At 48.0% G+C, this 57,671-nt stretch carries 62 protein-coding genes and 1 riboswitch (2 of these 63 only partly in view); of the genes, 50 read left to right on the forward strand and 12 right to left on the reverse strand.

The window, feature by feature from the left end; translation table 11 throughout:
* The 19 genes from ABK447_RS04135 to sufB all read left to right on the forward strand — a co-directional run.
* Positions 1–1,730: the 3' portion of a 3-hydroxyacyl-CoA dehydrogenase/enoyl-CoA hydratase family protein gene (locus tag ABK447_RS04135; protein WP_038464257.1), read on the forward strand. 640 nt of this gene lie to the left of the window's left edge; only the last 1,730 of its 2,370 coding nucleotides appear in the window; its start codon lies off the left edge, out of view; its stop codon occupies positions 1,728–1,730.
* Positions 1,731–1,740: 10 nt separating this feature from the next.
* Positions 1,741–2,916, forward strand: coding sequence for an acetyl-CoA C-acetyltransferase (locus ABK447_RS04140; RefSeq protein ID WP_003151841.1), 1,176 nt, complete (start codon positions 1,741–1,743; stop codon positions 2,914–2,916).
* An 18-nt stretch (positions 2,917–2,934) separates the two neighbouring features.
* Positions 2,935–4,719 carry an acyl-CoA dehydrogenase family protein gene (locus ABK447_RS04145; RefSeq protein ID WP_015418167.1) on the forward strand — a complete coding sequence of 595 codons (1,785 nt, stop codon included), beginning with the start codon at positions 2,935–2,937 and terminating at the stop codon, positions 4,717–4,719.
* Positions 4,720–4,832: 113 nt separating this feature from the next.
* Complete coding sequence (locus ABK447_RS04150) at positions 4,833–5,189, forward strand: arsenate reductase family protein (protein ID WP_003151843.1); 357 nt, start codon at positions 4,833–4,835, stop codon at positions 5,187–5,189.
* A 59-nt stretch (positions 5,190–5,248) separates the two neighbouring features.
* The gene (gcvH, locus tag ABK447_RS04155) at positions 5,249–5,632 is read left to right on the forward strand and encodes a glycine cleavage system protein GcvH (RefSeq protein ID WP_003151844.1); all 384 of its coding nucleotides are present in this window, start codon (positions 5,249–5,251) and stop codon (positions 5,630–5,632) included.
* Positions 5,633–5,686: 54 nt separating this feature from the next.
* A complete protein-coding gene (locus ABK447_RS04160; RefSeq protein ID WP_003151845.1) occupies positions 5,687–5,923 on the forward strand; it encodes a YusG family protein in 237 nt (78 codons plus the stop codon).
* 69 nt (positions 5,924–5,992) lie between these two features.
* On the forward strand, positions 5,993–6,358 hold the full coding sequence (locus tag ABK447_RS04165; RefSeq protein ID WP_032869737.1) for a toprim domain-containing protein: 366 nt from the start codon (positions 5,993–5,995) through the stop codon (positions 6,356–6,358).
* Between the two features lie 2 nt (positions 6,359–6,360).
* Positions 6,361–6,681: a thioredoxin family protein gene (locus tag ABK447_RS04170; RefSeq protein WP_003151847.1), complete on the forward strand. Its 321-nt coding sequence runs from the start codon at positions 6,361–6,363 to the stop codon at positions 6,679–6,681.
* A gap of 96 nt (positions 6,682–6,777) precedes the next feature.
* Entirely contained in the window at positions 6,778–7,128 is a 351-nt protein-coding gene (locus tag ABK447_RS04175; RefSeq protein WP_007410085.1) for an SCP2 sterol-binding domain-containing protein, read from the forward strand.
* A gap of 110 nt (positions 7,129–7,238) precedes the next feature.
* Positions 7,239–7,345, forward strand: a riboswitch (SAM riboswitch).
* Between the two features lie 105 nt (positions 7,346–7,450).
* Positions 7,451–8,476 (forward strand): methionine ABC transporter ATP-binding protein MetN, encoded by a 1,026-nt coding sequence (metN, locus tag ABK447_RS04180; RefSeq protein WP_003151850.1) that lies wholly within the window; start codon positions 7,451–7,453, stop codon positions 8,474–8,476.
* Positions 8,469–9,137: a methionine ABC transporter permease gene (locus ABK447_RS04185; protein ID WP_012118383.1), complete on the forward strand. Its 669-nt coding sequence runs from the start codon at positions 8,469–8,471 to the stop codon at positions 9,135–9,137. Before metN ends, ABK447_RS04185 begins: the two co-directional genes overlap by 8 nt.
* 13 nt (positions 9,138–9,150) lie before the next feature.
* Positions 9,151–9,966, forward strand: a complete 816-nt coding sequence (gene metQ, locus ABK447_RS04190) for a methionine ABC transporter substrate-binding lipoprotein MetQ (RefSeq protein WP_012118382.1) — start codon at positions 9,151–9,153, stop codon at positions 9,964–9,966.
* A 93-nt stretch (positions 9,967–10,059) separates the two neighbouring features.
* Complete coding sequence (locus ABK447_RS04195) at positions 10,060–10,437, forward strand: carboxymuconolactone decarboxylase family protein (RefSeq protein ID WP_029973602.1); 378 nt, start codon at positions 10,060–10,062, stop codon at positions 10,435–10,437.
* A 192-nt stretch (positions 10,438–10,629) separates the two neighbouring features.
* Entirely contained in the window at positions 10,630–10,782 is a 153-nt protein-coding gene (locus ABK447_RS04200) for a hypothetical protein (RefSeq protein ID WP_003151857.1), read from the forward strand.
* Positions 10,783–10,958: 176 nt separating this feature from the next.
* Complete coding sequence (sufC, locus tag ABK447_RS04205; protein ID WP_094031263.1) at positions 10,959–11,744, forward strand: Fe-S cluster assembly ATPase SufC; 786 nt, start codon at positions 10,959–10,961, stop codon at positions 11,742–11,744.
* 17 nt (positions 11,745–11,761) lie between these two features.
* Positions 11,762–13,075 carry a Fe-S cluster assembly protein SufD gene (gene sufD, locus ABK447_RS04210; RefSeq protein WP_015240539.1) on the forward strand — a complete coding sequence of 438 codons (1,314 nt, stop codon included), beginning with the start codon at positions 11,762–11,764 and terminating at the stop codon, positions 13,073–13,075.
* Complete coding sequence (sufS, locus tag ABK447_RS04215) at positions 13,075–14,295, forward strand: cysteine desulfurase SufS (protein WP_007410089.1); 1,221 nt, start codon at positions 13,075–13,077, stop codon at positions 14,293–14,295. The genes sufD and sufS overlap by 1 nt, the downstream gene beginning before the upstream one ends.
* Positions 14,285–14,728, forward strand: coding sequence for a Fe-S cluster assembly sulfur transfer protein SufU (sufU, locus tag ABK447_RS04220; RefSeq protein ID WP_003151877.1), 444 nt, complete (start codon positions 14,285–14,287; stop codon positions 14,726–14,728). Before sufS ends, sufU begins: the two co-directional genes overlap by 11 nt.
* A 19-nt stretch (positions 14,729–14,747) precedes the next feature.
* Positions 14,748–16,145, forward strand: coding sequence for a Fe-S cluster assembly protein SufB (gene sufB, locus ABK447_RS04225; RefSeq protein ID WP_007410090.1), 1,398 nt, complete (start codon positions 14,748–14,750; stop codon positions 16,143–16,145).
* Positions 16,146–16,180: 35 nt separating this feature from the next.
* Here the strand turns inward: sufB and csn are convergent, their stop codons facing one another.
* On the reverse strand, positions 16,181–17,017 hold the full coding sequence (gene csn / locus ABK447_RS04230) for a chitosanase (protein WP_015240537.1): 837 nt from the start codon (positions 17,015–17,017) through the stop codon (positions 16,181–16,183).
* Positions 17,018–17,153: 136 nt separating this feature from the next.
* Entirely contained in the window at positions 17,154–17,615 is a 462-nt protein-coding gene (locus tag ABK447_RS04235; RefSeq protein WP_085342311.1) for a DUF2691 family protein, read from the reverse strand.
* 77 nt (positions 17,616–17,692) lie between these two features.
* On the opposite strand from ABK447_RS04235, the gene ABK447_RS04240 reads away from it, so the two are divergent.
* The 3 genes from ABK447_RS04240 to ABK447_RS04250 all read left to right on the forward strand — a co-directional run bounded on the left by ABK447_RS04240 (position 17,693) and on the right by ABK447_RS04250 (position 19,987).
* Positions 17,693–18,394: a class I SAM-dependent methyltransferase gene (locus tag ABK447_RS04240; RefSeq protein WP_085342310.1), complete on the forward strand. Its 702-nt coding sequence runs from the start codon at positions 17,693–17,695 to the stop codon at positions 18,392–18,394.
* Positions 18,395–18,431: 37 nt separating this feature from the next.
* On the forward strand, positions 18,432–19,547 hold the full coding sequence (locus tag ABK447_RS04245) for an FAD-binding oxidoreductase (RefSeq protein WP_094031262.1): 1,116 nt from the start codon (positions 18,432–18,434) through the stop codon (positions 19,545–19,547).
* A 65-nt stretch (positions 19,548–19,612) separates the two neighbouring features.
* Positions 19,613–19,987: a nucleotide excision repair endonuclease gene (locus ABK447_RS04250; RefSeq protein ID WP_007410094.1), complete on the forward strand. Its 375-nt coding sequence runs from the start codon at positions 19,613–19,615 to the stop codon at positions 19,985–19,987.
* 38 nt (positions 19,988–20,025) lie between these two features.
* Here ABK447_RS04250 and ABK447_RS04255 read toward each other — a convergent pair whose 3' ends face one another.
* Positions 20,026–20,298, reverse strand: coding sequence for a DUF1648 domain-containing protein (locus ABK447_RS04255; RefSeq protein WP_007410095.1), 273 nt, complete (start codon positions 20,296–20,298; stop codon positions 20,026–20,028).
* Between the two features lie 73 nt (positions 20,299–20,371).
* On the opposite strand from ABK447_RS04255, the gene ABK447_RS04260 reads away from it, so the two are divergent.
* Entirely contained in the window at positions 20,372–20,725 is a 354-nt protein-coding gene (locus ABK447_RS04260) for a hypothetical protein (protein WP_224462835.1), read from the forward strand.
* 33 nt (positions 20,726–20,758) lie between these two features.
* Here ABK447_RS04260 and ABK447_RS04265 read toward each other — a convergent pair whose 3' ends face one another.
* Complete coding sequence (locus ABK447_RS04265) at positions 20,759–21,685, reverse strand: MerR family transcriptional regulator (RefSeq protein WP_094031261.1); 927 nt, start codon at positions 21,683–21,685, stop codon at positions 20,759–20,761.
* A 196-nt stretch (positions 21,686–21,881) separates the two neighbouring features.
* On the opposite strand from ABK447_RS04265, the gene ABK447_RS04270 reads away from it, so the two are divergent.
* The 5 genes from ABK447_RS04270 (at position 21,882) to ABK447_RS04290 (ending at position 26,878) form a co-directional block, all read left to right on the forward strand.
* Entirely contained in the window at positions 21,882–22,868 is a 987-nt protein-coding gene (locus ABK447_RS04270) for an SIS domain-containing protein (RefSeq protein WP_039253962.1), read from the forward strand.
* A gap of 73 nt (positions 22,869–22,941) precedes the next feature.
* Positions 22,942–24,207 carry an ABC transporter substrate-binding protein gene (locus ABK447_RS04275; protein ID WP_032865287.1) on the forward strand — a complete coding sequence of 422 codons (1,266 nt, stop codon included), beginning with the start codon at positions 22,942–22,944 and terminating at the stop codon, positions 24,205–24,207.
* 24 nt (positions 24,208–24,231) lie between these two features.
* Positions 24,232–25,122 carry a carbohydrate ABC transporter permease gene (locus tag ABK447_RS04280; RefSeq protein ID WP_012118373.1) on the forward strand — a complete coding sequence of 297 codons (891 nt, stop codon included), beginning with the start codon at positions 24,232–24,234 and terminating at the stop codon, positions 25,120–25,122.
* Between the two features lie 3 nt (positions 25,123–25,125).
* Positions 25,126–26,010: a carbohydrate ABC transporter permease gene (locus ABK447_RS04285; RefSeq protein WP_003151895.1), complete on the forward strand. Its 885-nt coding sequence runs from the start codon at positions 25,126–25,128 to the stop codon at positions 26,008–26,010.
* A gap of 13 nt (positions 26,011–26,023) precedes the next feature.
* A complete protein-coding gene (locus ABK447_RS04290) occupies positions 26,024–26,878 on the forward strand; it encodes a PfkB family carbohydrate kinase (RefSeq protein WP_032867112.1) in 855 nt (284 codons plus the stop codon).
* Positions 26,879–26,902: 24 nt separating this feature from the next.
* On the opposite strand, the gene ABK447_RS04295 is transcribed toward ABK447_RS04290, so the two are convergent.
* Positions 26,903–27,631 (reverse strand): GntR family transcriptional regulator, encoded by a 729-nt coding sequence (locus ABK447_RS04295; RefSeq protein WP_039063591.1) that lies wholly within the window; start codon positions 27,629–27,631, stop codon positions 26,903–26,905.
* A 156-nt stretch (positions 27,632–27,787) separates the two neighbouring features.
* Between ABK447_RS04295 and ABK447_RS04300 the strand changes: the two genes are divergently transcribed.
* On the forward strand, positions 27,788–28,894 hold the full coding sequence (locus ABK447_RS04300) for an ABC transporter ATP-binding protein (RefSeq protein ID WP_039063589.1): 1,107 nt from the start codon (positions 27,788–27,790) through the stop codon (positions 28,892–28,894).
* Between the two features lie 49 nt (positions 28,895–28,943).
* Here ABK447_RS04300 and ABK447_RS04305 read toward each other — a convergent pair whose 3' ends face one another.
* Positions 28,944–29,813 carry an endonuclease I family protein gene (locus ABK447_RS04305; RefSeq protein ID WP_094031260.1) on the reverse strand — a complete coding sequence of 290 codons (870 nt, stop codon included), beginning with the start codon at positions 29,811–29,813 and terminating at the stop codon, positions 28,944–28,946.
* A gap of 199 nt (positions 29,814–30,012) precedes the next feature.
* Here ABK447_RS04305 and allC point away from each other — a divergent pair, with 199 nt between their 5' ends.
* The 3 genes from allC to ABK447_RS04320 all read left to right on the forward strand — a co-directional run bounded on the left by allC (position 30,013) and on the right by ABK447_RS04320 (position 33,844).
* The gene (allC, locus tag ABK447_RS04310; protein ID WP_094031259.1) at positions 30,013–31,254 is read left to right on the forward strand and encodes an allantoate deiminase; all 1,242 of its coding nucleotides are present in this window, start codon (positions 30,013–30,015) and stop codon (positions 31,252–31,254) included.
* Between the two features lie 60 nt (positions 31,255–31,314).
* A complete protein-coding gene (locus ABK447_RS04315; protein ID WP_206701103.1) occupies positions 31,315–32,526 on the forward strand; it encodes an alanine--glyoxylate aminotransferase family protein in 1,212 nt (403 codons plus the stop codon).
* A gap of 121 nt (positions 32,527–32,647) precedes the next feature.
* Entirely contained in the window at positions 32,648–33,844 is a 1,197-nt protein-coding gene (locus ABK447_RS04320) for a tetracycline resistance MFS efflux pump (RefSeq protein ID WP_007410110.1), read from the forward strand.
* Between the two features lie 365 nt (positions 33,845–34,209).
* On the opposite strand, the gene ABK447_RS04325 is transcribed toward ABK447_RS04320, so the two are convergent.
* On the reverse strand, positions 34,210–35,214 hold the full coding sequence (locus ABK447_RS04325) for a hypothetical protein (RefSeq protein WP_124935038.1): 1,005 nt from the start codon (positions 35,212–35,214) through the stop codon (positions 34,210–34,212).
* A 49-nt stretch (positions 35,215–35,263) separates the two neighbouring features.
* A complete protein-coding gene (locus tag ABK447_RS04330; protein ID WP_064107697.1) occupies positions 35,264–36,859 on the reverse strand; it encodes a PucR family transcriptional regulator in 1,596 nt (531 codons plus the stop codon).
* A 180-nt stretch (positions 36,860–37,039) separates the two neighbouring features.
* On the opposite strand from ABK447_RS04330, the gene ABK447_RS04335 reads away from it, so the two are divergent.
* The 6 genes from ABK447_RS04335 (at position 37,040) to yunB (ending at position 42,847) form a co-directional block, all read left to right on the forward strand.
* Positions 37,040–38,404, forward strand: coding sequence for an allantoinase (locus ABK447_RS04335; protein WP_094031256.1), 1,365 nt, complete (start codon positions 37,040–37,042; stop codon positions 38,402–38,404).
* Between the two features lie 73 nt (positions 38,405–38,477).
* Positions 38,478–38,831, forward strand: a complete 354-nt coding sequence (locus tag ABK447_RS04340; RefSeq protein WP_007408736.1) for a hypothetical protein — start codon at positions 38,478–38,480, stop codon at positions 38,829–38,831.
* A 26-nt stretch (positions 38,832–38,857) separates the two neighbouring features.
* Positions 38,858–39,709: a DUF72 domain-containing protein gene (locus ABK447_RS04345; protein WP_025285218.1), complete on the forward strand. Its 852-nt coding sequence runs from the start codon at positions 38,858–38,860 to the stop codon at positions 39,707–39,709.
* A gap of 19 nt (positions 39,710–39,728) precedes the next feature.
* Complete coding sequence (locus ABK447_RS04350; protein WP_094031255.1) at positions 39,729–40,550, forward strand: sulfite exporter TauE/SafE family protein; 822 nt, start codon at positions 39,729–39,731, stop codon at positions 40,548–40,550.
* Between the two features lie 17 nt (positions 40,551–40,567).
* On the forward strand, positions 40,568–41,962 hold the full coding sequence (locus ABK447_RS04355; protein WP_052827807.1) for a bifunctional UDP-sugar hydrolase/5'-nucleotidase: 1,395 nt from the start codon (positions 40,568–40,570) through the stop codon (positions 41,960–41,962).
* A gap of 126 nt (positions 41,963–42,088) precedes the next feature.
* On the forward strand, positions 42,089–42,847 hold the full coding sequence (gene yunB, locus ABK447_RS04360; RefSeq protein WP_032869768.1) for a sporulation protein YunB: 759 nt from the start codon (positions 42,089–42,091) through the stop codon (positions 42,845–42,847).
* A 37-nt stretch (positions 42,848–42,884) separates the two neighbouring features.
* Here yunB and lytH read toward each other — a convergent pair whose 3' ends face one another.
* Positions 42,885–43,862, reverse strand: a complete 978-nt coding sequence (gene lytH / locus ABK447_RS04365; protein WP_094031254.1) for an L-Ala--D-Glu endopeptidase — start codon at positions 43,860–43,862, stop codon at positions 42,885–42,887.
* 202 nt (positions 43,863–44,064) lie between these two features.
* On the opposite strand from lytH, the gene lipA reads away from it, so the two are divergent.
* The 4 genes from lipA (at position 44,065) to ABK447_RS04385 (ending at position 46,717) form a co-directional block, all read left to right on the forward strand.
* Positions 44,065–44,961, forward strand: a complete 897-nt coding sequence (gene lipA / locus ABK447_RS04370) for a lipoyl synthase (RefSeq protein ID WP_003151923.1) — start codon at positions 44,065–44,067, stop codon at positions 44,959–44,961.
* Between the two features lie 216 nt (positions 44,962–45,177).
* Complete coding sequence (locus ABK447_RS04375; protein WP_094031253.1) at positions 45,178–45,453, forward strand: YutD family protein; 276 nt, start codon at positions 45,178–45,180, stop codon at positions 45,451–45,453.
* A gap of 25 nt (positions 45,454–45,478) precedes the next feature.
* Positions 45,479–45,913 carry a DUF86 domain-containing protein gene (locus ABK447_RS04380; RefSeq protein ID WP_094031252.1) on the forward strand — a complete coding sequence of 145 codons (435 nt, stop codon included), beginning with the start codon at positions 45,479–45,481 and terminating at the stop codon, positions 45,911–45,913.
* 33 nt (positions 45,914–45,946) lie between these two features.
* Positions 45,947–46,717 carry a TIGR01457 family HAD-type hydrolase gene (locus tag ABK447_RS04385; protein ID WP_007408728.1) on the forward strand — a complete coding sequence of 257 codons (771 nt, stop codon included), beginning with the start codon at positions 45,947–45,949 and terminating at the stop codon, positions 46,715–46,717.
* Between the two features lie 27 nt (positions 46,718–46,744).
* Here the strand turns inward: ABK447_RS04385 and ABK447_RS04390 are convergent, their stop codons facing one another.
* Complete coding sequence (locus tag ABK447_RS04390; RefSeq protein WP_003151934.1) at positions 46,745–47,245, reverse strand: phosphatidylglycerophosphatase A; 501 nt, start codon at positions 47,243–47,245, stop codon at positions 46,745–46,747.
* Positions 47,246–47,399: 154 nt separating this feature from the next.
* Here ABK447_RS04390 and yutH point away from each other — a divergent pair, with 154 nt between their 5' ends.
* From yutH to ABK447_RS04415, 5 genes are all read left to right on the forward strand, one after another.
* Positions 47,400–48,416, forward strand: a complete 1,017-nt coding sequence (gene yutH, locus ABK447_RS04395; RefSeq protein ID WP_094031251.1) for a spore coat putative kinase YutH — start codon at positions 47,400–47,402, stop codon at positions 48,414–48,416.
* Positions 48,417–48,617: 201 nt separating this feature from the next.
* Positions 48,618–49,919, forward strand: coding sequence for a homoserine dehydrogenase (locus ABK447_RS04400; protein WP_003151938.1), 1,302 nt, complete (start codon positions 48,618–48,620; stop codon positions 49,917–49,919).
* On the forward strand, positions 49,919–50,977 hold the full coding sequence (thrC, locus tag ABK447_RS04405) for a threonine synthase (protein ID WP_007408726.1): 1,059 nt from the start codon (positions 49,919–49,921) through the stop codon (positions 50,975–50,977). The genes ABK447_RS04400 and thrC overlap by 1 nt, the downstream gene beginning before the upstream one ends.
* Positions 50,974–51,903 (forward strand): homoserine kinase, encoded by a 930-nt coding sequence (gene thrB, locus ABK447_RS04410; protein ID WP_025285215.1) that lies wholly within the window; start codon positions 50,974–50,976, stop codon positions 51,901–51,903. Before thrC ends, thrB begins: the two co-directional genes overlap by 4 nt.
* A 102-nt stretch (positions 51,904–52,005) precedes the next feature.
* On the forward strand, positions 52,006–53,982 hold the full coding sequence (locus ABK447_RS04415; protein WP_038459717.1) for a S9 family peptidase: 1,977 nt from the start codon (positions 52,006–52,008) through the stop codon (positions 53,980–53,982).
* Between the two features lie 40 nt (positions 53,983–54,022).
* On the opposite strand, the gene ABK447_RS04420 is transcribed toward ABK447_RS04415, so the two are convergent.
* Entirely contained in the window at positions 54,023–54,358 is a 336-nt protein-coding gene (locus tag ABK447_RS04420) for a NifU family protein (protein WP_169510385.1), read from the reverse strand.
* A 79-nt stretch (positions 54,359–54,437) separates the two neighbouring features.
* On the opposite strand from ABK447_RS04420, the gene ABK447_RS04425 reads away from it, so the two are divergent.
* Positions 54,438–54,764, forward strand: a complete 327-nt coding sequence (locus ABK447_RS04425; protein WP_015418136.1) for a YuzD family protein — start codon at positions 54,438–54,440, stop codon at positions 54,762–54,764.
* 37 nt (positions 54,765–54,801) lie between these two features.
* Here the strand turns inward: ABK447_RS04425 and ABK447_RS04430 are convergent, their stop codons facing one another.
* Complete coding sequence (locus ABK447_RS04430; RefSeq protein ID WP_032867139.1) at positions 54,802–55,869, reverse strand: NAD(P)/FAD-dependent oxidoreductase; 1,068 nt, start codon at positions 55,867–55,869, stop codon at positions 54,802–54,804.
* Between the two features lie 266 nt (positions 55,870–56,135).
* Between ABK447_RS04430 and ABK447_RS04435 the strand changes: the two genes are divergently transcribed.
* Together ABK447_RS04435 and ABK447_RS04440 are read left to right on the forward strand one after the other, a co-directional pair.
* Positions 56,136–56,372 carry a YuzB family protein gene (locus ABK447_RS04435; RefSeq protein ID WP_007408721.1) on the forward strand — a complete coding sequence of 79 codons (237 nt, stop codon included), beginning with the start codon at positions 56,136–56,138 and terminating at the stop codon, positions 56,370–56,372.
* Positions 56,373–56,505: 133 nt separating this feature from the next.
* Positions 56,506–57,671, forward strand: the 5' portion of a protein-coding gene (locus ABK447_RS04440; RefSeq protein WP_012118346.1) for a NupC/NupG family nucleoside CNT transporter. 52 nt of this gene lie beyond the right edge of the window; the window shows 1,166 of its 1,218 coding nt (coding positions 1–1,166); the start codon lies at positions 56,506–56,508; its stop codon lies off the right edge, out of view.

Genomic DNA, 57,671 nt, shown 5'->3' on the forward strand with positions numbered 1-57,671 from the left:
GTACGTACGGCCTGCTGGTCACGGTAAGAGAAATGCTTTCTTCCGGCTGCCGCATCGGCGAGGTGGACACGGTGACCGGGCCTTTGATCGGCAGACCGAAAAGCGCGACCTTCAGAACCCTTGACGTTGTGGGGCTAGATACTTTCGCCCATGTGGCAAAAAATGTGTATGATAAAGCCGATGGCGCTGAAAAAGACATGTTTAAGCTTCCTGAATTTATGAATGACATGCTGAAAAACAATTGGCTGGGCAGCAAATCAGGCCAAGGTTTTTACAAAAAAGAAGGTAAAACAATATATGAACTCGATCCGCTGACCATGACATACGGTGAGCGCTCGAAAATGAAGACACCCGCTTTAGAAGCCGCCAAACAGGCAAAGGGTGCCAAAGGCAAAATGAAAGCGCTTATATACTCTGATGACCGCGCCGGGCGCCTGCTTTGGAATATTACATCGCAAACACTCTTATACTCAGCCCGGCTTTTAGGTGAGATCGCTGATGATATCAAAGCAATTGATGACGCCATGAAATGGGGCTTCGGATGGGAGCTCGGACCGTTTGAGATGTGGGATGCCATCGGCGTCAGAAAATCAGCGGAGCGGCTCGAGGAAGAAGGCGCAGCACTCCCCGGCTGGGTGAAAGAAATGCTTAATCAGGGCCATGAAACATTTTATATGAAGGAAAACGGAACACCATTTTACTATTCAGACGGCCAATACAGGGCTGTGAAAGAAAATCCGAAACGGATCAGCCTGCAAACGTTAAAAGAAACAAAAGGCGTTATCACTAAAAACAGCGGAGCAAGTCTGATTGATCTCGGCGATGATGTCGCGCTGCTGGAATTTCATACGAAAAGCAACGCGATCGGCTTAGACATTATTCAGATGATTGACAATGCGCTTGAGGAAACGGAGCGGAATTATAAAGGTCTTGTCATCGGTAACCAAGGCAGACATTTCTGCGCGGGGGCAAACCTTGCGATGATTTTGATGGAAGCTCAGGATGATAACTTCATGGAAGTCGATTTTGTCATCCGCCGTTTTCAGCAGACGATGCTGAACATCAAATACAGCGCTAAACCCGTTGTCGCGGCGCCATTTGGGATGACACTCGGCGGCGGCACGGAAGTCTGTCTCCCGGCGGCACGCGTTCAGGCGGCGAGCGAATCGTATATGGGTCTTGTTGAAACCGGCGTCGGCCTTATTCCGGGCGGCGGAGGAAACAAAGAGCTGTACATGAATTATTTGGACGGCGGAAGTGAACTGATGGACGCAGCGATTAAAACCTTCGAAACAATCGCGCTTGCCAAAGTGTCCGGTTCGGCACACGAAGCCCGTGATATGAAGATTTTGTCCGCGGCAGACCGTATCAGCATGAATCAGGATCACCTGCTGCACGATGCGAAACAGCTGGCTGCTTCCTTATATGACAGCGGATACCGCCCGCCTGCCCGCAAAAAAGTGAAAGTCACCGGGGAAACCGGGTGTGCGGCATTACTGCTCGGAGCAGACCAAATGAGACGGTCGGGTTATTTATCCGATCACGATATGAAGATTGCGAAGAAGCTGGCCCATGTCATTGCCGGCGGAAGAGTCCCGTTCGGCACGGAGGTTTCAGAAGAATATTTACTCGAGATTGAAAGAGAAGCCTTTTTAAGCCTCGCTGGCGAGGCGAAATCTCAAGCGAGAATGCAGCATATGCTCGTCAAAGGCAAACCTTTACGGAACTAGGAGGGTGTTTATGAGAGAAGCAGTCATTGTGGCCGGTGCGAGAACTCCGGTCGGTAAAGCGAAAAAAGGATCGCTTGCAGCCGTTCGTCCTGATGATTTAGGAGCGCTTTGTGTAAAAGAAACGCTGAAACGGGCAGGCGGCTATGAAGGAAATATCGATGACTTAATTATCGGATGTGCAACACCTGAAGCCGAACAAGGATTAAATATGGCGCGGAATATCGGTGCGCTGGCGGGGCTTCCTCATACGGTGCCGGCCATTACGGTGAACCGCTATTGCTCTTCCGGGCTCCAATCCATCGCTTACGGTGCTGAAAAAATCATGATCGGCGCGGGTGACACCGTCATTGCGGGCGGTGCGGAATCCATGTCGCAAGTTCCGATGATGGGGCATGTGACACGGCCGAATATCGCTTTGGCGGAGCATGCGCCTGAGTATTACATGAGCATGGGGCACACAGCGGAGCAGGTAGCCGAAACGTACGGCGTATCCAGAGAAGACCAGGATGCATTTGCCGTCCGCAGCCATCAGAATGCCGCAAAAGCCCTTAAAGAAGGGAAATTCAATGACGAAATCGTGCCGGTTGAAGTATCGCTGACAGAAGTCGGTGATGACCATAAGCCGCGGAAAAAACAATTTACCTTTTCTCAAGATGAAGGCGTTCGTCCCGGCACATCGGCTGATGTCTTGGCGAAGCTCCGTCCGGCTTTTTCTAAAACGGGAACCGTGACGGCCGGGAACTCTTCACAAACAAGTGACGGCGCGGCGGCTGTCATGCTGATGGATCGCGAAAAAGCTTCGTCGCTCGGATTGGCGCCGCTTGTCAAATTCCGTTCCTTTGCCGTAGGGGGCGTTCCGCCTGAGGTAATGGGGATCGGTCCGATTGAAGCCATTCCGCGGGCGCTCAAGCTTGCCGGACTCGAATTACAGGATATCGGGCTTTTTGAATTGAATGAGGCCTTTGCTTCACAGGCCATTCAAGTCATCAGATCGCTTGGGATAGATGAAGAAAAAGTGAACGTCAACGGAGGCGCCATCGCGCTCGGACATCCGCTCGGATGCACGGGAACGAAGCTGACCCTGTCACTCATTCATGAAATGAAACGGAGAAACGAGCAATTCGGCGTGGTGACGATGTGCATCGGAGGCGGCATGGGAGCTGCCGGCGTATTTGAACTCATTTAAAAAAAGGGGGAAACGAACATGAAACAGGAAACGGTCAACGTCAAAAAAGGCGGCAGCTTTCTGATTGAAGAGACGGGATATGATCAAATATTCACTCCGGAGGACTTTACAGACGAACACAAAATGATCGGCAAAACGACAGAAGACTATGTCGTAAACGATGTGCTTCCTTATATCGATGAAATTGAAAATCATCAGTTCGAGCATTCGGTCAGACTGCTGAAAAAAGCCGGAGATCTCGGCCTCCTCGGAGCAGACGTGCCTGAAGAGTACGGCGGAATCGGCCTGGATAAAATCAGTTCAGCCTTCATTACGGAAAAGTTTTCACGTGCCGGCAGCTTTTCGCTGTCTTACGGCGCTCACGTCGGGATCGGCTCATTGCCGATCGTGTTCTTCGGAACGGAAGAACAGAAAAAAACCTATTTGCCGGACTTGGCTTCAGGACAAAGAATCGCGGCATACGCCTTAACTGAGCCCGGTTCAGGTTCAGATGCCCTCGGCGCGAAAACCACGGCTGTTTTGAATGAAGCGGGCACACACTATATTCTTAACGGAGAAAAGCAATGGATTACAAACTCCGCCTTTGCAGATGTCTTTGTCGTCTACGCTAAAGTGGACGGAGATAAGTTTTCTGCATTTATCGTAGAAAAGAACTATCCGGGCGTGTCAACGGGACCGGAAGAGAAAAAAATGGGGATTAAGGGTTCATCGACAAGAACGCTGATTTTAGATCAGGCGGAAGTCCCGAAAGAAAACCTTCTCGGCGAAATCGGAAAAGGACATGTCATCGCTTTTAATATCCTGAATATCGGGCGCTACAAGCTTGCCGTCGGCACAATCGGCGCTTCAAAACGGGTGATTGAGCTGTCTGCCGCTTATGCAAACCAGCGCCGTCAATTTAAAACGCCGATCTCAAGCTTCACGCTCACTCAGGAAAAGCTTGCGACGATGTCAGCTCGGCTTTACGCGATGGAGAGCTCTGTATACAGAACAGTGGGCTTATTCGAAGATAATATGAGCAGACTGACGGAAGCGGAGCAAAAAGACGGACGCGAAGTCGCGAAGTCAATCGCCGAGTACGCGATTGAATGCTCGCTCAACAAAATGTGCGGTTCTGAAACGCTTGATTATATTGCCGACGAAGGCGTTCAAATTCACGGCGGTTACGGATTTATGCAGGAATATGAAGTGGAACGCGCCTATCGCGACTCAAGAATCAACAGAATTTTTGAAGGCACAAATGAAATCAACCGCCTGATCGTAACGAGCACGTTCCTGAAAAAAGCCGTAAAAGGTCAGCTGCCGCTCTTTGAAAAAGCAAAAGCGCTCCAAGAAGAACTCATGATGCTGATGCCTGAAGAGCCGGGCTCAGAACCTCTTGAACAGGAAAAATACATTGTCAGACAGGCGAAAAAGATCGCCCTCTTGACAGCGGGTCTCGCGGCGCAGAAATACGGCAAAGAGATCGAAGGCGAGCAGGAAATCATGGTGAACATTGCCGATATTGTCAGCGCGCTGTACGCTTTGGAGTCAGCCGTCCTCAGAACGGAAAAAGCAATTGCGGCGGACGGTGCCGAAAAAGCCGCGCAGAAGCTGTTATATACGGAAATCTTTGCTCAGGAAGCCCTTCAGAACATTGAAGCGCACGCCAAAGAATCACTGATCGCCATGGAGGAAGGAGATTCCCTCCGCATGATGCTTTCCGTGTTGCGCAAACTGACGCGCCTGACGCCGAAAAACCTCATTCAGAAAAAACGTGAAGCGGCAGCCGCCGTCTTCCGTGAAGAAAAATATACGGTCTGATCACATGCTGAAAGCGCTCCTTCATCAGGGGCGCTTTTTCATGAAGCAACGTTATAGGTTTTTACAAGTGATTGTGTTAAAATAACGACGATCATTTACAAGGGGTGAAGAAGATGTCGTTAAATTTTTACTGGTACCCTAAATGCGGAACGTGCCGTAATGCGAAAAAATGGCTGGAAGACCGCGGTAAGGAAATAAACGAAATACATATCGCGGAGGAAACTCCGTCGAAAGAAGAAATTAAAGACCTTTATGAAAAGAGCGGTCTTGAGCTCAAAAAGTTTTTCAACACGAGCGGAATGAAATACCGCGAGCTGAACTTAAAGGAAAAACTGTACCACATGTCAGAGGATGAACAGCTTGAACTCCTGGCATCAGACGGTATGCTCCTGAAACGCCCGATTACGACAGACGGCGAAAAAGTCACTGTCGGCTTTAAAGAAGACCAATTCGAAAAATATTGGATGTAATGCCAGGTTCAAAGAATTATGGTATCTTCTTATTATAAGAAAAAAATGGAGGGATTTAGATGAGCACACCGAAAGATATGCGTTATTCCAAAGAGCACGAATGGGTCAAAGTTGAGGACGGAAAAGCCCGCATCGGGATTACACATTTCGCGCAAGCCGAACTTGGCGACATCGTCTTTGTCGAGCTTCCGGAAGTCGGCGCCGAAATTAAAGCGGACGAGCCATTCGGCAGCGTGGAATCCGTCAAAACCGTATCCGAACTGTACGCACCGATTAACGGAACGGTGACGGAAGTGAACGAAGACCTTGATGACAGTCCTGAATTCGTAAACGAGTCTCCGTATGAAAAAGCGTGGATGATCGTCGTGGAACCGGCTGATGCTGAAGAAATCGAAAACCTCATGACTTCCGAGCAATATGACGAAATGACACAGGAAGACTGATCGGATAGCAAAGGGGCCATTTGGACATTCTATCTGTAACGGGAGGTGTCTAAAATGGCTTTTGATAAACAAAAGGTCGATGTGACGGAGAACGTTACGGGCCGCTTTCAAAACGGCCGGTTTTCCTTGTTTCATGAAAATGAAGCCATCGGCGAGATGACAGGCATGGACCAGTACGAGCTCAAACAGGGCTTTTCATTTGAAAATCAAAAATTTTATAAAACAGCCGATGTCATAAACGGCAGCGATCCGAAATATGTCGATTGCGATTATGAGAATGGCTGGTGTTAACAGTTGGCGGTGAATTTCACTGCCTTCTTTTTCAATCTGACGCTAAAACAATCGGCAGGTGACGCGCTTATGTACAACGGAGATGAAAAGGTCATTATCGTAGAAGGAAAATCTGATAAAATCAAAGTCAGGGAAGTGCTCATCGAACCCGCGGAAATCATCTGTACAAACGGGACGATCGGCCAAACCGAACTGGAAGATTTGGCGGACCGCCTGTTTGACAGAGACGTCTATATTTTAACGGACGCAGATGACTCCGGAGAAAAATTAAGAAAACAGCTGAAACGGGAGCTTCCCGAAGCGCGCCATATTTATATAGACAGAACATACAGGCAAGTCGAGTCGTGCCCGGGCCATCATCTCGCATCTGTGCTGATCAGAGCCGGCTTTGATGCTGACACTGTATTTTTGAAAAAGAACGACCTGAGGTGGTAATCATGAAAGAACTCCAAGAAAATGAACTCGAATCGATTCAGGATGACGTTTATCTCCTGTATTTGTACACCCCGTTTTGCGGCACATGCCAGCTGGCGTCCAAAATGCTTACTGTCGTCGAAGAAATGCTGCCCGGCGCCGCCTTCTATAAAAACAACGTGAATTATTCCCCCGCATTCGCCAAAGCCTATCAGATTGAAAGCGTTCCGTGCTTTTTGCTGTTTAAAGGCGGAGAGCTTGTTGAGAAAGGATACGCCTTCCGCTCCGTTTCCTATTTATATGAGCTGATTAAACAAAAAACATCGCAAACGTTCCCGATGTGACAATATTTACAGGAAAATGTCGTGCGGTTTATAAAGGGTTCTGTCCGTTAAAAAGAGAAAGTGTATGTATGGCCATTAAAACGGGAGGTTATACGAGTGGAGAAAATAGAAGTTTCAGAGAATGACGGACAGCATCTGTTTTTGAAACCGCTATTAAACGCCTCAACGCTGCTGATTACATTCCAAGGAGAAACAGAAGCCTTAACGGTCTCAATTAACGGACAGGGAGAAATGAGAAAAACGTCGGTTTCAAAGGAAAAATCTAATTTGACCTTTTACGGAAACCAGACGGAAATCATTCATCTCCTGCATGGTGATGTCTCTTTGCAAAAGCTTATCCAAAGCGGAAAACTCAAAGTGAAAGGATCATTCAGAGCTCTGCTGAAGCTGGAGGCCATCCTCTGGCTGACAAACGGATTTTTTCAGGCGATCAGTAAACGGCCGTAACTGCCAATCTACTATGTGACAATAGCTTCCAATATTTATTTTATTGACTTTTTATCATTCGCCGTGCTATTCTACAGTAAGAATTTCCGGACGAAAATACGATATGTTTTCTCTTATCAAGAGAGGTGGAGGGAAGTGCCCTATGAAGCCCGGCAACCATCAACAATGTTGAAATGGTGCCAATTCACTCGAAGCGGTCTGCTTTGAAAGATGAGAGAAAGGCCTTTTTCAATAAGCCTTTCTGCTCATTTTTGCAGAAAGGCTTTTCTTTTGCGGAGAAACCCGGAAGATTTCTTAGAATAGTGTAAGGCGGGTGATTGCTTTGATCCATCTTCAAAATGTTTCAAAAATTTACAAAGCGAAGCATGGGGATGTCAATGCTGTCCAAGATGTCACTCTTGATATCAAAAAGGGCGAAATATTTGGAATTATAGGATATAGCGGAGCTGGTAAAAGTTCCTTAATCCGTCTCCTGAACGGCCTTGAAAAGCCGACGTCGGGAACCGTGGAAGTCGCGGGGACGGAATTAAATAAAGTAAGCAGCCGCGGGCTGAGAAAAGCGCGCCAGGAAATCAGCATGATCTTCCAGCATTTTAACCTTCTGTGGTCGCGCACCGTTCGGGAGAACATTATGTTCCCGCTGGAAATCGCAGGCGTGAAAAAAAGCGAACGGGTCCGCCGCGCTGATGAATTGATTAAACTGGTCGGATTAGAGGGGAAAGAAAAATCTTATCCGTCGCAGCTGAGCGGCGGTCAAAAGCAGCGTGTCGGCATCGCCCGGGCGCTCGCCAATAATCCGAAAGTCCTTCTGTGCGATGAAGCGACATCAGCGCTTGATCCGCAGACGACCGATTCAATTTTGGATCTTTTATCCGATATAAATGACAGACTCGGTCTGACGATCGTGCTCATTACCCATGAAATGCATGTCATCCGAAAAATCTGCAACAGAGTCGCCGTCATGGAAAACGGGAAAGTCGTTGAAGAAGGCGAAGTACTCCAAGTTTTCAGAAACCCGCGCGAACCGATGACCAAGCGTTTCGTTCAGCAGGTGACAGAACCGGAGGAGACGAAAGAAACCATCCAGCATTTTCTGCAGGAAACAGCGACAGGAAAAACGATTCAGCTTTCATTTGTCGGGCAGGCCGCTGAGCAGCCCCTCATTACGGAAATGATCCGAAACTTTGATGTGGACGTCAATATTCTGCAGGGGAAAATTTCACAGACGAAGGACGGAGCCTACGGTTCTTTATTCATTCATATTGACGGTCAGGAAAAAGAAGTAGAAAACGTGATCCGGTTCATCAAAGACAAACAGGTAGAAGCAGAGGTGATCACAAATGTTTGAAAAATGGTTCCCGAACGTTGATATAACCGAGCTGTGGACGGCCACATACGAGACCCTTTATATGACGGTCATCGCATTAGTTTTTTCATTTGTCATTGGAGCGATTCTCGGTCTTCTGCTCTTTTTAACGGGCAAGGGAAGCTTATGGGAAAATAAAATCATTAACACCGTGATTGCGGCGGTCGTTAATATTTTCAGGTCTATTCCGTTTCTTATTTTAATTATTCTGCTTCTCGGCTTTACTAAGATTTTGGTCGGATCGATTTTAGGACCGAACGCCGCATTGCCGGCGCTGATTATCGGCTCCGCGCCGTTTTACGCCCGTCTTGCGGAAATTGCGCTCCGGGAAGTCGATAAAGGAGTCATCGAAGCTGCCAGATCAATGGGAGCAAAGACATCGACGATTATCTTCAAAGTGCTGATTCCTGAATCAATGCCTGCTTTAATTTCAGGCATCACCGTTACGGCCATCGCCCTGATCGGATCTACCGCCATTGCCGGCGCCATCGGTTCAGGCGGACTCGGAAACCTTGCATATGTAGAAGGCTACCAGTCCAATAATACGGATGTAACGTTTGTAGCGACAGTATTTATACTCATCATCGTCTTTATCATTCAGATTATCGGTGATGTGATTACAAATATAATAGACAAAAGATAAGGGAGGATTTACATTGAAAAAGATTGTATTAAGTGCGCTGCTGCTTGTGTTCGCGGGAGTTTTGGCTGCCTGCGGATCAAACGGCTCAAATAAAAAGGAAATCGTCGTCGCCGCGACAAAAACACCGCATGCTGAAATCTTAAAAGAAGCGGAACCGCTCTTGAAGGAAAAAGGCTATACATTAAAAGTAAAAGTGCTGAACGATTACAAAATGTACAACAAAGCGTTAGCTGATAATGAAGTGGATGCGAACTACTTCCAGCATGTTCCTTACCTTGAACAGGAAATGAAAGAAAATAAAGATTACAAACTCGTGAATGCCGGAGCCGTTCACCTTGAGCCATTCGGAATTTACACGAAAAAATACAAATCACTGAAAGACCTGCCTAAAGGCGCGACCATCATCATGACTAACAATGTCGCTGAACAAGGCCGTATGCTGGCGATGCTTGAAAAAGCCGGACTGATCACACTTGATCCGAAGGTAAAAACGATTGAAGCCACTACGAAGAACATTACGAAAAATCCGAAAAACCTGACATTCAAAAAAATCGCCCCTGAATTAACGGCGAAAGCATATAATGAAGAAGAAGGCGATGCAGTCTTCATTAACGTCAACTATGCGATTCAAAACAAACTGAATCCGTTAAAAGATGCGATTCAAGTGGAATCAACGAAAAACAACCCATATGCAAACATCATCGCCGTACGCAAAGGTGACGAAAAATCAGAGAAAATCAAAGCGCTTATGGAAGTGCTTCACTCTAAGAAAATCAAAGACTTTATTGAGAAAAAATACGACGGAGCCGTGCTTCCCGTATCTGAATAAAGCAAAAACCCCGGATGAATCATCCGGGGTTTTTTTCGGGTATTAATCGGAGAACTGTCCATAATAAAAAGGAAGGTTAACTTATTGGAGGGAATGGCAGTGGCTCAATACCAGGATAACGGAAAAAGCGTGCATGACGCATTGAAACAATATAAAGAAGGTTTAGGTATATTCGAGCAAAAAATGCCGATGATGGGGCGGAAGTTTAATGAATTTACTGAACAGTGTTTCTCAGCGGATTCATTAACTGAAAAAGAGAAACAATTAATCGCTCTGGGCATCAGCATCAGCGCTCAAGATGAATTTTGCATGATTTATCATACGAAGGGCTGCCTTGACCAAGGGGCGACAGAAGAAAACATTCTTGAGGTCATCGGCGTCGCGGCGGCATTCGGGGGCGGTGCGGCTCTCAGTCAGGGAGTGACCCTCGTGCAGCAGTGTATTCAGGAATTCGGACATACGACGCATTAGAAAGAGCAATCGTGTGAATACCGTTTTTCAGATAAAGCGAGCGCCGGATTCCGGCACATTCGAAAGGATTCAGGGGCACACTCTCTTTGGCCGGAGCAGCGGATCATTGTTACAATAGAAACAAATAGATGAAGGGATTGATTCATTATCTGCACCAGCCACGAGAGACTGGACCTTGACTATACGCCTGAAATGGAAAAAGCGATGCAGAAGTCACACGGCATCGGCTACGAGGAATACGGACGGCGTCTTTCAAAAAGGATGGAAGTCGAACGGCAGAGGGAGCTTGAATATCAAAAAAGCAAGTTCCTCGCAGCGCAGCTTAATGAGAAAATCGGTCAGTAAAAAAGGGTGGATTTCCGCCCTTTTTCTGTTTCAAACAGCTTTAATTACGCCTTGATCTTTGATAAACTTTAGGAATGTTCCGGGTAATATAAAAAGTTGTATTTACTTTTCATTTGTTATAAAATTAGAATGAGAATAAATTGAGAATAATGATTATATATTTTGGAGGTATAGATATGGTTGCTTCAACATTAACGATCAAGGATCTTCACGTTGAAATCGAAGGAAAAGAGATCTTAAAAGGTGTAAACCTTGAAATAAAAGGCGGCGAATTCCACGCTGTCATGGGGCCGAACGGTACCGGTAAATCCACGCTCTCAGCAGCGATTATGGGACACCCGAAATACGAAGTTACAAAAGGCAGCATCACGCTTGACGGCAAGGATGTACTGGAAATGGAAGTGGACGAGCGCGCTCAGGCGGGTCTTTTCCTGGCGATGCAGTACCCAAGCGAAATCAGCGGTGTGACAAATGCCGATTTCCTTCGCTCTGCGATTAACGCCCGCCGTGAAGAAGGCGATGAAATTTCTCTTATGAAATTCATCCGCAAAATGGACGAAAACATGGAGTTCCTTGAAATGGACCCTGAAATGGCGCAGCGTTACCTGAACGAAGGTTTCTCAGGCGGGGAGAAAAAACGCAACGAAATCCTTCAGCTTATGATGATCGAGCCGAAAATCGCCATTCTTGACGAGATCGATTCAGGTCTTGATATCGATGCACTTAAAGTCGTTTCTAAAGGAATCAACAGAATGCGCAGCGAAAACTTCGGCTGCTTAATGATCACTCACTACCAGCGCCTTCTGAACTACATTACGCCTGATGTCGTTCACGTTATGATGCAGGGACGCGTAGTGAAATCCGGCGGCGCGGAGCTTGCACAGCGCCTTGAAGCGGAAGGTTATGACTGGATTAAACAAGAACTAGGCATTGAAGACGAAACTGTAGGCCAAGAAGCGTAAGCGTTAGGGGGATAATCATGACATTGGAAACGAAACTATCCGTAGATCAGGAATATGTCAAAGGCTTTTCCGAAAAGCATCAAGAACCTGCCTGGCTGAAAAACCTGCGCTTACAGGCTCTTGAAAAAGCTGACGATCTGCCGCTGCCTAAGCCTGATAAAACAAAAATCACAAATTGGAACTTTACAAAGTTCAACAAGCATACAGTAGAAAATGCGCCGCTTGCTTCTTTAGAAGATTTAGCTGATGAAGCAAAAGCGCTGATCGATATCGAAAACGAAGACAAAACGTTATACGTGCAGCGTGACCAAACGCCCGCTTTCCTTTCTCTTTCTAAAGAATTGAAAGACAAAGGCGTCATCTTTACGGACATCTTAACGGCTGCTCGTGAGCACAGCGACCTCGTTGAGAAGTATTTCATGAAAGACGGCGTTAAGGTCGACGAACATAAACTGACTGCGCTTCATGCAGCATTAATGAACGGCGGGGCATTCCTTTATGTTCCTAAAAACGTTCAGGTGGAGACGCCTGTTCAGGCCGTTTACGTTCATGAAAGCAATGACACGGCATTGTTCAACCACGTGCTGATCGTCGCTGAAGACCACAGCTCCGTCACTTACGTTGAGAACTACATCAGCACGGTGAATCCGAAAGAAGCTGTATTCAACATTATCAGTGAAGTGGTCACAGGTGATAATGCCAGCGTGACGTACGGCGCCGTTGACAACCTGTCAGCAGGCGTCACAACATACGTCAACCGCCGCGGAGCCGCGCGCGGACGCGACAGCAGAATCGAGTGGGCGCTCGGACTGATGAACGACGGCGACACGATTTCTGAAAACACGACAAACCTCTACGGAGACGGCACATACGGCGATACGAAAACCGTAGTTGTCGGAAGAGGAGAACAGACGGAAAACTTTACGACGCAGATCATCCACTTCGGTAAGGCTTCTGAAGGCTATATCCTGAAGCACGGAGTCATGAAAGATGCCGCATCTTCCATCTTTAACGGAATCGGCAAAATCGAGCACGGCGCGTCGAAAGCAAACGCTGAACAGGAATCCCGCGTTCTGATGCTGAGTGAAAAAGCACGCGGAGATGCAAACCCGATTCTTTTAATTGATGAAGACGATGTAACTGCAGGACATGCGGCATCTGTCGGCCGTGTGGACCCGATCCAGCTTTACTACTTAATGAGCCGCGGAATTCCGAAAGAAGAAGCGGAGCGCTTAGTCATTTACGGATTCCTTGCTCCGGTGGTAAAAGAGCTTCCGATTGAAGGAGTTAAGAAACAGCTCGTCTCCGTCATCGAAAGGAAAGTAAAATAATGAATATCACCGATATTCGTGAACAGTTCCCGATCCTTCATCAGCAAGTGAACGGACATGACCTCGTGTACCTTGACAGCGCGGCGACTTCCCAGAAGCCGCGTGCTGTCATTGAAGCAGTGGATCAGTATTACAGCAAATACAATTCCAATGTCCACAGAGGCGTTCATACTCTTGGCACGAGAGCGACAGACGGCTATGAAGGTGCGCGTGAAAAAGTCCGTAAGTTTATCAATGCGAAATCAATGGCTGAGGTCATTTTCACAAAAGGCACGACAACTTCACTGAATATGGTGGCGCTGAGCTATGCCCGCGCCAGCTTAAAACCCGGTGATGAAGTGGTCATCACCCAAATGGAGCATCATGCGAATATCATTCCGTGGCAGCAGGCAGTAAAAGCAACCGGCGCGACTTTAAAATATATCCCGATGCAGGAAGACGGCACGCTTTCGTTAGACGACGTCCGGCAGACTGTCACAAGCCATACGAAGATCGTGGCAGTCGCTCATGTGTCAAACGTGCTCGGCACGATCAACCCGATTAAAGAGATCGCCAAAATCGCTCATGACAATGGCGCGGTCATCGTGGTGGACGGGGCGCAAAGCACACCGCACATGAAAATCGACGTTCAGGACTTGGATTGCGACTTCTTCGCGCTTTCTTCCCATAAAATGTGCGGCCCGACGGGAATCGGCGTGCTGTACGGCAAGAAAGAACTGCTTGAGAATATGGAGCCGGCCGAATTTGGCGGCGAAATGATCGACTTTGTAGGGCTTTATGAATCAACTTGGAAAGAGCTTCCGTGGAAATTTGAAGCAGGCACGCCGATTATCGCAGGCGCGATCGGATTGGGAGCTGCGATTGATTTTCTTGAAGAGATCGGACTCGACGAGATTTCCCGGCATGAGCATAAGCTTGCAGCCTATGCGCTTGACCGTTTCGAGCAGCTAGACGGCGTGACGGTATACGGTCCGAAAGAGCGGGCGGGACTTGTGACATTTAATCTTGATGAGGTTCACCCTCATGATGTCGCGACTGTCCTCGATGCTGAGGGCATTGCGGTCAGAGCCGGACATCATTGCGCCCAGCCGCTCATGAAATGGCTGGATGTATCTGCTACTGCGAGAGCGAGTTTTTATCTGTATAATACAGAGGAAGAGATCGATAAGCTCGCGGAAGCCCTCCAAAAGACAAAGGAGTACTTTACAAATGTCTTTTAATGCAAATTTAGATACATTATACAGACAAGTGATCATGGATCATTACAAAAATCCGCGCAACAAAGGGGTTTTGGATGACAGCATCGTCGTCGATATGAACAACCCGACTTGCGGCGACCGGATCAGACTGACAATGAAGCTTGACGGCGATACTGTTCAGGAAGCGAAGTTTGAAGGGGAAGGCTGTTCTATCTCCATGGCTTCAGCTTCCATGATGACGCAGGCGATTAAAGGAAAAGATATTGATACCGCCCTTTCCATGTCTAAGATTTTCTCAGACATGATGCAAGGGAAAGAGTATGACGACTCGATAGATCTCGGGGATATTGAAGCTCTTCAAGGCGTTTCGAAATTCCCGGCCCGGATTAAATGTGCCACCCTTTCATGGAAAGCACTTGAAAAAGGAGTCGCTGGCGAAAAAGGCGGCAATTAAAAGATTGGAGTGAAAATGGATGGCTAAAAAAATGCCTGAAATTGGTGAATACAAGTACGGTTTTCACGATAAGGACGTTTCCATTTTCCGTTCAGAGCGCGGATTGACAAAAGAAATCGTAGAAGAAATTTCACGCATGAAAGAAGAGCCTCAATGGATGCTTGATTTCCGCCTGAAATCTCTTGAGCATTTCTACAACATGCCGATGCCGCAGTGGGGCGGGGATTTAAACTCTTTAAACTTTGACGAAATTACGTATTACGTAAAGCCGTCTGAGCGTTCAGAGCGTTCTTGGGATGAAGTGCCTGAGGAAATTAAACAGACATTCGACAAACTCGGTATTCCTGAAGCTGAGCAAAAATACCTTGCCGGTGTTTCTGCACAGTACGAATCCGAAGTTGTTTACCACAATATGAAAGAAGATCTTGAAGAGCAAGGCATCGTCTTCAAAGACACAGACAGCGCGCTGAAAGAAAATGAAGACATTTTCCGCGAGCACTGGGCGAAAGTCATTCCGCCGACTGATAACAAGTTTGCGGCGCTGAACTCAGCTGTTTGGTCCGGCGGATCTTTCATCTACGTGCCTAAAGGCGTGAAGGTTGAAACACCGCTTCAAGCTTACTTCCGCATCAACTCTGAAAACATGGGTCAGTTCGAACGTACGCTGATCATCGTTGACGAAGAAGCAAGCGTTCATTACGTAGAGGGCTGTACGGCTCCTGTGTACACAACAAACTCGCTTCACAGCGCGGTTGTTGAAATCATCGTCAAAAAAGGCGGCTACTGCCGTTATACAACAATTCAAAACTGGGCGAACAACGTTTACAACTTAGTAACGAAACGTACGGTTTGTGAAGAAAACGCGACGATGGAATGGGTTGACGGAAACATCGGTTCTAAATTGACGATGAAATATCCGGCTGTCATTCTGAAAGGTGAAGGCGCGCGCGGCATGACGCTTTCTATCGCTCTTGCGGGTAAAGGACAGCATCAGGACGCAGGCGCGAAAATGATTCACCTTGCACCGAATACGTCATCCACAATCGTATCAAAATCGATTTCGAAACAGGGCGGAAAAGTAACATACCGCGGTATCGTCCACTTCGGACGGAAAGCGGACGGCGCCCGTTCAAACATCGAGTGTGATACGCTCATTATGGATAACAAATCAACTTCTGATACAATCCCTTACAATGAAATCCTGAACGACAACATTTCATTGGAGCACGAAGCGAAAGTATCAAAAGTTTCTGAAGAACAGCTTTTCTACTTGATGAGCCGCGGTATTTCTGAAGAAGAAGCAACAGAAATGATCGTTATGGGCTTCATCGAGCCGTTCACAAAAGAACTCCCGATGGAATACGCAGTTGAAATGAACCGTTTGATTAAATTCGAAATGGAAGGCTCCATCGGTTAATAGTAAAACCCCGCCATATGGCGGGGTTTTTTTGTTTATTGAATAGTGAAATTACCGTATTCGCTTGACCGGACATGAATCGGCCCGTTTAAATTGTAGTTCTTCTCTTTGACAATATCGCGGAAAACGTCGACACGGGCAACCGATTCTCTCCATTCATCCTGGGTGTCCTCATCTGACGGATTCATCAGATCGTCATAGCGCACATCCAAGAATTTATTGAGCCATTTCTTCTCGTCAGTTCCGTCTTTCGGTGACCCGCCCATTTTTTTGTTCGTGCGTTTAATCAGGGCATAAAAGGAGTCCGGATCATCGCCGTCGCCATGCTGAATCACCGTATCGTACATCACTGCTTTTGCCAAGGCCGTTTTCAGTCCGGCATTTTCTGAACGTTCCATCGCCGGCTGATAATACAAGCTGTCATTTACCTTATCCTGGGCAGCGCGGAAGGCTTTATCATTGCCAAGTGAGCGCCAGGCAGAAGCGAATCCTTTCAAATTGCTGATGTCATCGCTTTCGTCCTTCGCAAGACGCCGCAATTCAGGCAAATACTTTTTCAATTTGTTATTCGGCACCGCTTTCGTGTATACTTCGACTACTTCCAGCGCATCTCCGGTAGCCGTCGTAAAGCCGGCCCGCCCGCAAGTGTAACCTCTTCCGTCATCCAACGCTTCAACATATCCGTATTGGATTTCCGTCTTTCCGTTTTCAAAGATGCTGGTCAGCTGTTCCGCCCGGCGCTTCTGATCCTTATTCAGCCCGGCCGCTAAAACCGTACCGCTCATCATCAGGGTAAAAAACATGGTGAAAATAAGTGACGAAACCGCCGTCTTCTTCCAAAAATCTGCTTTTTTCTTCAAGCTGATTTTCATTGCCATACCCCTTTCATATGTAAGTTACGCACTCAGTATACATGAGAGGGTTGTTTTTTTGTTGAAAACACACGAATTTGTCAATATTTTGAATCCTAAGCCCTATCAGGCGCTTCATAAAAAGAACGCACCTTCATCAGACAGACAATCCCGTTCTCGCATCATTCTCATCTGTAACATAGTCAACGCGGAGAAATCCGCATTGTACAGCCTGCTGATAAAGGGCTTCGAGCATATCCGGATCTTTGCAATATAACGTTACATACGAGCAATCTGCAATGAGAAGCACAAGCTCACAGGAACTCTCCAAATACTCCTCGTACGTATTGATTTCCGTTACCATCCCGCCCGGGAAAGCTTTCAATTCAGCAAAAATCATATAATAAGGGTTTCCTTCCAGACGCTGACGGAGTTCTTGACCCTGAATGATGCGCTGATTTTGCGGAAACAGGTCTGTATCGGTGTCATCTTTGAATTCAGTATACGCCTCTCCATCACCGATAAACCACGTATAGGAAGAGATGGGGAACGGTTGTAATATATCTGCCGCAAACCGTCCGAATTGATTTGGGATGTCAAATGTAATGCCGCGTTTCATATGGTCGTATCTCCTTTCGGCTTTTGCTAGAATAATATGGTATACCATTTGGATAAATATTGAAAGGGGTGGGTGTTATGACAACACGATACGGCATTGATGCGCCTTATGGAGCGTTTGGATTTATCTTTCTTGCGCTCCTTTATGCTGCAGCCACGTTATGCGGTATGATTCCTCCTTACTGGGGCTGGCTGACGGGCACCTTGTTTTTATTGCTCGGTCTTTGGATGCTCTTGTATTCAACGGCCATTAAACTTTTACACCGCCATCGCATTCTTGCGCTATCCGGTTTAAAGCCGGACATGAAGGTGCTTGATGTCGGTACGGGGCGGGGGCTATTAGCCATCGCCGCGGCTCAAAAAGGCGCTGACGTCTCAGCGATTGACAAATGGTCAAGCTGGGACCTGGTCGGAAACGGAAGAGACGCATTTGAAAAGAACAGACAGGCTGAAAGAGCGCCGGAAATTGATCTGTATGACGGACTGGCGCAAGACATGCCGTTTCCTGATGAGACGTTTGACCTTGTCATTTCACATTTTACCGTACACAACATTTCAGGCAGAAAAAAGAGGGAACGGGCGATTGCGGAAATGGTGAGGGTGCTGAAGCCTGGCGGCACATTGGCCGTGTCAGATATAAAAAATACATCACAATACAGAGCAATTCTTGAGGAAAACGGCTTTCAGACAAGAACGTATTCCTTTTATTATACGTTTCCGTTTTCGAAACTCATCATTGCCGTCAGGACTCCGGTAGGAACCGGGCGCTCCATTTGTTAAAATAAATAAGACAAAACAGATAGAAAAGGTGTTATACATGAAGTCTTATTTGATTATCGGGGCCGGCATTCTCGGTGCGTCCGCGGCTTATCATCTCGCAAAGGCCGGGGCGGATGTAACGGTCATTGACCGGAAGCACCCGGGGCAGGCGACTGACGCCGCGGCGGGGATCGTCTGCCCGTGGCTGTCACAGCGCCGCAATCAGGCATGGTATGCGATCGCAAAAGGCGGAGCCCGCTATTATAACCAATTGATACAGCAGCTTGAAGCGGACGGAGAAACAGAAACCGGTTATCAAAAGGTCGGTGCCGTCAGCCTCCATACGGATGAAAAAAAGCTCAGCCAAATGGAGGAAAGAGCTTATAAAAGAAGAGAGGACGCCCCTGAAATCGGTGACATTACAAGACTGACTCCGGAAGAAACGAAGGCGCTGTTCCCCGCGCTGTCGGAGGAATACGGGGCGGTTCATGTCAGCGGCGCGGCCCGGGTGAACGGGAGGGCGCTTCGTAAGGCGCTGTTAAACGCGGCCGTTAAGCACGGCGCGATTGTTTACAATGAAGAAGCGTCAATATTGACAGAGGACGGTGCCGTCATCGGTGTGAAAACCGCAGAACGCACGCTTACTGCCGACCAGGTTCTCGTAACGGCCGGCGCTTGGGCGAGAGAGCTGCTTGAGCCGCTCGGCATCCGCTTTTCAGTATCATACCAAAAGGCACAGATCGTTCATTTAGAGCTTCAGGGAGAGGATACGGGCGGCTGGCCCGTCGTCATGCCTCCAAACGATCAATACATTCTCGCCTTTGACAGCGGCAGAATCATAGCGGGCGCGACTCATGAAAACGAGGCCGGCATGGATTTGCGGGTGACGGCCGGCGGTCTCCGCGAGATTTTTGACAAAGCATTAACCGTGGCGCCGGGGCTTTCAGACAGTACTGTAATAGAGACAAGAGTCGGTTTCAGGCCGTTTACTCCCGGTTTTCTTCCCGTCATCGGCAAAGTGCCGAATATCAGCGGACTCCTCGTTGCCAACGGGCTGGGCGCCTCAGGACTGACGAGCGGGCCGTATCTGGGGGCTGAACTGGCGAAACTCGCGCTCGGGCAGCAGACGGAAATTGATGTAAGCCTTTATGATCCGGCCGGGGCGCTTGAATAAAAAATAGCTTTTGGCGCATTCTTATGATAGGATGGAGCTTTAATGAATAAGAGGACGTGACCCATTTGATAAAAATAAACCTTCCTGCTCCTGATGTAACCATTACGGAACGGCAGCAGTCACCGTCGGAGAATGAACCGGCGATTAAAGCGATTTACGGTTTCATTGATTTTCACCAAATTCCGAGAGACAAAGGCGGCATCTTTATGTTTTATAACATTCATGATGAGCTGCTGTTTGTCGGGAAAGCCCGTAAATTAAGACAAAGAATCAAAAAGCATTTTGAAGACAATGTGTCGCCTGTTAAACATCACAGGGACGAAGTGTATAAAATTGAAGTATGTGTCGTAAATGATCCGATGGAAAGGGAGATTTACGAAACGTACGCGATCAATACCCTTCAGTCGAAATACAACATTGAGAAAGTATTTTATAAATAAGAAAAACCGGAGCTTAAGGGCTCCGGTTTTCTTTATGTTTACAGTGCCAGCCACATCACTGCAATATGCACGATCAGCAGACAGTAAACGACGAGGAACAGCTGGACGACCTTTTTTCTGAATAACATGCAGATCATCATGAGCACGGGAAAAATCAGGACGCCGGCCGTTTTATTGATTGATGTATTCGGACGGTTCGACACGTCATAGTGAATGGCCATATCAGCAGGAAGAAACGGATAAAACACAATCGACAGAATAAAGGCGAGAACCACAGCACCCCACAGCACTTTATCATTCATCAAAAACATATGAACACTCCCTTTTTTTAGTGTGAAAAATTTCATTAGTTTCAGTATTTATCTTATGGGTGTTTCCGATCAGGTGATCGCTGATATTAAAAAGTCATCGCCGGATTATTTTAAAGAGTTGAAAGCGGCGGTCTACAGCGGCGATTATGAGAAAGTGAACAGCGTCATTGATCAAGGTTCGCAGATTATGGCGAAAGTGCTGAAAGAAGAGTTTGACAAAAAGAGCATGGACAAAGGAAAATCAACGGCCATCGGCCAATGCGCAACGGCTGTATGGGTATTTTTAAACGCAGCGGCCGCCATTGAGACGATCGCTCTTGCGGTAGCGGCCATCATTTTGACAGTAGCAAGCGTTGACGAAGATTCCGACTTAGGAAAAGAGCAGCTCATCGCTAATGTCGTTGACCGCATTAACGCGCAGCACTGAAGCTGAAGAAAGAAAACGCTAAGGAGACGAACCTTAGCGTTTTTTTGATTGAAGCATCTGTTTTAAATATGCTTCTGAATCAAAGCCGAGTTCCTCGTCGGCTTCTTTTTTCAGTTCAAGCTGAAATCGCACATACGTGTCATATTTCGGGCTGAGCTTTTGAAGAAGATTGCTGAAAGGCGATCCCTCCTTCAGCGCGGGCAGATCAGAAGCGGATTCTCCGACCTTGATCAGGCTTTCCCTGTATTCTTCATCTGTCTGCACTCTTTTCACAAGCTGAATGATGATGTTTTTATGAGTGTCCCAAGTGGCGGGGTCTCTCTCCAAAATCCGCTCGATAAATTGGTCATGCTGGACTTTGTGCTGCTGAAGCTGAGCCGGATCTTCCTTGCCGACCAGCTGCATTATCGGGTGTGCAGCCGGAACTTCTTCCATATCATCCAATACTTTAATAAGCTCCGCCCATATCGTTTTTTTCTCATCTGTATCAATAGAAAAGTCGAGGAACGGTTCAAACAGCGCGGCGATAAATTCTCCGAAATCTCCCGGGAACAGTTTTTTCAGCTGAAGTCCCATATACTTCGGTTCATCTATTTTGACCTCGCCGATATCATGCAGAATTGAATCGACATTTTCCGCATCTTCCACGCGCTTGATCAGCATTTCAGTCAGTTTCCGTTCCTGCTCAAGCTCTTCAATCTGCCGACTGAGCTTTTGATGCTGCCGGCGCAGTATATCATGCAGACTGCTGCCCTCTAAGAGGAACGCTTTAATATCGCTTACAGACAGTGCCAGCATTCGGAGGGCGGCAATCATTTTCAGCGTATTCACGTTCTGAGCGGAATACTCACGGTATCCGTTATCAGGGTTTTTGCTGACGGTGATTAAACCTTCCTGCTCATAATATTTGATGGCTTTTTTCGTGAGACCCGTCTGTCTGGCGGCTTCTTTTATATTCATTCTGAATCACTCCCTGTTTTTCATTCTAAACGTGTCTCTAAGGGTCAGGTCAAGAGAGGGCGGCAAATAAGACGGGTTTATTTTATATTTTAGAAATTTCAGAAAATATGATTGACAACGCACCTTTGTTGCGATTAATATAACGTTATATAATGTTATATAACGTTATATAATAAAACACTGAGGAGTGAAGGATTTGAGTCAAACTGCCGCACAAGTGAATCACAAAGTTCAGGCTTTCTTGGATGATCTGAAAGGAAAAACGATTGACCACGTCTTTTTCGTCGCTTGCGGGGGTTCTTCAGCCATTATGTATCCGAGCAAGTACGTGTTTGACAGAGAGGCGAAAGCCATCAGCTCTGATCTCTACAGTTCAAATGAATTTATTCAGCGCAATCCCGTTCAGCTCGGGGAGAACTCTCTCGTGATTTTATGTTCTCAGTCAGGCAATACGCCGGAAACGGTGAAAGCCGCCGGTTTCGCCAGAAAAAAAGGCGCGCTTACGATTGCGATGACCTTTGAGCCTGATTCGCCGCTAGCGAAAGAAGCCGAATATGTCGCGGTGTATGACTGGGGTGAGAATGCACAGGCGATAAACACGAATTACGGGGTTCTGTATCAAATCGTGTTCGGCGCTTTACACGTGCTGGAAAACCATACCGCGTTTGAGCACGCGATCGACGGACTCAATAAGCTCCAGACCGTATATGACAAAGCGCTTAAACAAGAAGCGGATCACGCAAAGGCATTCGCGAAAGCCCACGAAAAAGAAGATATCATTTACACGATGGCAAGCGGTGCGAACTACGGCGTCGCTTACTCCTACAGCATCTGCATTCTCATGGAAATGCAATGGATTCATTCCCACGCCATTCATGCCGGAGAATATTTTCACGGACCGTTCGAAATCATTGATGAATCCGTTCCATTTATTATCCTGCTCGGCTTAGACGAAACAAGACCCCTTGAAGAGCGGGCGCTTTCCTTCTCAAAAAGATACGGCAAAAAACTGACTGTGCTTGATGCGGCAGCATATGATTTTTCCGGAATTGACGATTCTGTAAAAGGCTATCTGGCTCCTCTCGTATTAAACCGGGTGCTCAGAAGCTATGCGGATGCGCTGGCGGAAGCAAGGAACCATCCGTTAAGCCAGCGGCGTTACATGTGGAAAGTCGAATATTAAGAACGCGCATTATATTTCACCGGACTATAATGATATATAACGTTATAGTCCGGTGACAAAGGAGGAAAAGCATCTGAAAAAGCTCATCTGCCTGTTCGTTCTGTTAGCCGTATGTCTGTCAGCCGCCGCCTGTTCAAGCCAAAGCAGTTCCTCTGACGGAAAAGTGACTCTGAAGTTTTTTCACAGGTGGCCGAAGGAGCCGGAAAAAAGCTATTTTGAAGAAGCGGTCAAAGAATTTGAAGCCGCTCATCCGGATATTCATATCCAAACGGAAGCGGTCTTAAACGATTCTTATAAAGACAAGGTGAAAGTCATGCTCGGAACAACGAGCCCCCCTGATATTTTCTTTTCATGGAGCGACCGGTTTGCTTATAAATTCATCAAAGGAGATAAAGCCCTCGATCTGTCGTCTTACTATCAGCAGGATAAAGATTGGTCCTCACAGCTTGTGCAGTCACAAATCAAACCTTTTACGCATGACGGAAAACAGTACGGTGTTCCGTGGCAAATGGACGCTAAATCATTCTTTTATAATAAGGACATTTTTAATTCATTACATTTGAAGCCCCCGGCGACATGGGATGAACTGATCACAGTCTCTGAGAAATTGAAAGAGAACGGATATATTCCGATCAGTTTCGGCACAAAAGCGCCTTGGACCATTTCTCATTATATCGGGACGCTGAACCAGCGTATGGTGGATGAAAAAACGCGGGCGAAGGATTACAGCCCGGAAACCGGGGAGTTTACGGACGAAGGCTATGTCAAAGCGCTTGAAAAGCTTCAGGAACTTCTGCCGTACTTTACAAAGCACGTGAACTCCGTTGATCACGAATACGTGCGCCAGCAGTTTACGAGCGGCAAAGCGGCGATGATTTATGCGGAAACGGCAGAAATTAAGCTCGTCGAACCGGTCAATCTGGGCTTGTTTCCTTTCCCGAAAATCAGCGGCGAAAAGGGATCTCCCCGTGCACTGACCGGATCTCCGGAAGGATTTATGATTTCCTCAAAAACGAAGCACCCGAAAGAAGCCATGGAATTTCTTCAGTTTTTAACCTCGAAAAAAATGGGAGAGAAGCTGATAAAAGACGTCGGTAAATACAGCGCGGTTCAGGGAACGGCGACAGAAAACAATTCCACCCCGATCCAGCGTGAAGCCGTGCAGGATATCGTCCGCGCCGAAACAATGGTGCCGTGGTTTGATATGGATGTTGACGTTGAAATCGCCGATGTGTATGCGGCAGGCGTTCAGCAGATGCTCGGCGGCACAATGACACCGCGCGAGGTGATGAATTCCGTGCAGAAAGCGGCGCGTCAAGTCAAAGCGTCATCTGAATAGAACAGATTTCTTTGGAGAAAGGAGATGAGGATTTCCTTGGTCAGCCGAAAACGTTTCATTCCGTATCTGTTTCTCGCGCCCGCGCTGATTTTTCTGCTGTTCGTTTACATTCCGATTATTGAGAATGTGTTTTTCAGTCTGTTTGAATGGAGCTCATTTCAACCCGAAAAGACGTTTATCGGTTTGAAAAATTATATTGACCTGTTTCACGATCCCGTATTTTTTACAGCGCTCCGCAACAATGTGCTGTATGCGGTCATATCGCTGATTTGCCAGGTTGGCGGCGGCTTAATTCTGGCGGCCGTGCTGGAAGACAGATTGGTAAGAAAATGGTCGCCGTTTTTCCGCACGGTCTTTTTTCTTCCGGTCGTCATTTCCATGACCGTCATTGCGCTGTTGTTTGATTTTATTTATAACCCGGAAATCGGGCTTTTGAATCAGCTGCTGGAAGCCGTCGGACTTGATGAACTGACCCGGGCGTGGCTGGGCGATGAAAACACCGCTATGCTGTCTGTCATTTTTGTGTCTCAATGGCAGTCTGTCGGTTACATCGCCATGCTGTACATTGTCTCGATTCAGAGCATTCCTGCTGAATTATATGAATCGGCGCAGCTGGACGGAGCCGGAAAAATCCAGCAGTTTTTTCACATTACGGTGCCGCAGACGAAAGAAATGTCGTTTGTTGCTGTGGTGATGACGCTGACCGGCGCATTTACCGTATTTAATGAACCGTATATTCTGACCGGCGGAGGTCCGGGCAATGCTTCAGAAGTGCTGAGCACATTTTTGTATAAGAGCGCTTTTACAAAGGATATGATGGGCTACGCTTCTGCGATCGCGACGGTGGTGCTTTTGCTGACGCTTGCTCTGTCGCTTATTCAGATGAAATTCTTTAAGACCGGAAAGGAGGAGTAGCCGATGCTTCCTGAAAAGACGGACTTGCGTCATGCCCGTCAGGCCGTCAGAACAGGCGGAAAACCGAGAAAATGGTATGTCGGGGAAACGTCTGTGTGGCTGTTTCTCTTTATCTACCTCATTGCCGTTGCTTATCCGCTGTTATGGATGGCGGTCAGCGCCTTTAAAAGCTCGGATGAGATTTTTGAGCACAGCTGGTCGCTGCCCTCTGTCTGGCATCCCGAAAACTTCGTATCCGCATGGAACCAAGGGATTTCCGCTTATTTTATGAACAGTGTCATTGTGACCGTGCTGACTTGTCTCATCACCGTATTTGTGAGCGCCTGGGCGGCATACGGGCTGGCCCGTTTTCAATTTAAAGGAAAAGGGTTTGTGCTGATCATTTGTCTTGGCGGCTTGATGCTGACGCCGCAGGTCAGTCTTGTGCCGCTGTACTCCATTATCCAGTCATTGGGACTGTACAATACGTATTGGGCATTGATTCTTCCGTACGCCGCCTACCGTATTCCGTTTACCGTGATTCTGATCCGTTCCTATTTTTTGTCGATTTCCAAAGAGCTTGAGGAAGCTGCCTATCTGGATGGATGTACAAGTTTCGGAATATTTTTCAGAATATTCTTACCTATGAGCGTGCCGATTCTGGTGACATCAGGCATTTTGACGGCTTACCATACATGGAATGAGTTTATGTTTGCGATTATTTTTATCGATGATGAAAATTTACGGACGATTCCGGCCGGGCTGATGCAGTTCAGAGATGCGCTGCAGACGGATTGGGGCGTGCTGCTGGCCGGGCTGACGATTTCTGCTGCTCCGATCATCGCGCTGTTTCTATTGATGCAGAGATATTTTATCCGCGGCATTGCTGCGGGAAGCGTGAAAGGATAAGGAGGATGAAAAGATGAAACTGATAGCGGCCGGAGATAATGTAGTAGATTATTATCAGGATCAGGAGACGTTTTACCCGGGCGGAAATGCGTTAAACGTAGCCGTGCTTGCCCGGCGCTTAGGCCACGAAACTTCTTATATCGGGATTCTCGGCAGTGATGAAGCGGCGGATCACGTATTGAATGTGCTGAAACTGGAAAAGGTGAATGCCGATCTGATCCGCCGGGCATACGGAGAAAACGGGATGGCGGTCGTCACGCTTGATGAAAGAGGGGACAGGATATTTGCCGGATCAAATAAAGGCGGCGTGCAATCGCGTCTGACGCTCGCTTTTCAGGAGAATGACATCTCATTTATCGCCGGACATGATCTGCTGCATACGAGCGTATACAGCAGGATAGAACGTGACCTCCCGATGCTGAGCGGCCATGTGCCGATTTCCTTTGACTTCTCTGTAAAACGTGACGAAGCCTATTTAGAAGCGGTCTGTCCGTACGTGACGTATGCGTTTTTTTCCGGGAGTGATTTGAGTGAAAGTGAATGTATGCGGCTTGCCGAAAAAGCCCGCGGTTTCGGAGCGAAAATCGTCTGTCTGACAAGGGGGGAATATGGCGCGGTGTTATCGGATGGGGAACGCGTCTATCATCAGCCGGTGGTAAGAGCTGATATAATAGATACATTGGGCGCGGGTGATTCTTTTATCGCCGGGTTTCTTACCGATTTCTTCGAGCATCAGGATATTCGGCGAGCGCTTACTGCGGCCGCCGGGACGGCTGCCAAAACATGCGGAGGGTTCGGAGCGTTCGGTTACGGGCATCCCTACAGGCCGGGCGGCGGGAAAAGCAGTGAAAAAACGAGAATACGATAAGCATTGTCTCGTTTTTTATACTTGTTACGCATAGGGACTGTTAATGGTAAACGTGACGCGGTCGGTATGCATTAAAAACAGCGAGCTGTATATCGGCTTGTCTTTTGACATAAATGCGGTTTTGTCAATTTCAAAAAGCGCATCCCCGATATCACAAGCCAGATAGCGGCTTTCTTCCTGCTTGGCGTATACGACATTTAACAGCTTCGTATTATGGGTGGGCACCACCTGATAGTGCTGTTTCAAAATGTCATGCATCGACACGCCGCCTTTAATATGCTTGCCGATGTCGGGAAATAAACTGAGCGGATAGTGGGCGAGTTCGAATGAGAGCGGCTGGTCGTCGTGAAATAAAATGCGTTTTAATTCAAGAACGGGACTTTCGGAAGCGACGCGAAGTTTTTGGGCGATGGATTTAGGCGCTTCAATGGTTTCATGGGAAAGGATCTGGTGTTTCGGTTTTTTCCCCGTTGATTCCATAAATTCTGAGTAGCCGTTGACCGCGATGAGCTCCCGCTTCAGTTTAGGGCTTTTAACGAACGTTCCCTTTCCCTGCTGCCGGACGAGCCAGCCTTCTTCCACAAGATCAAGGATGGCCTTCCTGACCGTTATGCGGCTGACGTTGTACGTTTCGCACAGCTCATTTTCAGTCGGCAGTTTTACGGACGGCGAATAAACGCCCTTCTTGATATCGTCCGCGATAATTTGTTTCAGCTGAATATATAAAGGTTTCGAGCTCCCGTTATTTAACAATGGGACGGACCTCCTTTGTCAAGTAGTAGTACTATTATATGTATTATGACGTTATAATACAAATTTGCTTTTCATTTATGAATCTATCAGAAACCCCCGAACATTTTTAACATAACAGAAAGATGTGGCGGTTTCCAGTATTGGAGGAGGTTTCGAATGGCATCATTAACATTTGACCATGTCAAAAAAACATACGGCGCCCAATCGGCGGCAGTGAAGGATTTTCACTTAGATGTAAAAGATGAGGAGCTGCTGGTGCTAGTCGGTCCCTCCGGCTGCGGCAAATCTACGACACTCAGAATGATTGCCGGACTGGAGAGCATTTCTGAAGGGAAGCTTTATATCGATGGAGACGCGGTGAACGATCTGCCCCCGAAGGATCGCGATATCGCGATGGTTTTTCAGAATTACGCGCTGTATCCCCACATGACGGTGTTTGATAATATGGCGTTCGGTTTGAAGCTCAGAAAGCTGCCGAAAAAAGAAATCGCAGAGCGAGTCCGGACGGCCGCCGATATTTTGGAAATCGGGCATCTGCTCAAGCGGAAACCGAAGGCTCTCTCAGGCGGGCAACGGCAGCGGGTTGCGCTCGGCCGGTCGATCGTGCGGGAGCCGAAAGTGTTTCTGATGGACGAGCCGCTTTCCAACTTAGACGCGAAATTGCGAGTGACGATGCGCGCCGAAATCAGCAAGCTCCATCAGCGTTTGAAAGCGACCATCGTTTATGTGACGCATGATCAGACGGAAGCGATGACAATGGGCGACCGGATTGTCGTGATGAATGAAGGAGATATTCAGCAGGCCGCAAGCCCCCATGAGATTTATCATTATCCGGCGAATCTGTTTGTGGCGGGTTTTATCGGTTCTCCGAGTATGAATTTTATAAAAGGCGTCATTGAAGAAAGTCACGGGCAATGGTATTTTGCCGGTTCGTCCGTTCGTCTGCCCATTCCGAAAGAAAAAGCGGCTGTTCTTGTGCAGAAAGGATACAGCGGTAAGGAGATGATTGCGGGGCTGCGTCCGGAGCATTTGACGCTTGCCGGACAATCAGAGCACCCGCCTGAAGCGGTGTGCCGCGCTGTGGCGGAAGTATGTGAAAACTTAGGCGCGGAGATGTACGTTCATGCGGTGAGCGGAGATGACCGCATGACGATCCGTCTTGACGGCGCATCACAGGTGAAACCCGGCGATGCCATTCTGCTTGCGGTCAATATGAACCGGGCCGTCTTTTTTGATGCCGACACTGAAAACGCCGTATATTGAAAAAGGGAGCCTGATGATCGGGGCTCCCTTATCACTTCTTATGATACGATTACCAGATTTCGTCCGCCCATTCCGGATGGTCGATAAACGGATTGCGGTTATGCTGATAATCTTCGTAAATGATTTCGTTCCGCCGTTTTTCCTTACTGTCGACGGGGTCTTGTTGATTCCATTTGAGCAAAACGGACAGTTTTCCCATGTAAGGAGCTGAGCCGTTTCCGGTTTTATCATTCAGCTCAAGGTCGGGATACCCGTCTTCTCCTTCATAACGCACCGCCATGTAAAACAGCATGCGGGCGACGTCTCCTTTAACCTCATCGCGCGGCTCCCAGGAATCGCCGTCGTAATAATTGCCCGGCGCTTTCGGGTATTCTGAGCCGCCGTTATCAAAATCCATATTTCCTCTGGCGCTGTTCACCTGGACGTCCGCAGGGCGCAGATGATGAATGTCCGTCCCGGGACCGGCAGCTGTTCCGAAGTTTCCGTGTGACTTTGCCCACACGTGTTCGCGGTTCCAGTCCCCGACGCTGCCGCCGTTTTTACTTTTGGCCCGTGATTCCTGGGTGTAGAGCAAGATGACATTGTTCGGATTTGCCGGATCTTCGTCAGTTTCCTTCAATGCATTCCATACTTGGCTGTAAGACAGCTTTGCATGTCCGCTGATGATGCGGTGCAGGGCGCTCTTTAAGGCTGTTCCGCTTTTTCCGGAAGCTTCTTTGTAATATGTGTCCGTATCCGCAGACGGAGTGATGACAGCTGAGGCAGTTTGCGGAAAAAGAGTTGTGCCGCCGGCAGTTGAAACCGCCATCCGGCTGTACAGATTCGTGTCAGCCGGCGCGCCCGCAGAGGCTGACGGCGCGGCCCATCCAAAAATGAAAAACAGGCAGACAATCGGCAGAAACCAAAGTTTTTTTGTCATGACTTGCCCTCCTTTACCTCTATTATCCAAAAAATAAATCTAATATTCTATCTTTTTTGAAAAATGGTTCCTTCGGCTTATTGGTCAAAGTATCCGGAAAATCATTGATTTTTTAGAGGATATGATAATGAACTCGTTATGCGCTCCTTCTATAATGAAGATCATCTTGTCAGTTTTTCAGTTTAAAAGGAGGGCGTGTATGGAACATCAGCAGCTTTCGGCGGCGAATATCGGGATTTCCGATGACATACAATGGCTGTCTCAATTCGGCGCTTCCGCTTCCGGCGGAGTGACGAGGCTTTTATATACGAAAGAATGGATGGACGCCCAGCTTGCCGTCAAAAAGAAAATGGAGGCGTTCGGGCTGGAAACGGCATTTGACGATGTCGGAAACGTGTTCGGCCGTTTGGACGGCACAGAATCACCTGATGAGGTGATTCTGACCGGGTCGCATATTGACACCGTTATTGACGGCGGCAAATATGACGGTGCGTTCGGCGTGCTGGCGGGCATGCTGGCGATCCGGCATTTGCATGAGACGTGCGGGCGTCCGAAAAAAACGCTGGAGGCTGTGTCGCTCTGTGAAGAGGAAGGGAGCCGTTTTCCCATCACCTATTGGGGCTCAGGCAATATCACCGGTGCTTTCTCGCTTTCAGATGCGGAAACGCCGAAAGACGCGTCCGGCATTTCTCTGAAAGAAGCCATGCGGCAGAACGGCTTCGGTGCAGGCCGTTATCCAGCACCGCTGCGCACTGATATTAGTGCCTTTCTGGAAATACATATTGAACAGGGGCAAACGCTTGAACGATCGGGAAGGGATATCGGGATTGTCACCGGGATTGCCGGACAGAGACGCTATACCGTTACGCTTGACGGTGAATGCAACCATGCCGGCACCACTTCAATGAAATGGCGGAAAGACCCGCTCGCGGCGGGAAGCAGCATTATCCACGAACTGATGCTCTCAGCGGAAAGACAGCCGGAAGAGCTCCGCCTGACGTGCGGGAAAATGACGGTTGAACCGAATATGGCGAATGTCATTCCGGGCCGTATCCAGTTTTCCGTTGATATTCGCCACCCGGAGGAAGACGTGCTGGCAGCCTTCCATCAGAAACTGGTATCGATTGTTGAAAACATCAGCCGCAGCAAAGGAGTCAGGCCCGTTATTGATGAATATATGAGGATAGAGCCGGTTCAAATGGATCAGACCCTGACACGAACCGCAGCAGAGGCTGCAAAAGAGCAGGGGGCGGACCCGGAGAAAATCGTAAGCGGAGCGGGACATGACGCCCAGATGCTCGGCAGAACCTTTCCGGCCTGCATGCTGTTTGTGCCGAGCCGTGGCGGGATCAGCCACTCGCCGCTTGAATTCACACCCGCACATCAGCTTGAAACCGGCGTCCTTACGCTGGCGAATGTATTACATAAACTTGCCTATTAACGTAAAGGGGGAATCGGCGTGCCGACCAGAAAAGAATTGTGCATTCCGCAAAGAACGATTATGACACCGGGACCGACAGAAGCTGAACCGAGGGTGCTGAGGGCGATGGGCGCTCCGATTATCGGCCAGTTTGACCCGGCATTTACCGGCATTATGAACGAAACGATGCAAATGCTCCGTGAATTGTTTCAAACGGAAAACCGCTGGGCCTATCCGATTGACGGCACATCAAGAGCGGGGATTGAGGCTGTTCTCGCAAGTGTGATAGAACCGGGCGACAGCGTGCTCGTTCCGATATACGGACGCTTCGGATACCTGCTGACTGAAATCGCCGAGCGATACGGAGCGGACGTTCATACGATCGAGTGTGAATGGGGAACGGTCTTCCGGCCTGAAGAGATTATCAGCGAGATGAAAAAGATTTCCCCGAAAATCGTCGCTATGGTGCACGGAGAAACATCAACGGGGCGGATTCACCCGCTGAAAGAAATCGGGGAAGCGTGCCGCGCCCAAGACGCACTCTTTATCGTGGATGCCGTGGCCACGATCGGAGGCTGCGCCGTAAAAACGGATGAGTGGAAGATTGACGCAGTCATCGGGGGAACGCAAAAATGCCTATCGGTCCCTTCCGGAATGGCTCCGATTACTTATAATGACCGGACGGCCGCTGTCATTGCCGCGCGTAAAAAGGTAGAACGGGGCATTGCGACGGCGGCTGACGGCAACATGCTGTCCGGTCATCGGCCGGTTACGAGCAACTATTTTGATCTGAGCCAGCTCGAAGATTATTGGAGTGAAAGAAGGTTGAATCACCATACAGAAGCGACAGCAATGCTTTATGCGCTGCGGGAGGGTGTGCGTCTTGTCTTGGAAGAAGGACTTGAAGAACGGTTCCGCAGGCATCAGCATCATGAAAAAGCGCTTACGGCGGGACTTGCAGCGATGGGCCTTGATTTATTCGGCGATCCGGAGGCGAAGCTGCCTGTCGTCACATGTGTGCAGATTCCGCCGGAAGCAGACGGCGAATCGATCAGAAGGATGCTTTTGTCTCAATTCGGAATTGAAATCGCCAGCTCGTTCGGTCCGTTGCAGGGGAAAATTTGGCGAATCGGAACGATGGGCTACAGCTGCAGAAAGGAAAATGTACTGTTTGTGCTGGCCGGACTTGAAGCGGTTCTGATCAGACACGGAGTTGCCGTTAAAGCCGGTGAAGCGCTGCAGGCGGCCCTTAACATATATGATCTGCCGGCTGAAACCGGTGTGCTGTCATGAGACTTGAAAACGAGATTGAAATCATCTGGACTTTTTTCCCTTTTCCCCGTTATACTGAATGGTATAAAAAATGACAAATATGGAATGATCATCTGTTTGTCTGGGGAGAAGGTAAGAAATCATGGCGTACATGGGCCGATTGTCAATTTTAATGCTGAATATGTTTATTGCGATGCTTGGAATCGGATTGATTATTCCGATTATGCCCGCATATATTACCGAATTCGGAGCGACGGGGAGCACGATGGGTCTGCTTGTTGCGGCGGCGGGGCTTACACAGCTTTTATTTGCGCCTATTGCCGGGGAAATAACCGACAAATACGGACGGCGGAAACTGATTATTTTCGGCATCGCCGCCTTTGCCGTGTCACAATTGATCTTCGCTTTTGCCGGAAGCCTGTGGCAATTGTTCGCATCCCGCCTTTTGGGCGGAATGGGCGCGGCGTTTTTAATGCCGTCAATGTTCGCTTACATAGCGGATATTACGACCGAAGAAGAACGCGGGAAAGGAATGGGGCTGTTCAGCGCGGCGATGACGCTCGGTGTCGTCATCGGGCCAGGTGTCGGAGGCTATTTGGTTCATTACGGCATGTCTGTGCCGTTCATCGTGTCTGCAAGTCTCGCCTGCTTTTCAACGGTGCTTTCATTTTTCTTTCTGCCTGAAACGCTGGGACGTGAAAAGCAGCTGGAAGCCCGGGCAAAAACGGAAAAACGTGAGCATCTGTTTAAGCAAATGTCACGCGCGCTCAAATCGCCGTTCGCGTTTATGCTGATTCTGGTTTTTGTGCTGAACTTTGGAATTATGAACTTTGAATCCGTTTTCGGCCTTTACGTTGACCATAAACACGGATTTAAAGCCTCTGATATTGCCTTTATTATTACGGCTGCGGGTCTCATCGGCGTGTTTGTGCAGGCGGTCGGCGTCAGTTATCTCGTCCGCAGGTTCGGGGAAAAGCGCGTCATTAACGTGACGTTGATCGGGGCTGCTGCAGGACTTGTGTGGTGCCGGTTTGCGGGTTCATATTGGGCCGTTTTTGCCGCGGCAATCTTTTTCCTGACGCTGACATCGCTGCTCCGGCCGGCGGTTAATACGATGCTGTCGAAGCTCGCCGGTGACCAGCAGGGGTTTGCCGGAGGGATGAACACCTCATTCATCAGCTTAGCGAATATCGCCGGACCGTCAGCCGCCGGTTTTCTCTTTGACGTAAATATGGAATTTCCGTATATGCTGGGAGCGGCCATTCTCGCCATCAGTTTTCTGGCCGCGCTTGGCTGGGGAAAAAAGACACAGACCCGGCCGTTCACGCAGCAAGGATAGAATCAAAAGCCTCCGGGTATCCGGAGGCTTTTTGCTGATTGCCGTTTATTCTTTAGCTGTCTGCATCTCTGAAATTGCAGAGATGCGCATAGAAGGAAAATCATATCGAACGTCATTGTGAATTATAGGGAAATCAGTTGTTCCGTATGCTCAAGCATAGCGCGAATGGAAACCGGAACAGGTGTAGATAAAGGAAAACCAGCTTTATCGCTTGACGAGTCTGACGAATTTGATCTGCCGGAACGGTGAATCCGTTGTTGATTGTTGTAAAGTTTATGACGGCTCTTACTGATCTTTGAGTCCTTCTGAAGATCAGCATGAGCTACAGAAATTTTTAAAATGAATAGAAGAAGTCAGTGCTTATTTTATTCATCCCCCTGTTGTTCAGTTACACTTTCTAAGAGATTTTGAATTGTATCAATCACTTTTGTTTCTGGTGGTTCTGGCATGGCCTGCCTAACATCATCAGGTGCGTTTAACGGGGTATGAAACTGAGTTCCTTCATTCATCAGGTTGCCTAGAGTCTGTATTGACATTCTCATGCTATTAATAGATTCTTCTGAGTAGTTACCGGAACTTTCTAGATTTTTTGTTTCAGCATCAAGAGTTAATTTTAGCCTTTGTTTTATAGCATCTGTATACGTCTTCTTAAGCTCCAAATCAAGCTCTAAATGCTCTACTTCTAATTCCATTTTTCTTTGCGTTAAAGAAGCTTTTTGATAATTTATCGCCAGCTTAATCAATTGTCCAAATAATAGTAGTGATTCTTTATTGAATAAGATATCAACCCATAAAGAGCCAGTATCAAAATTTTGTAGTTGATATTTTTGGCCGTCACCAGTATTTTCTTCTATCTTTAAGCCGTTATGTAAAGCTTTTTCGAGCTTATCAAAAAACTCTTTCAGATCACTTATTTCTTTGTATTGAGGTAATCTAACACTTAATACATTTTCTTCATTTTCGGGTATAGAAATAGAAAGGAGTTTCTGATATCCTTCTATTTTTTCTTTAATTATATTAATAGTTGTATCAATTTCTCTGTATTCAGATATTTCTAATCTCATTGAATCATTTTTAGACCTAAAGTTATAGACAGATTCAAAACGTGATAATCGCTTTATATCTGCATCTAAAAAACCAAGTTTAGCCACTTGGTTAATCGCATTAAATGTCTTTTGTAATCCATAAACATCAGTTTTGGAGGAGTGTTGGATAGCCTTAGATTCATATTTTATTTTGTCTTTATATGTCCTAAGATTGCTCGTAATTCTCTTAGTCTCAAAATAAATGCCCCCTTTAGTCTTTATGAAAATACTACCACGGATATATAATAATTTGGTGGAAGAAAGATTATTAAAACAAATATCCATCTTAAATAGGATGCGGGAGAACACCCGCATCCCTGTCTCTAACGATTTCTTAACCGATCAGCCGCTGCATTCTCAGCGCGAGCCGCAGGCGCATCGTCGTTTCCGGATCTTTTAAGCTTTTGCCGAGCAGTTCCTCGCATTTTTCTAAACGATAGATCACCGTATTTCGATGGACGTACAGGCGCTTAGCCGTTTCTGAAATCTGGCAGTGGGTCTCCAGATAAACAGACAGCGTATGAAGCAGGCTCTGGTCCTCCTTTTGCCGGTCGGCCAGGCTTTGGAGGGTGGCTTCGTAAAATTTCTTCACATCTTCCGCCGGAAGCAGGCGGAGCAGCTCCGGCACGTCTTTGGCATGATAGATTTGAATAAACTCCGCGCTTCTGGACAAATGCCCGGATGAAATGGCGTCTGAAGCTTCAGTAAAAGCGTCAGGGACGTCGATCAGCTTTTGGCATATGTTTGAGATGCCGAAGGAGACAGTCCGTTTAAACTGCGTCCGGACCTGCTTTTGAAACTGCTCCAAAAAGCTGATGACAGACGCGTGCATTTCATTCCAGCTGTCTGTCGCTTCAATTAAAAGAATACCGACATTTCCTTTAATAAAGAGATGAGGGGGAAACGGAAAGGATGACAGCTCCCCTTCAAGCAGATCAAATACATGATCGGAAACGAGCTGATTTTCGGTAAAGCTGATCGTTTTCTCATTTCGGTCAAGCTTTCCGCAAATGCACATGTATTTCTGATCCCAGCGGAGCCGGAATTCTTTGGCGCGGCTTTTGATTTCTTCATGGCCGGTAAACGAGCGGTCGATGAAATTGCTGAAAAATTCATTGCGCGCCCGTCTGCCGAATTGTTTGACGGCATTTTCTTTCAGCAGTTCAAAGGAAATGACGTTGGCCGCCTGTTCAATTGTCAAAATCATGCCTTTATCAGCGGTCTGCACGAGCTCCGGAATCACCAGATAACCGCAGTTTTTTTCAACATTCAGAATCGGCAGGACAGAATACGCCTTTCTGTCGGACAGCATGGAAAAGCAGGTGAAATAAGGCCCGGAAAGGGAATAACAGATGTTTTTCAATAAAGACGTGTCAATGGGTATGCGGTGGGACGATGATAAGAGTTTTGTATGTTGATCCAAAAGCAGCACGGGAAGCCGGAGAATGTCTGAGAGCTTCTTAAGCAGGGATTGCAGCCCCTTGCCGCTCATGATGTGGTTTGTGAATTTTTTATGGGCGTAAATGGCCTGCTGGAGCTCATTTGAACGCATATCAAGAATATGGCTCAGTGTGGCGTTGACGATATCTCCGAGCCTGATGTCTTCCGGCAGCTCAATAATCGGAAATTCATACCGGTCGGCAAGTTCCGCGGCATCTTTCGGAATGACATTAAGATAACGCTTCGTCTTGATCCCCAGTCCCGCGCAGCCCCGTTTTGCCATGAGGCGGATCAAATCTTTCAACAGCTGCGGGCGGTCCTTCAAGTGGTAAGCCGTGGTGACGAGCAATTCGTTTTTATGTAAAAAATCAGCGATGTCCGGCGCATCCATCATGTTGACGTGCTGCACCTCCCTCCAGCCGCCGGATTTGCCTGCGATTAATGTTGCCCGCTCATAAGCGGGAATCTTCATCACGTCATAAATATTCATCAGTCAATCTCCTTTCAGGTTCTAAAGACAACCATTGGTTAATATGAATAAAAATCATCAAAAATTATAGCGGTTTTGCTGATGTATTACGATCATAGTAGCAGTAAACTGGCAATCATAGACGCATGTTGTGATAAATACTGACAGAAAAATCGTCATCCTTACAGGGAGGAAGATAAAATGGCCTATGACATAATTGTAAAGGGTGCGAAAGCTGTGCGAAAAGGCGGAACAGAGCGGGCTGATATCGCCGTCAAGGACGGGAAAATTGCCTTGATCGGACCCGGCATTGACGAAAACGCGGAACAAGTGGTGCAGGCGGACGGCATGTATGTGTTTCCGGGCGCGGTCGATTGTCACGTCCATTTCAATGAACCCGGCCGAGAAGAATGGGAAGGCATTGAAACCGGCTCAAACATGCTGGCTGCCGGCGGCTGTACGGCTTATTTTGATATGCCGCTTAACTGCATTCCTTCGACGGTAACTGCTGAAAACCTGCTGGCAAAGGCGGAAATCGCCGAACGGAAGTCAGCGGTTGATTTTGCGCTTTGGGGCGGTTTGATGCCCGGGTATACCGAACATATCCGGCCGATGGCAGAAGCGGGGGCAATCGGGTTTAAAGCGTTTCTGTCTAAATCGGGAACGGATGAATTTCAATCAGCCGATGAACGGACTCTTTTAAAGGGAATGAAGGAAATCGCGGCGTGCGGCAAGGTTTTGGCCCTGCACGCAGAAAGCGACGCCCTCACCCGATTCCTTGAAGCCGAGTACGCGCTCCAAGGGAAAATTGATGTCCGCGCTTACGCTTCCTCCCGTCCGGAAGAGGCCGAATGCGAGGCTGTGCAGCGGGCGATTGAATATGCAAGAGCGACGGGATGCGCGCTTCATTTTGTACATATCAGCACGAAACGGGCCGTGCTCTCCATTCAGCAGGCGAAAAAAGACGGATTGGATGTCACCGTTGAAACGTGTCCGCACTACTTATTATTCAGCTTTGAAGACTTCCTCAAAAAAGGGGCGGCCGCCAAATGCGCTCCGCCGCTCCGCTCAGAGGCTGATAAAGAGGAATTGATCGGGGTTTTGGCAGAGGGCCTGATTGATATGGTGTCTTCGGATCATTCTCCCTGTCATCCGTCTTTGAAACGCGAGGATAATATGTTCCTGTCGTGGGGCGGGATCAGCGGAGGCCAATTTACGCTTCTCGGCATGATTCAATTAGCGATCGATCATGGGATTCCGTTTGAACATGTGGCCCGATGGACGGCCGAAGCACCTGCCAAGCGCTTCGGGTTAACGAATAAAGGCCGGCTTGAAGAAGGATTTGACGCTGATTTTGCCATCGTCCGGCCGGAACCTTTTACCGTCACAAAAGAAACGATGTTTTCCAAACATAAGCAAAGCCTGTATGAAGGCCGCACCTTTCCATACCGAATTGCTGCAACCTACAGTAAGGGGCGCTGTGTGTATCAGGATGGCGGCCGTAAGCAGAGCGGGGCTTTCGGAACATTCCTGAAGCCTTCTGAAATAAAAGAGCCGATTCTCTGATGAGAATCGGCTCTTTTTTGTCGTTTGGAAAGCGGGTCTCGTGGTATCTTTTTATAAAAAGGAGTAAAGCACATTGTATGATCAAATCTTGAACATATTAACGGCATCCTGGTCGCGCAAGACTAGTACAAAATGGACGGAAGATTGCCCGGCCAAAGGCCAGTGCGGCGTGACGGCTTTAGTCATCCAAGATGTTTACGGCGGTGACATTCTCAAAACAAAAACCGGCACAAGCTGGCATTTTTATAACCGGATAGACGGGGAGATATATGATTTCACGAGCGGTCAGTTTTCAGAGCCGATCGTCTATCAGCACATTCTTTCATCCAGGGATGAGGCATTTTCGGACACCAATGAACATCAATACCGGTTCCTGAAAAGTGCATTCAGAAAAAACATGGAAACGGAAAGAGAAAAACACCTGTGATAAACTAGAGTGAGAGGTGAAGGATTGTGATTTATATCGGACTGACGGGGTGGGGGGATCATGACAGCATCTATCCGCCTAAAACAGCGGGCCCGCAAAAACTGCAGGCGTATTCCTCCCATTTTCCCATCGTTGAGCTGGACGCGAGCTTTTACGCGATACAGCCCGCCCGCAATAATGAAAGATGGGTCAAAGAGACGCCGGAATCTTTTCAATTTGTCATTAAGGCATATCAAGGAATGACGGGCCATCAGCGCGGCGATATTCCCTATGAATCGAAGGAAGAAATGTTTGAGGCGTTTAAGCTGTCATTATCGCCGTATATAGAGCATGGAAAGCTTGCCATGGTGCTGTTCCAATTCCCGCCGTGGTTTGACTGCAAGAAAGAAAACGTCGCATATTTAAGATGGTGCAGGCAGCAGATGGGCGATATCCCGTGCGCGCTTGAATTCCGCAACCGGTCTTGGTTTTCCCCGCCATTTTATGAACAGACGCTTTCCTTTATGAAGGAGGAAGGCTGGATTCACAGCATATGTGACGAGCCGCAAATCGGCGAGGGCAGCATTCCGACCGTCCTGAAAGCAACGGATGAAGAAAAAACGCTTGTCCGTTTTCACGGACGGAACAAACAGGGCTGGATCAAACCAGACGGCGGACAAAACTGGCGTGAGGTCAGATATTTATACCGCTATAACAAACAGGAGCTCAAAGATTGGAAAAACAATCTTCAGGAGCTGAAAAAGCAGTCGCGCAATCTGTATGTGCTCTTCAACAATAACTCAGGCGGAGACGCCGCCGATAACGGCCTTGAGATGCTTGAAATGTTAGATATCTCATATACCGGGCTTGCTCCGAAGCAGCTCGACCTATTCAGCTAGAAAAGAGGTTTCAAGACACATGTCTTATCTTATTTTGATCATATTAGGATTTATCGCGGGAACGGTCGGCAGCCTGATCGGGCTTGGGGGAGGAATTATCATCGTGCCGGCAATGCTCTATTTAAGCACGATGACTCCGTTTTTCCATGACGTAACACCGCAGACTGCCATCGGCACGTCCCTTTTGGTGATTATTTTTACGGGCCTGTCATCAACTCTGGCCTATATGAAATATAAAACCGTTGACTACAAAAGCGGACTGATCTTTTTTATCGGTTCCGGCCCGGGAAGCATCATCGGCGCGTATTTGTCTAAACTTTTTAATGCGCATACGTTTTCCGTCTGGTTCGGACTTTTTATGATTTTGATTTCCATTACATTAATGCTGAAGGCGAAAGCAAAACCGGTCAATAAAGCGCATAAAGGCATGATCCGGACATATGAGGATGAATCGGGTGAGCTTTATACATATTCGTACCGTATTTTCACCGGTATCGTGATTGCCTTTTTCGTCGGTTTATTGGGCGGTCTTTTCGGCATTGGCGGCGGCTCTCTTATGGTTCCGGCCATGATGCTGTTATTTTTGTTCCCGCCGAAAGTGGCTGTGGCGACGTCAATGCTCATTATTTTCTTTTCCTCCGTGACGGGTTCCGTGTCACATATCGCAGAGGGCCATGTCAATTGGCTGTATGCGCTGTGCCTCGTTCCGGGCGCGTGGTTCGGCGGCAAAATGGGCGCGTGGGTCAATAAGCGGGTGCAGACGAAAACGATCGTGCTTTTCATGCGGGTCGTCTTGATTTTGATCGGCTGTGAATTGATTTATCAAGGGATATTCAGCTAAAAGGTAGGAGAGATGGTATGTTAGAGAAGCTCCGTTTATATCATACGAATGATTTGCACAGCCATTTCGAAAATTGGCCGAAAATCGTACATTATATTGAGCAGAAGAGAAATGAACATGAAAAAGACGGGGAGGAAACACTCGTATTCGACATCGGCGATCATATGGACCGATTCCAAATGATAACTGAAGCGACCTTCGGCAAAGCGAATGTCGACTTGTTAAACCGGCTTGAGATCGATGCGGCTGCCGTCGGGAATAATGAAGGAATTACGCTGCCTCACGATGAGCTGGCGGATTTATATACCCATGCCGCGTTTCCCGTCATTGTGTCCAACCTGTTTGACGCGGATGGACAGCGGCCGGAATGGGCCGAGCCCTACGTGATCAAAACGCTGAAAAACGGGATGACCGCCGGCATACTCGGCGTCACGGTACCGTATTATCCCGTCTATCAAAAACTCGGCTGGACGGTGACGGATGCGGAAAAAAGCATTCAAGAATCACTTGACGATATCAAGGGCAAAGCGGATATCATCATTCTGCTTTCTCATTTAGGCCTGATCGATGACCGGGCCGCAGCGGAAAAATTTCCGGACATCGATGTCATTCTTGAATCACATACGCACCACCTTCTTGAGGACGGACAGGACATAAACGGCGTATTGCTTGCATGTGCGGAGAAATACGGGAACTATGTCGGCTGTGTCGAGCTGACGATAGAAAGTGAATCACGAACCATTGTCAGCAAACAGGCGTCTGTACAGAAAATGGCTGATTGGCAAGGGGAATCTGAAGATACGGCGGCTTTTCTGAAAGAGAAAGAACGGGAAGCGGAAAACCTGCTCTCCGAACAAGTCGCCAACCTGAATGAAGAAGCCGGCGTGAAGTGGTTTGAGGAATCGCCGCTCCCGCTTCTATTAGCCGAAGCGCTGAAAAGCTGGTGCGGCTGTGAAGTCAGCATGGTGAATTCAGGCGTTATTTTGGGGCCTTTACAGAAGGGGCCTGTCACAAAGCTTGATCTGCACCGTATCTGCCCTCATCCGATCAATCCGGTGGCCGTTCGTCTTTCAGGCAGAGAACTTCAGGAAACAATCAGCCAGGCCGCCTCGGAACAAATGGAGCAGCTGCGGATAAAAGGCCTCGGCTTCCGCGGGGAAGTGATGGGCAGGATGGTATATGCCGGAGCGGAGGCAGAGGCCGGCATTCTTGAAGACGGTGTGACGCATCTCCTCAATGTGAAAGTGAACGGAGAAGAGATTGATCCGGAGCGGATATACTCGGTTGCCGTTCTCGATATGTTTACACTCGGAAAGCTGTTCCCTTACATCCGCGATTCAAAAGAAAAGCAATACTTTATGCCGGAGTTTTTAAGGGATCTGCTCGCCTGGAAGCTCGCGCAGCAGCCGTAATGTCATGTAGCTGCCCGCCGTTCCATTTCACCCGAATGAGTGAAAGCGGGACTTTTTAAGAGTGAAAATAAAATACTATGTCCCCTCTTACAAGCATACATTGTGATATGTAAGGGGGGATTTTTCTTGCCTAGATACCGGAGCGCTCTTCGCAAGAGAGGGCCTTTGCCTTTTCGATATGTGCTTCTTCTGTCGTTTGCTTTTTTTATCATATCGACGGTCATCAGCCTTTGGATGATCAACTCCTCAATCAAACCGGTGCTGATGAACATAGGAGAAATGGAAACCAAACGGGTGGCGACAGAGGTCATTACGGAATCCATTGAAGAATACATGTCTCACAGCGACAATGTGAAAGATATGGTCGATATGAAAACGGATGAAAACGGAAAAGTCACAACGATGGATTTTAATACACAAATGGTCAACAGTATGAAGGCGAAAGTGACAAAGCAGCTTCAGGCTCATCTGAAGGAAGCGGAGTCGAACAATAAGCAGCGTGAAACAGAAAAAGGCGCGAAAACGGCCGATGAAATTATGATCGATATTCCCTTAGGGCAGGTCACGGGAAACAGCATTCTCGGAAATCTGGGGCCGAAAATCCCCGTGCGCTTTAACCTGATCGGTGATGCGTTAACTGATGTGAAAACAAAAATAAAGCCGTACGGCATTAACAATGCCCTGATCGATATCAGTATTTTTGTGGAAATAAAAGTGAAGGTCATTATTCCGTTTGCCAGTAAGACATCAGTCGTGACAAATAATATTCCGGTCTCCATTAAAGCGATTCAAGGAGAGGTGCCGCAGTTTTATAACGGAAGCGGCGGGTCAGGTGTGACGCCTTCCGTCCAGCTGCCGAGTGAAAAACAGAAGAAAGATAAATAAAAACACACAGCCGCAATCTTTCCTGGCGGCTGTGTGTTTACTTTTTCCTGCGGATTTCTTTTCGTTCCCATGCCCTTAAATGGGGATACGGATCAAAAGACCATTCCGATCTGCCGTTATCTTTATACATCCCGTAGTGAAGATGCGGCGGAAATTTTCCCGCGGTGCCCGGCGGTCCGTATCCGGAACTGCCGACAGAGCCGATCACCTCTCCGGGTTTGACGATCCGGCCTTTATGCATACCTTTTGCAAAGCCGTTCAGGTGAGCGAAGTAGTGATACGTGTTATTGATATCCCTGATGCCGATTCTCCAGCCGCCGAAACGGTTCCAGCCCTTCATTTCAACAATACCGTAGCAGGTCGATCTGACGGGGAGCCCGTAATGAGCGAACAGATCCGTTCCTTCGTGAATCCGGCGCCCGCCGAAACCCCGTGCGGCGCCCCATGTGCTGCGGTAGCTGTAATCCGTCTTCACGGGAAGCGGAAAAGCGTGCTCTCCGAGATCAAGGCGGCCGAACGTTTTAAACAGTGTCATGAATTCGGTGATAATGCCGACCGTCTGATCACGGCGGTAATAATTCCAGAGACCGATGCGGATATGGTCAAGATCGGTTCCGAATCCCGCTAAATACTGAGCAAATGTATAAAGGATATCCTCATCATTGCTTACCTCGGCTTTTCCGTCGCCGTCGCCGTCCAGGCCGATCCCGTCAAATACTTTAATGCTGAGAGGCGCATCGTCCTTAGGATTTGGATTTTCAGGGCCGCTCCACAAATGATCCGGAATATAAATGCTGATGATTCCCGCTTTTTCCGGCAGATCCTTTCGGTTTGAGCGGACATTTTCTTCATATTGATCAACTGCCGCAAGCACATACCAAGGAATCTGCGTGACTGCTTCGGCTTTGCGGTACAACTGCATCCGTTCGCCGTAAACAGGAGCCGATTGTTCTTTCCCGCTTGCGGCCGGACAGAAAACTGAAAAAAGGAGAAGAGCAGATAACAGAACTTTCACAACATGATCTCCTTTCAGGATTGAATACAAATAGTTTGCGGCAACAATCCGAGAAAATGTAAGTAATTCTCTTCCCTTGTCGAGAAATTTTTCCTATGTTAAAGTGACTATTGAATAGAAATCCGCAAGTTTTATATCCATCGTGAAATAGAAATTTTTCGCACACGAACATGAATAAAGGGATAATGGAGATGATGGGGAAATGGCAAAGAAAGACGAGCATCTGAGAAAGCCGGAATGGCTCAAAATAAAGCTGAACACGAATGAAAACTATACGGGTCTGAAAAAATTAATGCGTGAAAATAATCTGCATACCGTATGTGAAGAAGCAAAATGCCCGAACATCCATGAATGCTGGGCTGTCAGACGTACGGCGACGTTCATGATTCTCGGTTCCGTCTGTACGAGAGCATGCCGCTTCTGCGCTGTAAAAACGGGTCTGCCGACCGAGCTGGATCTGCAGGAACCGGAACGCGTAGCTGATTCCGTCGCGCTGATGAATTTAAAACACGCCGTCATCACGGCCGTAGCGCGTGATGATCAGAAAGACGGCGGAGCAGGCGTCTTTGCGGAAACGGTCCGGGCGATCCGCAGAAAAAGTCCGTTCACGACAATTGAAGTGCTGCCATCCGATATGGGCGGAAATTACGACAACCTGAAAACATTAATGGATACCCGTCCTGATATTCTGAACCACAACATTGAAACCGTCCGCCGCCTGACACCGAGAGTCCGGGCCCGCGCAACATATGACCGTTCTTTGGAATTCTTGCGCCGTGCGAAAGAAATGCAGCCTGACATCCCGACGAAATCAAGCATTATGATCGGTCTCGGCGAAACGAAGGAAGAAATTATTGAAGTGATGGACGACCTGCTTGCGAACAATGTCGACATCATGGCGATCGGCCAATACCTGCAGCCGTCGAAAAAACATTTAAAAGTCCAAAAATATTATCATCCGGACGAATTTGCCGAACTGAAAGAAATCGCGATGCAAAAAGGCTTCAGCCACTGTGAAGCAGGCCCGCTTGTCCGTTCTTCCTACCATGCGGATGAACAAGTGAACGAAGCGTCTAAAAAACGCCAGGCCCAAGCATAAGATAAGCCGAAAAAACCCAAAACGCCGCAGGTTTTGGGTTTTTTGTGATGGAGCCGTTTTTGCAGGGAAAAATCATTCTTGAATAAGGATCGTCTGAACCGCTACACTGGATATAAAGAGGAAAAATTCTCCGTCCGTCCGAACCGTCTCATTTTGCAATTGATGGACAGAAGTCAATGAATTATGATAGTAAAGAGTGATAAAAGAGGTGAAGACATGATTCTTATTCAAAATGCCGAGTTTGAACTCGTACACGATTTTAAAAACGGCTTTAATGAAGAAGCGTTCAAAGCCCGCTATTCAGAAATATTAAATAAATATGATTACATTGTGGGAGACTGGGGATACAGTCAGCTGCGGCTCAAAGGCTTCTTTGATGACCAGAATCAAAAAGCAACCTTTGAAACGAAAATCAGCACATTGGACGAATACATTTACGAATACTGCAATTTCGGCTGCGCGTATTTTGTTTTAAAACGAATCAGAAAATAATTGATGCAGAAGGGGATGCTGTCACGTGTATTTTGTTGACAGAAATAATATCGAACAAACACTCCGTTTTTTTGAGACCCAGCTGGCGCTGTTTGACAGCACGCCTGCATGGGAGAGCGAGATCGAAAAAAGGGCGCTTGAGCGGATCAGCCATCTTATGATCGAATGCATTCTCGATGTCGGAAATGATATGATTGACGGCTTTATCATGCGCGATCCGGGCAGTTATGACGACATCATGGATATTCTGACGGATGAAAAGGTGGTAGCTGAGGATGAAGGAAATAAGCTGAAGCAACTGATCTCTTCCAGAAAGCAGCTTGTCCAGGAATATCAGCACGCCGATTATCAAGAGCTGTTTACGCTGATCACGTCAAACAGAGATGTGCTGAAAGCCTTTCCGGCCCGTGTAAGAACCCATCTGGAAACAGAATTAGGGCCTGTTTCCGCATTTAAATAACAACGAGTGAGAAAATCCACAGGAGTGTTGAGTATGAAGGATTATAAAGGATATTTGATAGATTTGGACGGCACAATGTACAACGGGACGGAAAAAATCGAAGAAGCGTGTGAATTCGTGAGAACGCTTAAAGCGCGCGGCATTCCGTATTTATTCGTGACGAACAATTCTTCCCGGACGCCGAAGCAGGTGGCGGACAAGCTGATGAGCTTTGACATTCCGGCATCTGAAGAGCAGGTCTTCACGACGAGCATGGCGACTGCGCAGCATATCGCCCAGGAGAAAAAAGACGCGTCGGTGTATGTGATCGGCGAAGAAGGCATCCGTCAGGCCATTGAAGAAAACGGGCTGAGCTTCGGAGAAGAAAACGCGGACTTTGTCGTTGTGGGAATCGACCGCGGCATTACATATGAAAAGTTGGCAACGGGATGCCTTGCGATCAGAAACGGCGCCCGGTTCATTTCAACAAACGGCGACGTCGCCATTCCGACTGAAAGAGGACTTTTACCAGGGAACGGTTCGCTCACATCCGTTTTGACGGTGTCAACGGGCGTTGAGCCTGTCTTTATCGGCAAGCCTGAATCCATTATTATGGAACAGGCGATGCGTGTGCTCGGAACGGATATTTCCGAAACACTCATGGTCGGCGATAACTATGCAACGGATATTATGGCCGGCATCAATGCGGGCATGGATACGCTGCTGGTTCATACCGGAGTGACAAAGCGTGAGCATATGGCAGATTACGGCCAAAAGCCGACATATGCGATTGACTCTTTAACCGAATGGATTGAACATCTATAAAAAAAGGGACGGCCATGACGGCCGTCCTTATTCTGTATTTCTTGCGCTGTGAGCAAGCCGGCTTGAAGCCGCTGCTGCGATTGCGCCGACGATATCATCAAGAAACGTATGGCATTCGCCCGTAGATTTATCATTTAACCGCCCGAGAATACCGGGTTTTTCTTTGTCAATGTAGCCGTAATTCGTAAAGCCGATTGAGCCGTATATATTCACGATAGAGAAGGCGAGCACCTCGTCAACCCCATACAGGCTTTCATCAATCGCCAGAATGGTCTGAAGCGGTTCAGACAGCTTTTTTTGTTCGGCGAGCACATCTAATTCTATTCCTGTTAAAATGGCGTTTTGCACTTCGCGTTTTGCGATGACACGATCCACATTGAGCCTGCATACTTCCATCGTCAAATCAGGATGATATTTTTTTTGAAGGAAATACACCAGCTCGGCAATATCGTCCGTCTCAACCCCCCGTTCTTTTAGACGCGCCCTGGCGACAGCTTCCACCTGATTCAGTTGTTCCTTTTCTGACATTTGCTTCACCCAATCTTTTTTTACTAGTTTATACAACACTCTTCCGATGTGTACGATGTTTCTCCACTTGATTCAAAGGATTACAATATGTATTCATAATTCCGCCGGCGTATGACTACGATGTGAATAGCTCTAATTTTTCAGGCAGGTGATTATGATGAAAAGCATCATTAAAGAAAAGTACGGCATCCACGTCAGACAGCTTTCCGTTTATCAGAAATACCAATGCTTCCAGACGCCTAATTCCTTCTTTCTTATAATTCCCGTTTCCGGGTTTTCGCAATCAGAGCTGACGGAGCTTTACTACATGAGTCAGTATTTACAAGAACAAAGTGACCCATACGTTTCAGTGTTTATCTTTACGAAGGAAGGAGAACTGACCTTTGAGGACGAAGGCAAAACGTATGCGCTCTTAAAAGCGCCGATTCCCGTCTCAAACCGGTCGTTTTCTGTCGGAGGGGAGCTTGCCGAATTTCACAGAAAAGGGCGGGGTTATCCGTACGAAGTGAAAGAAGCGGGCAGGATCGGCCAATGGAAGGACTTATGGGGAAAACGGGTGGATCAGCTGGAATCATTCTGGATGCAGAAAATTCATATGTCTCCGCTTGAACCGTTCGAAAAGAAAATGATCGAAGCATTTCCTTATTATTCAGGCTTAGCGGAAAACGCCATTCAATATTTAGTGGATACGGAGCTGGATGACAATCCCGGCGCAGAAGACTCGGGGACAATCTGCCATCAGCGGATGGAACGGGATACCTGGTCGGAGGAATCATTGATCCGCATTCCGGGCGATTGGGTATTCGACCATGCTGCCCGTGATATTGCGGAATATATGCGCAGCACATATTTGTATCATCGGGACGACCTGCTCAAAGATGGGTTTTTGTTTCTGCAGGAATATGAGCAAGTTACGCCGTTATCCTCCTTTTCCAAACGCCTGTTTTACAGCCGCCTGCTGTTTCCGCTCCATTTCTTCGAGACGGTGGAGAGCTATTACATTTCTCATGATTCTGAAAAACAGTATTACGAAGAGCAGCTTGACTACATTCTTGCCGACTGCACCCGCTATGAACAGTTTTTACAGACATGTCACAACATGATGAATGTCAGGTCGGCGCAGGTTTTTGTCCCGCCTGTGGCGTGGCTCGGGAAAGGAATCAGTTCGTAAGAAAATATGACGTAAAAATATTTAGAAAATAGGGAATCTTGTCATATCAGTGTGTTAAGCGTTTTCATAGCCGTAGAAACAATATTCAGCCGCTTGTCAAAACAAATGCGGGCTTATATAATATTTGTAACTTAAATGTCTGTGAAGGGTTAACAATTGTCCTTTTCTAGTGGACAAAAGGAAGAAAGGTGGAGTTTCTCTTTGGAAGCGATTCGTATTGGACTGTTAGGACTGGGAACCGTGGGAAGCGGAGTCGTCAAAATTATACAAGATCATCAGGATAAGCTTATGCACCAGGTCGGCTGTCCGGTGACGATCAAAAAAGTGCTAGTTAAAGATATTGATAAAAAACGAGACGCAGATCTGCCGAAAGAAGTGCTGACGACAGAGGTCTATGATGTGATCGATGACCCTGAAGTCGACGTGATTATTGAAGTCATCGGCGGTGTCGAACAGACGAAGCAATATCTTCTTGATGCCTTGAAAGCGAAAAAACATGTTGTGACCGCAAATAAAGATCTGATCGCCGTATACGGGTCAGAGCTTTTAGCCGCCGCAAAGGAAAATGGCTGTGACTTGTATTATGAAGCGAGTGTCGCCGGCGGAATCCCGATTTTACGCACGCTCGAAGAAGGCCTTTCCTCTGACCGGATCACAAAAATGATGGGAATCGTCAACGGAACGACAAACTTCATCTTAACGAAAATGATTAAAGAAAAAAGCCCGTATGAAGAAGTGCTGAAGGAAGCGCAGGATCTCGGATTCGCGGAAGCGGACCCGACCGCCGATGTAGAAGGGCTCGATGCCGCGCGCAAGATGGCGATTTTAGCCCGTCTCGGCTTCTCTATGAATGTCGATCTGGACGATGTCAAAGTAAAAGGAATTTCCCGGATAACGGATGAAGACATCAGCTTCAGCAAACGGCTCGGCTATACGATGAAGCTGATCGGCATCGCCCAGCGTGATGACAATAAAATCGAAGTCAGCGTTCAGCCGACACTGCTCCCGGATCATCATCCGCTCTCTGCGGTGCATAACGAGTTTAATGCCGTTTACGTGTACGGAGAAGCCGTCGGCGAAACGATGTTTTACGGCCCCGGAGCCGGAAGCATGCCGACTGCGACATCGGTCGTTTCCGATCTGGTCGCGGTCATGAAAAACATGCGTCTCGGCGTAAACGGAAACAGCTTTGTCGCCCCGCAGTTTGAAAGAAATCTGAAGCAGCCGTCTGATATCTATGCCCAGCAGTTTTTAAGAATTCACGTCAAAGACCAGGTCGGCTCTTTTTCAAAAATCACATCGGCCTTCTCAGAGCGCGGCGTCAGCTTTGAAAAAATTCTGCAGCTGCCGATCAAAGGCCATGACGACCTCGCGGAAATCGTCATCGTCACGCATCATACATCGGAAGAAGATTTCAGTGACATTCTGCAAAACTTAAATGACCTCGAAGTCGTACAAGAAGTAAAAAGCACATATCGCGTAGAAGGGAACGGTTGGAGCTAATGTGGAAAGGACTCATCCATCAATATAAAGAATTTCTGCCGGTGACGGATCAGACGCCGGCCCTGACATTGCATGAAGGCAACACGCCGCTGATTCACCTGCCGAAACTTTCCGAAAAGCTCGGAATTGAACTGCATGTGAAAACAGAGGGCGTTAATCCGACGGGATCCTTTAAAGACCGCGGCATGGTCATGGCGGTCGCCAAAGCGAAAGAAGAAGGCAATGATACCATCATGTGCGCCTCTACAGGGAACACATCCGCGGCAGCTGCGGCATACGCGGCGAGAGCCGGCATGAAATGCATCGTCATCATCCCGGACGGAAAAATCGCCTTCGGAAAACTTGCGCAGGCCGTCATGTACGGTGCGGAAATCATCGCGATTGACGGAAACTTTGACGACGCGCTGGCCATCGTCCGGTCGATTTGCGAAAAATCACCGATTGCATTAGTGAATTCAGTAAACCCTTACCGGATTGAAGGGCAAAAAACAGCGGCCTTTGAAGTATGCGAACAGCTCGGCGAAGCGCCGGACATTCTGGCGATCCCGGTAGGAAACGCCGGGAATATCACGGCCTACTGGAAAGGGTTCAAAGAATACCATGAGAAAAACGGCACCGGACTTCCGAAGATGCGCGGTTTTGAGGCGGAAGGTTCTGCGGCTATCGTCCGCGGCGAAGTCATTAAAAATCCAGAGACCGTTGCGACGGCAATCCGAATCGGGAATCCTGCCAGCTGGGACAAAGCGGTGCTCGCTGCGGAAGAATCAGCCGGAAAAATTGATGAAGTCACAGATGAAGACATTCTTCACGCTTATCAGCTGATTGCCCGTGAAGAAGGCGTGTTTGCCGAACCGGGCTCCTGTGCATCCATCGCCGGCGTTTTGAAACAGGTAAAATCCGGTGAAATTCCAAAAGGCAGCAAGGTTGTCGCAGTTTTGACCGGAAACGGCCTGAAAGATCCGAACACGGCTGTAGACGTATCTGACATAAAACCGATTACGCTGCCGACAGATGAGGACAGTATCCTGGAATACTTAAATGGAGCGGCGCGTGTATGAATGAGGCGGAGATGCTGTTTTCCATTACGGTTCCGGGAAGCACCGCCAACTTAGGGCCTGGGTTTGATTCCATCGGGATGGCGCTCAGCAGGTACTTGAAGCTTTCGGTTTTCCGAAACGATGAATGGCAGTTCTCGGCGGAAACCGAAACTGTCGCGGGCATCCCTCAAGGAACGGACAACCTCATCTATCAAGTCGCCAAACGGACGGCTGACCGCTATCAGAAAGAGCTGCCGCCCGCCCATGTCAAAGTATGGAGTGACATCCCCCTTGCACGGGGTCTCGGAAGCAGCGCGGCCGCTATCGTCGCCGCCATTGAGCTTGCGGATGAGTTATGCGGCCTGCAGCTGTCTGAAAGCGACAAGCTGCACTTAGCCAGTCTTGAAGAGGGACACCCTGATAATGCCGCTGCTTCTCTTGCAGGAGGGCTTGTGATCGGCCTTCACGAAGAAGATGAAACACATATCGTGCGTGTTGCCGAAGCGGATATCGATGTTGTGGCAGTGATTCCGTTTTACGAAGTTCTGACCAGGGACGCAAGAGACGTGCTCCCGAAAGAGCTGCCTTACCGGCACGCCGTTAAAGCAAGCGCCGTCAGCAACCTTCTCGTTGCTGCGATCATGTCAAATGACTGGGCGCTCGCCGGGAAAATGATGAGAAAAGACATCCTCCATCAGCCGTACCGCGCCATGCTTGTTCCTGAGCTTTCAAAGGTGGAACATGCGGCCGAAATGAAAGGCGCTTACGGAACGGCGCTGAGCGGAGCGGGACCGACGATTCTTGTCCTGATTGAAAAAGGAAAGGGAGAAGAGCTGAGAAAACAGCTTTCTGAGCATTTCCCCCACTGTGAGATTGCGGCGCTTACCGTCCCGTCAGAAGGAAGCGTAATTGAACGGAATCCTTTAGAACAGGTGAAAAGTGTATAATGATAAAAAAGCGTTCTTCCCATCAGAGAAGGACGCTTTCTTTTTCTGGAGAAGGATTTTTATTTAGGGAAGCGAAATAAAAAAGAAAAGGAGGAGAAACGATTGAAAAAACTCATAACCGAGGAGGACATTGCGACTCTCGTATCCGTGACAGACCCGCAATATGCCCCTGACGGCAGAAGAGCCGCTTACGTCCGGACAACAGTCAATCATAAGCGTGATTCCTATTCCTCAGCCATTATGGTATATGACACAGAATCCGGCATCTCAAACCCGTGGACTTTCGGGGACAACAGAAATACAAGTCCGCGGTGGTCACCTGACGGACGGCGCCTCGCCTTTGTTTCTGACAGGGAGAACGGCGTCCCTCAGCTGTACATCATCAACGCTGCCGGAGGAGAGGCGGAGCAGGCGGCCGATATTCCTTGGGGCGTATCAGATCCGATATGGGCGCCCGACGGCAGATCCGTGCTTGTGTCCGTCAGTCTGACATCAGCGGAGCGCGCCGATGAGAAAGAAAAAAAGAAGCATGACGAGTATGAGCCGGTTGACATTCAGTCATTAACATATAAACGTGACGGGAAAGGCCTGCTGAACGGAAGCTGGGCCCAGCTTGTGCTGATTCATCTTGAAACGGGGGAGATTCGGCAGCTGACGGATCATGAAGCGGATCATTATGGCGCGGCCTTTTCACCGGATGGCAGGCAGCTTGCGTTTACCGCCAATTTATGCGAGCCGGGTGACGCCGGAAAGCCGAGCGATGTCTATCTGATGAATCTGGCGGATGGAAGCCTGAAGCAGATTACGCCGCACCGCGGTTCTTTCGGTTCCTGCGTGTTTTCACCGGACGGTTCTTATATCGCGATGCTGGGCCATGAAAATGAATTTCGCAATGCGACTTTAGAGAAAGCGTGGCTGTACGACGTGAAAACTGAGCGGCTGTCCTGCCTGACCGACATGCTGGATGTTCATTTGAGCGATGCGCTGATTGCGGATTCAATCATAGGAGGAGTGACGCCCCGGCCGGTATGGACAAACGACGGGCAGGGTTTTTACGTTCTCGGGAGCGAGCAGGGAAGCACCGGTATTTATTATATCTCGATTGACGGCCTCGTATATCCGATCCGACTAGAAGAAGAGTATGTGAACGGTTTTGCTTTTCATCCTGATCAGAAAAGCTGTATCGCTGTTATTGCCAAACCCGCACAGCCTTCCGAGCTTTACAGCATTTCGCTCGAAGATGGGGAAGAGAAGCAATTGACATCCGACAATGATCGGTTTATTGAGGAGCGCATCATATCCGTGCCGGAAAAGCTGCAATATGAAACAAAGGACGGGCTGACGGTAAACGGCTGGTTTTTAAAGCCCGCCGTTTTTGAAGAGGATCAAACTTATCCGCTCATTCTATACATACACGGCGGGCCTCACATGATGTACGGCCATACGTATTTTCACGAATTCCAAGTGCTGGCCGCACAAGGATATGCTGTCGTGTATGTCAACCCGAGAGGAAGCCACGGCTACGGGCAGGATTTTGTCAATCGTGTCAGGGGTGATTACGGAGGCGGAGATTACCGTGATGTCATGCAGGCGGTGGATGAAGCCGTTCAGGCGTATCCGTTTATTGACAGCGGCCGTCTCGGTGTGACGGGCGGAAGCTACGGAGGGTTTATGACAAATTGGATTGTCGGGCAGACCGGCCGTTTTAAAGCAGCCGTCACGCAGCGCTCCATTTCAAATTGGTTCAGCTTCCACGGTGTCAGCGATATCGGCTTCTTTTTTACCGACTGGCAGCTCGGACATGATTTGTTTGAGGAAGCGGATAAGCTTTGGGATCGTTCTCCTGTAAAATATGCGTCCCGCGTTTCGACGCCGCTTTTGATCCTGCATGGTGAGCGAGATGACCGCTGTCCGATAGAGCAGGCGGAGCAGCTCTTTACCGCATTGAAGAAACTGAACAAAACGACGTCGTTCATCCGGTTTCCGAAAGCCACGCATGAGCTGTCGAGAAGCGGCCATCCGGAACAGCGGATGAAACGCATCCGTTATATTTGTTCATGGTTCGATGACTATTTGTAAAAAATAAAAAACCAGGCTGTAATGCAGCCTGGTTTTATGATTAAAATACTTGTTCTACTTCAACGACACCCGGTACTTCTTCAAGAAGGGCGCGTTCGATTCCGGCTTTCAGCGTAATCGTTGAACTTGGGCAGCTGCCGCATGCGCCAAGGAGGCGAAGCTTTACAATGCCTTCGTCTACGTCAACAAGCTCACAGTCACCGCCGTCACGAAGCAGAAACGGGCGTAATTTATCCAATACTTCCTGTACTTGCTCTTTCATTTCAACCTCAGTCATGAGATTCGCTCCTTTCATATACATAAAACCATTATATTCACAGTAACGGTAAAAATCTAATGTTTGGTTTGCAAAGCTGCTTTCCCCATTATAGCATATTTAAACTTGAACATAAAAACCGTTTTTTATACAAAAGCTGCCTCGTCCTTTGTATACTGGTGTAAAGGGGATGATATACATGATTAAGCCGGTTACGCTCAGTGTTTACGGCGCTGAAACGCTCTGCGCAAGCTGCGTGAATATGCCGAGCGCCAAAGATACGTTTGAATGGCTGGAGGCGGCGCTGCAACGGAAATATCCGGAGCAGCCTTTTCACATGCGGTATATTGATATTGACGCACCGCCTCAGCAAAAGGAGACAGAAGAGCTTGCGGAGCGCATCAGAAACGATGAATTTTTCTATCCGCTCGTGCTGGTGGAGGATGTCATTGTGGGGGAAGGGAATCCGCATTTAAAAGATATATATGAAGAAATGGAAAAGCGCGGCTATGTTGCGGGCTCTTAAAAATGGCCGCTGATTGCAATCAGCGGCTTCTTTCTTATCAGCCGTTATGATGCTTGTACATCCATAAAAGGCCTGATTTTAATAAACGGGGCACACGCCCGATGAGCGGACGATCGTTGACAAGACCGAAGCCCGCTTTTTTTCCGAGTGAACCGAGAACGCCTTTCAGCTTAAATTGCGGCATTGTTTCCGGCAGCTCTTCATTGTTCCAGCGTTTCAGGAGGATCTGCACAATTTGTTCCGCTTGCGCTTCAGCCAGCTGGGCGCTCGGCGCATGCGGCAGGCTCGCGCAATCACCGACGACGTAAACATGCTCATCGCCCGGAAGGTTGTGGTGCGGTGTTAAAACGATGCGGCCCTGCGGATCTTTTTCAGCGTCCAGTTCTCTGACGGCTTTATTCGGCTGAATTCCCGCCGTCCACACGATGGCATCGGCCGCTATTCCTTCATCATGATTATAAACGATCCCGTCTTCCACTTTTGTAATATTCGCATTATTGATAATGGTGACGCCGTGTTCTTCAAACCATTTCTGAACATACTTGCTGAGTCTTTTCGGAAAGCTTGATAAAATCAGGTCGCCCCGGTCAAATAACATAATCTTCAGATCGTCACGGCTCTCTCTTAATTCACTGGCAAGCTCCACGCCGCTTAATCCCGCTCCGACGATAGCGACAGATGCATTGGCGCCGAGGTTGTTCAGCTTTTGATAGGCTTCGCGTGACTGATCAATGGTCTGAATGCTGTAAGTATGTTCCGGCGCGCCGGGCACGTTATGATACTTATCCTCGCAGCCCAGTCCGATCACCGCGTCATCGTAAGAAATCGGTTCGCGGTCATGAAACAGAACCTGTTTGTTTTTCGTGTCGACGGAAGCCACCTCACCGTATTGAACATCCAGATTCGGATGCTCAGGAAAAGACACCCTGATATGATGATCAGAAATCGTGCCGGCGGCGAGCGCATAATATTCTGTTTTTAAGCAGTGATACGGGTTTCTGTCAATCAGCGTGATGGATATATCTGACGGAAGCTGGTTCGGCAGTAAGCGGTGCAGCACCCGCATGTTTCCGTAACCCCCGCCGATCAAGACCAATTTTTTCATAATGATTCCCCTTTTGCCCGAAAAATATGGTAGTCAATGTTGTTACAAAATAACGAACTATGTAAAATAACATCTAGAATTATATCGAATTTGATCTAAAACCACAATAATAGTTTTAAAATAACCTACAAATTGACCAGAAAACACGTAATAGTAAAACCTTTAACCTGAATTAATATGTTACGATAACATTGAGCGTGAAACCGGATCTTTGACGAATAGAGGAAATTCCGTTAGGATAAGGTACATATGTGAGGTGAAACCGCATGAATCCGATGATTGAATTCTGTGTCAGCAATTTAGCGCGCGGTTCCCAGGAAGCACTTGAGATCTTAGAGAAGGATCCGAACTTGGACGTGCTTGAATACGGCTGTTTAAGCTATTGCGGGAAATGCATGGAGTCCCTGTTCGCCCTGGTCAACGGCGAAGTGGTCACGGGAGGCACGCCTGCTGAACTGGTTGACAACATATATACATTCATAGAAGAAAATCCGATGTTTTAATCAGAGGCTCCGAATGGGGTCTCTTTTTTATTGCGCCCCGGGTTTTGCAAAATAAAAAATTTGTAGACAGCAAAAATAAATATTGTTATCTTAATAAAGACTTTTTTTAAATAAAATTTTAGAGGTGGATTCATTGAATATCGTTTGGGGGCTGCTCGGGGCAGTTGCTATATTAGCCATTGCTTTTTTGTTATCAGAGAAGAAAAGCAAAATTAACCTGCGAACCGTCATTGTCGGTTTATGTTTACAAATGGCCTTCGGATTCATCGTATTAAAGTGGGACGCCGGACGGGCCGTATTTTTATGGTTCTCAAGCCGTGTGCAGCTTCTCATTGATTATGCGAACGAAGGCATCAGCTTTATTTTTGGCCCGCTGTTAAAAGTGGGCAGCAGCCCGGCTTTTGCGCTGAGCGTTCTGCCGGTCATTATCTTTTTCTCAGCGCTGATTGCCGTTTTGTATCACTTGAAAATCATGCAGCTCATCTTTCGCGTCATCGGAGGGGGACTGTCAAAACTTCTTGGGACAAGCAGAACAGAATCGCTTGCGGCGGCTGCGAACATTTTTGTCGGACAGTCTGAATCACCGCTTGCCATTAAACCGCTGATTGCGGGATTGACCCGTTCCGAGCTGTTTACGATTATGACGAGCGGCCTTTCGGCTGTAGCGGGTTCGACGCTTTTCGGTTACGCCCTGTTAGGCATTCCGATCGAATACTTGCTGGCGGCCAGCTTTATGGCGGCACCCGCCGGTCTCGTGTTCGGAAAAATTTTAATACCTGAAACGGAAAAAACGCAGACGATAAAAGGCGATTTTAATATGGACGAAGAAGGCGAAGGCGCCGCTAATGTGATTGATGCAGCGGCAAAAGGCGCGTCCACGGGCCTTCAGATTGCTCTAAATGTCGGCGCCATGCTGCTTGCGTTTGTCGCGCTCATCGCCGTAGTGAACGGAATTCTCGGCGGAATCGGCGGCTGGTTCGGTTTCAAACATATTACATTAGAATCCATTCTCGGTTACGTGTTTTCACCGATCGCATTTGTAATCGGCGTTCCTTGGCATGAAGCGCTCGGAGCGGGAAGCTATATCGGACAGAAACTTGTGCTGAATGAGTTTGTCGCTTATTCAAACTTCGGTCCGCATATTGCGGACTTTTCTAAAAAAACGTCTACGATTATCAGCTTTGCGCTGTGCGGATTTGCCAACTTCTCTTCGATTGCGATTATGCTCGGCACACTGGGCGGTTTGGCCCCAAGCCGCCGTTCGGACATTGCGCGCCTCGGATTAAGAGCGGTTATTGC

This window comes from Bacillus sp. hwrm1 (assembly GCF_040207805.1).
Classification (GTDB): Bacteria; Bacillota; Bacilli; order Bacillales; family Bacillaceae; genus Bacillus; species Bacillus velezensis.

Coding starts and splice junctions, on each gene's coding strand:
- ABK447_RS04140 (WP_003151841.1), top strand. CDS start 1,741: ATGAGAGAAGCAGTCATTGTGGCCGGTGCGAGAACTCCGGTCGGTAAA.
- ABK447_RS04145 (WP_015418167.1), top strand. CDS start 2,935: ATGAAACAGGAAACGGTCAACGTCAAAAAAGGCGGCAGCTTTCTGATT.
- ABK447_RS04150 (WP_003151843.1), top strand. CDS start 4,833: ATGTCGTTAAATTTTTACTGGTACCCTAAATGCGGAACGTGCCGTAAT.
- gcvH (WP_003151844.1), top strand. CDS start 5,249: ATGAGCACACCGAAAGATATGCGTTATTCCAAAGAGCACGAATGGGTC.
- ABK447_RS04160 (WP_003151845.1), top strand. CDS start 5,687: ATGGCTTTTGATAAACAAAAGGTCGATGTGACGGAGAACGTTACGGGC.
- ABK447_RS04165 (WP_032869737.1), top strand. CDS start 5,993: ATGTACAACGGAGATGAAAAGGTCATTATCGTAGAAGGAAAATCTGAT.
- ABK447_RS04170 (WP_003151847.1), top strand. CDS start 6,361: ATGAAAGAACTCCAAGAAAATGAACTCGAATCGATTCAGGATGACGTT.
- ABK447_RS04185 (WP_012118383.1), top strand. CDS start 8,469: ATGTTTGAAAAATGGTTCCCGAACGTTGATATAACCGAGCTGTGGACG.
- ABK447_RS04195 (WP_029973602.1), top strand. CDS start 10,060: ATGGCAGTGGCTCAATACCAGGATAACGGAAAAAGCGTGCATGACGCA.
- ABK447_RS04200 (WP_003151857.1), top strand. CDS start 10,630: ATGGAAAAAGCGATGCAGAAGTCACACGGCATCGGCTACGAGGAATAC.
- sufC (WP_094031263.1), top strand. CDS start 10,959: ATGGTTGCTTCAACATTAACGATCAAGGATCTTCACGTTGAAATCGAA.
- sufD (WP_015240539.1), top strand. CDS start 11,762: ATGACATTGGAAACGAAACTATCCGTAGATCAGGAATATGTCAAAGGC.
- sufS (WP_007410089.1), top strand. CDS start 13,075: ATGAATATCACCGATATTCGTGAACAGTTCCCGATCCTTCATCAGCAA.
- sufU (WP_003151877.1), top strand. CDS start 14,285: ATGTCTTTTAATGCAAATTTAGATACATTATACAGACAAGTGATCATG.
- sufB (WP_007410090.1), top strand. CDS start 14,748: ATGGCTAAAAAAATGCCTGAAATTGGTGAATACAAGTACGGTTTTCAC.
- csn (WP_015240537.1), bottom strand. CDS start 17,017: ATGAAAATCAGCTTGAAGAAAAAAGCAGATTTTTGGAAGAAGACGGCG.
- ABK447_RS04235 (WP_085342311.1), bottom strand. CDS start 17,615: ATGAAACGCGGCATTACATTTGACATCCCAAATCAATTCGGACGGTTT.
- ABK447_RS04240 (WP_085342310.1), top strand. CDS start 17,693: ATGACAACACGATACGGCATTGATGCGCCTTATGGAGCGTTTGGATTT.
- ABK447_RS04245 (WP_094031262.1), top strand. CDS start 18,432: ATGAAGTCTTATTTGATTATCGGGGCCGGCATTCTCGGTGCGTCCGCG.
- ABK447_RS04255 (WP_007410095.1), bottom strand. CDS start 20,298: ATGTTTTTGATGAATGATAAAGTGCTGTGGGGTGCTGTGGTTCTCGCC.
- ABK447_RS04265 (WP_094031261.1), bottom strand. CDS start 21,685: ATGAATATAAAAGAAGCCGCCAGACAGACGGGTCTCACGAAAAAAGCC.
- ABK447_RS04280 (WP_012118373.1), top strand. CDS start 24,232: ATGAGGATTTCCTTGGTCAGCCGAAAACGTTTCATTCCGTATCTGTTT.
- ABK447_RS04285 (WP_003151895.1), top strand. CDS start 25,126: ATGCTTCCTGAAAAGACGGACTTGCGTCATGCCCGTCAGGCCGTCAGA.
- ABK447_RS04290 (WP_032867112.1), top strand. CDS start 26,024: ATGAAACTGATAGCGGCCGGAGATAATGTAGTAGATTATTATCAGGAT.
- ABK447_RS04300 (WP_039063589.1), top strand. CDS start 27,788: ATGGCATCATTAACATTTGACCATGTCAAAAAAACATACGGCGCCCAA.
- ABK447_RS04305 (WP_094031260.1), bottom strand. CDS start 29,813: ATGACAAAAAAACTTTGGTTTCTGCCGATTGTCTGCCTGTTTTTCATT.
- allC (WP_094031259.1), top strand. CDS start 30,013: ATGGAACATCAGCAGCTTTCGGCGGCGAATATCGGGATTTCCGATGAC.
- ABK447_RS04315 (WP_206701103.1), top strand. CDS start 31,315: ATGACACCGGGACCGACAGAAGCTGAACCGAGGGTGCTGAGGGCGATG.
- ABK447_RS04320 (WP_007410110.1), top strand. CDS start 32,648: ATGGCGTACATGGGCCGATTGTCAATTTTAATGCTGAATATGTTTATT.
- ABK447_RS04325 (WP_124935038.1), bottom strand. CDS start 35,214: ATGGATATTTGTTTTAATAATCTTTCTTCCACCAAATTATTATATATC.
- ABK447_RS04330 (WP_064107697.1), bottom strand. CDS start 36,859: ATGAATATTTATGACGTGATGAAGATTCCCGCTTATGAGCGGGCAACA.
- ABK447_RS04335 (WP_094031256.1), top strand. CDS start 37,040: ATGGCCTATGACATAATTGTAAAGGGTGCGAAAGCTGTGCGAAAAGGC.
- ABK447_RS04350 (WP_094031255.1), top strand. CDS start 39,729: ATGTCTTATCTTATTTTGATCATATTAGGATTTATCGCGGGAACGGTC.
- ABK447_RS04355 (WP_052827807.1), top strand. CDS start 40,568: ATGTTAGAGAAGCTCCGTTTATATCATACGAATGATTTGCACAGCCAT.
- lipA (WP_003151923.1), top strand. CDS start 44,065: ATGGCAAAGAAAGACGAGCATCTGAGAAAGCCGGAATGGCTCAAAATA.
- ABK447_RS04375 (WP_094031253.1), top strand. CDS start 45,178: ATGATTCTTATTCAAAATGCCGAGTTTGAACTCGTACACGATTTTAAA.
- ABK447_RS04385 (WP_007408728.1), top strand. CDS start 45,947: ATGAAGGATTATAAAGGATATTTGATAGATTTGGACGGCACAATGTAC.
- ABK447_RS04390 (WP_003151934.1), bottom strand. CDS start 47,245: ATGTCAGAAAAGGAACAACTGAATCAGGTGGAAGCTGTCGCCAGGGCG.
- yutH (WP_094031251.1), top strand. CDS start 47,400: ATGATGAAAAGCATCATTAAAGAAAAGTACGGCATCCACGTCAGACAG.
- thrC (WP_007408726.1), top strand. CDS start 49,919: ATGTGGAAAGGACTCATCCATCAATATAAAGAATTTCTGCCGGTGACG.
- thrB (WP_025285215.1), top strand. CDS start 50,974: ATGAATGAGGCGGAGATGCTGTTTTCCATTACGGTTCCGGGAAGCACC.
- ABK447_RS04425 (WP_015418136.1), top strand. CDS start 54,438: ATGATTAAGCCGGTTACGCTCAGTGTTTACGGCGCTGAAACGCTCTGC.
- ABK447_RS04430 (WP_032867139.1), bottom strand. CDS start 55,869: ATGAAAAAATTGGTCTTGATCGGCGGGGGTTACGGAAACATGCGGGTG.
- ABK447_RS04435 (WP_007408721.1), top strand. CDS start 56,136: ATGAATCCGATGATTGAATTCTGTGTCAGCAATTTAGCGCGCGGTTCC.